This is a genomic window from Microbacterium luteum, from assembly GCF_015277875.1.
In the GTDB taxonomy this organism is placed as follows: Bacteria; Actinomycetota; Actinomycetes; order Actinomycetales; family Microbacteriaceae; genus Microbacterium; species Microbacterium luteum.
This window is the reverse complement of record NZ_CP063814.1, coordinates 2,571,638-2,628,521: the sequence shown is the minus strand read 5'-3', so window position 1 is coordinate 2,628,521 and position 56,884 is coordinate 2,571,638. Positions and strand designations below refer to the sequence as shown.

49 protein-coding genes and 1 tRNA gene (1 of these 50 only partly in view) are annotated in these 56,884 nt (G+C 71.1%); 29 read left to right on the top strand and 21 right to left on the bottom strand.

What is annotated here, in order from left to right; translation table 11 throughout:
• Positions 1 to 482 precede the first annotated feature (482 nt).
• Complete coding sequence (locus tag IM777_RS12880) at positions 483 to 1,760, top strand: ABC transporter substrate-binding protein (RefSeq protein WP_194383644.1); 1,278 nt, start codon at positions 483 to 485, stop codon at positions 1,758 to 1,760.
• A gap of 96 nt (positions 1,761 to 1,856) precedes the next feature.
• On the opposite strand, the gene IM777_RS12875 is transcribed toward IM777_RS12880, so the two are convergent.
• The 5 genes from IM777_RS12875 to IM777_RS12855 are packed head-to-tail and all read right to left on the bottom strand — an operon-like array spanning position 1,857 to position 6,304.
• The gene (locus tag IM777_RS12875; protein ID WP_228480804.1) at positions 1,857 to 2,267 is read right to left on the bottom strand and encodes a VOC family protein; all 411 of its coding nucleotides are present in this window, start codon (positions 2,265 to 2,267) and stop codon (positions 1,857 to 1,859) included.
• A 32-nt stretch (positions 2,268 to 2,299) separates the two neighbouring features.
• On the bottom strand, positions 2,300 to 3,040 hold the full coding sequence (locus tag IM777_RS12870; RefSeq protein WP_071046040.1) for an ABC transporter ATP-binding protein: 741 nt from the start codon (positions 3,038 to 3,040) through the stop codon (positions 2,300 to 2,302).
• Complete coding sequence (locus IM777_RS12865) at positions 3,037 to 4,026, bottom strand: ABC transporter ATP-binding protein (protein ID WP_194383643.1); 990 nt, start codon at positions 4,024 to 4,026, stop codon at positions 3,037 to 3,039. Before IM777_RS12865 ends, IM777_RS12870 begins: the two co-directional genes overlap by 4 nt.
• Positions 4,027 to 4,054: 28 nt before the next feature.
• Complete coding sequence (locus IM777_RS12860) at positions 4,055 to 5,035, bottom strand: branched-chain amino acid ABC transporter permease (RefSeq protein ID WP_071046043.1); 981 nt, start codon at positions 5,033 to 5,035, stop codon at positions 4,055 to 4,057.
• Between the two features lie 9 nt (positions 5,036 to 5,044).
• Positions 5,045 to 6,304: a branched-chain amino acid ABC transporter permease gene (locus IM777_RS12855; RefSeq protein ID WP_194385562.1), complete on the bottom strand. Its 1,260-nt coding sequence runs from the start codon at positions 6,302 to 6,304 to the stop codon at positions 5,045 to 5,047.
• A 376-nt stretch (positions 6,305 to 6,680) separates the two neighbouring features.
• On the opposite strand from IM777_RS12855, the gene guaB reads away from it, so the two are divergent.
• The 6 genes from guaB (at position 6,681) to guaA (ending at position 13,118) form a co-directional block, all read left to right on the top strand.
• Positions 6,681 to 8,183, top strand: a complete 1,503-nt coding sequence (gene guaB, locus IM777_RS12850; protein ID WP_071046046.1) for an IMP dehydrogenase — start codon at positions 6,681 to 6,683, stop codon at positions 8,181 to 8,183.
• Between the two features lie 162 nt (positions 8,184 to 8,345).
• The gene (locus IM777_RS12845) at positions 8,346 to 8,624 is read left to right on the top strand and encodes a DUF2277 domain-containing protein (protein WP_194383642.1); all 279 of its coding nucleotides are present in this window, start codon (positions 8,346 to 8,348) and stop codon (positions 8,622 to 8,624) included.
• A gap of 313 nt (positions 8,625 to 8,937) precedes the next feature.
• Entirely contained in the window at positions 8,938 to 10,056 is a 1,119-nt protein-coding gene (locus tag IM777_RS12840) for a GuaB3 family IMP dehydrogenase-related protein (protein WP_071044579.1), read from the top strand.
• Complete coding sequence (locus IM777_RS12835) at positions 10,053 to 10,892, top strand: SURF1 family protein (protein WP_228480802.1); 840 nt, start codon at positions 10,053 to 10,055, stop codon at positions 10,890 to 10,892. The genes IM777_RS12840 and IM777_RS12835 overlap by 4 nt, the downstream gene beginning before the upstream one ends.
• A gap of 40 nt (positions 10,893 to 10,932) precedes the next feature.
• Entirely contained in the window at positions 10,933 to 11,478 is a 546-nt protein-coding gene (locus IM777_RS12830) for a DUF3817 domain-containing protein (RefSeq protein ID WP_194383641.1), read from the top strand.
• 62 nt (positions 11,479 to 11,540) lie between these two features.
• Positions 11,541 to 13,118 carry a glutamine-hydrolyzing GMP synthase gene (gene guaA / locus IM777_RS12825; protein WP_194385560.1) on the top strand — a complete coding sequence of 526 codons (1,578 nt, stop codon included), beginning with the start codon at positions 11,541 to 11,543 and terminating at the stop codon, positions 13,116 to 13,118.
• A 160-nt stretch (positions 13,119 to 13,278) separates the two neighbouring features.
• Here the strand turns inward: guaA and IM777_RS12820 are convergent.
• The 4 genes from IM777_RS12820 to IM777_RS12805 form a co-directional block, all read right to left on the bottom strand.
• Positions 13,279 to 13,351, bottom strand: a tRNA-Met gene (locus IM777_RS12820).
• 78 nt (positions 13,352 to 13,429) lie between these two features.
• The gene (locus IM777_RS12815) at positions 13,430 to 13,972 is read right to left on the bottom strand and encodes a pyridoxamine 5'-phosphate oxidase family protein (RefSeq protein WP_071044582.1); all 543 of its coding nucleotides are present in this window, start codon (positions 13,970 to 13,972) and stop codon (positions 13,430 to 13,432) included.
• Positions 13,973 to 14,027: 55 nt separating this feature from the next.
• On the bottom strand, positions 14,028 to 15,266 hold the full coding sequence (gene ligD / locus IM777_RS12810) for a non-homologous end-joining DNA ligase (RefSeq protein ID WP_194383640.1): 1,239 nt from the start codon (positions 15,264 to 15,266) through the stop codon (positions 14,028 to 14,030).
• Positions 15,267 to 15,909: 643 nt separating this feature from the next.
• Positions 15,910 to 16,821 (bottom strand): Bax inhibitor-1/YccA family protein, encoded by a 912-nt coding sequence (locus IM777_RS12805; RefSeq protein WP_194385559.1) that lies wholly within the window; start codon positions 16,819 to 16,821, stop codon positions 15,910 to 15,912.
• A 166-nt stretch (positions 16,822 to 16,987) separates the two neighbouring features.
• Here IM777_RS12805 and IM777_RS12800 point away from each other — a divergent pair, with 166 nt between their 5' ends.
• The 3 genes from IM777_RS12800 (at position 16,988) to IM777_RS12790 (ending at position 20,305) form a co-directional block, all read left to right on the top strand.
• Entirely contained in the window at positions 16,988 to 18,004 is a 1,017-nt protein-coding gene (locus IM777_RS12800; protein WP_194383639.1) for a glycerophosphodiester phosphodiesterase family protein, read from the top strand.
• Between the two features lie 199 nt (positions 18,005 to 18,203).
• Complete coding sequence (locus IM777_RS12795) at positions 18,204 to 19,208, top strand: ABC transporter ATP-binding protein (RefSeq protein WP_194383638.1); 1,005 nt, start codon at positions 18,204 to 18,206, stop codon at positions 19,206 to 19,208.
• Positions 19,205 to 20,305, top strand: coding sequence for an ABC transporter permease (locus tag IM777_RS12790; RefSeq protein WP_194383637.1), 1,101 nt, complete (start codon positions 19,205 to 19,207; stop codon positions 20,303 to 20,305). The genes IM777_RS12795 and IM777_RS12790 overlap by 4 nt, the downstream gene beginning before the upstream one ends.
• Before the next feature lie 183 nt (positions 20,306 to 20,488).
• Here IM777_RS12790 and IM777_RS12785 read toward each other — a convergent pair whose 3' ends face one another.
• Genes IM777_RS12785 through IM777_RS12760 form a run of 6 tightly spaced genes read right to left on the bottom strand, consistent with a single transcriptional unit; the run spans position 20,489 to position 26,749 of the window.
• Positions 20,489 to 21,535: a glycosyltransferase family 4 protein gene (locus IM777_RS12785; RefSeq protein ID WP_228480801.1), complete on the bottom strand. Its 1,047-nt coding sequence runs from the start codon at positions 21,533 to 21,535 to the stop codon at positions 20,489 to 20,491.
• Entirely contained in the window at positions 21,532 to 23,130 is a 1,599-nt protein-coding gene (locus IM777_RS12780; protein ID WP_228480800.1) for an ABC transporter permease, read from the bottom strand. Before IM777_RS12780 ends, IM777_RS12785 begins: the two co-directional genes overlap by 4 nt.
• Positions 23,127 to 23,927: an ABC transporter ATP-binding protein gene (locus IM777_RS12775; protein ID WP_194383636.1), complete on the bottom strand. Its 801-nt coding sequence runs from the start codon at positions 23,925 to 23,927 to the stop codon at positions 23,127 to 23,129. Before IM777_RS12775 ends, IM777_RS12780 begins: the two co-directional genes overlap by 4 nt.
• Positions 23,917 to 24,933, bottom strand: a complete 1,017-nt coding sequence (locus IM777_RS12770; RefSeq protein ID WP_071044590.1) for an ABC transporter substrate-binding protein — start codon at positions 24,931 to 24,933, stop codon at positions 23,917 to 23,919. The genes IM777_RS12775 and IM777_RS12770 overlap by 11 nt, the downstream gene beginning before the upstream one ends.
• On the bottom strand, positions 24,930 to 25,991 hold the full coding sequence (locus tag IM777_RS12765) for a lysylphosphatidylglycerol synthase transmembrane domain-containing protein (protein ID WP_194383635.1): 1,062 nt from the start codon (positions 25,989 to 25,991) through the stop codon (positions 24,930 to 24,932). The genes IM777_RS12770 and IM777_RS12765 overlap by 4 nt, the downstream gene beginning before the upstream one ends.
• Positions 25,988 to 26,749 carry a CDP-alcohol phosphatidyltransferase family protein gene (locus IM777_RS12760; RefSeq protein ID WP_194383634.1) on the bottom strand — a complete coding sequence of 254 codons (762 nt, stop codon included), beginning with the start codon at positions 26,747 to 26,749 and terminating at the stop codon, positions 25,988 to 25,990. The genes IM777_RS12765 and IM777_RS12760 overlap by 4 nt, the downstream gene beginning before the upstream one ends.
• A gap of 100 nt (positions 26,750 to 26,849) precedes the next feature.
• Between IM777_RS12760 and IM777_RS12755 the strand changes: the two genes are divergently transcribed.
• On the top strand, positions 26,850 to 27,596 hold the full coding sequence (locus IM777_RS12755; RefSeq protein ID WP_194383633.1) for a hypothetical protein: 747 nt from the start codon (positions 26,850 to 26,852) through the stop codon (positions 27,594 to 27,596).
• Positions 27,597 to 27,606: 10 nt separating this feature from the next.
• On the opposite strand, the gene IM777_RS12750 is transcribed toward IM777_RS12755, so the two are convergent.
• Positions 27,607 to 28,014, bottom strand: a complete 408-nt coding sequence (locus IM777_RS12750) for a YccF domain-containing protein (RefSeq protein ID WP_071044594.1) — start codon at positions 28,012 to 28,014, stop codon at positions 27,607 to 27,609.
• Between the two features lie 84 nt (positions 28,015 to 28,098).
• On the opposite strand from IM777_RS12750, the gene IM777_RS12745 reads away from it, so the two are divergent.
• The 5 genes from IM777_RS12745 to IM777_RS12725 are packed head-to-tail and all read left to right on the top strand — an operon-like array spanning position 28,099 to position 34,222.
• Positions 28,099 to 28,977, top strand: coding sequence for a CHAD domain-containing protein (locus tag IM777_RS12745; protein WP_194383632.1), 879 nt, complete (start codon positions 28,099 to 28,101; stop codon positions 28,975 to 28,977).
• Between the two features lie 36 nt (positions 28,978 to 29,013).
• Positions 29,014 to 31,482: an ATP-dependent helicase gene (locus IM777_RS12740; RefSeq protein WP_194383631.1), complete on the top strand. Its 2,469-nt coding sequence runs from the start codon at positions 29,014 to 29,016 to the stop codon at positions 31,480 to 31,482.
• Positions 31,483 to 31,535: 53 nt separating this feature from the next.
• On the top strand, positions 31,536 to 32,633 hold the full coding sequence (locus tag IM777_RS12735; protein WP_194383630.1) for an SseB family protein: 1,098 nt from the start codon (positions 31,536 to 31,538) through the stop codon (positions 32,631 to 32,633).
• 57 nt (positions 32,634 to 32,690) lie between these two features.
• Complete coding sequence (gene ligD / locus IM777_RS12730; RefSeq protein WP_194383629.1) at positions 32,691 to 33,716, top strand: non-homologous end-joining DNA ligase; 1,026 nt, start codon at positions 32,691 to 32,693, stop codon at positions 33,714 to 33,716.
• Positions 33,713 to 34,222, top strand: coding sequence for a nitroreductase family deazaflavin-dependent oxidoreductase (locus IM777_RS12725; protein WP_083336493.1), 510 nt, complete (start codon positions 33,713 to 33,715; stop codon positions 34,220 to 34,222). Before ligD (IM777_RS12730) ends, IM777_RS12725 begins: the two co-directional genes overlap by 4 nt.
• 10 nt (positions 34,223 to 34,232) lie before the next feature.
• Here IM777_RS12725 and IM777_RS12720 read toward each other — a convergent pair whose 3' ends face one another.
• The 4 genes from IM777_RS12720 to IM777_RS12705 all read right to left on the bottom strand — a co-directional run bounded on the left by IM777_RS12720 (position 34,233) and on the right by IM777_RS12705 (position 38,645).
• Complete coding sequence (locus IM777_RS12720) at positions 34,233 to 35,276, bottom strand: ATP-dependent DNA ligase (protein ID WP_194383628.1); 1,044 nt, start codon at positions 35,274 to 35,276, stop codon at positions 34,233 to 34,235.
• A 171-nt stretch (positions 35,277 to 35,447) separates the two neighbouring features.
• The gene (locus tag IM777_RS12715) at positions 35,448 to 36,599 is read right to left on the bottom strand and encodes an AI-2E family transporter (protein ID WP_194383627.1); all 1,152 of its coding nucleotides are present in this window, start codon (positions 36,597 to 36,599) and stop codon (positions 35,448 to 35,450) included.
• 85 nt (positions 36,600 to 36,684) lie between these two features.
• Positions 36,685 to 37,914 (bottom strand): acyl-CoA dehydrogenase family protein, encoded by a 1,230-nt coding sequence (locus IM777_RS12710; RefSeq protein ID WP_194383626.1) that lies wholly within the window; start codon positions 37,912 to 37,914, stop codon positions 36,685 to 36,687.
• Positions 37,915 to 37,988: 74 nt separating this feature from the next.
• Complete coding sequence (locus tag IM777_RS12705; RefSeq protein WP_194383625.1) at positions 37,989 to 38,645, bottom strand: TetR/AcrR family transcriptional regulator; 657 nt, start codon at positions 38,643 to 38,645, stop codon at positions 37,989 to 37,991.
• Positions 38,646 to 38,850: 205 nt separating this feature from the next.
• Between IM777_RS12705 and IM777_RS12700 the strand changes: the two genes are divergently transcribed.
• The 12 genes from IM777_RS12700 to purH all read left to right on the top strand — a co-directional run bounded on the left by IM777_RS12700 (position 38,851) and on the right by purH (position 53,640).
• Entirely contained in the window at positions 38,851 to 41,199 is a 2,349-nt protein-coding gene (locus IM777_RS12700) for a glycosyltransferase family 2 protein (RefSeq protein ID WP_194383624.1), read from the top strand.
• Positions 41,196 to 42,773 (top strand): chitinase, encoded by a 1,578-nt coding sequence (locus IM777_RS12695; protein ID WP_194383623.1) that lies wholly within the window; start codon positions 41,196 to 41,198, stop codon positions 42,771 to 42,773. Before IM777_RS12700 ends, IM777_RS12695 begins: the two co-directional genes overlap by 4 nt.
• A gap of 80 nt (positions 42,774 to 42,853) precedes the next feature.
• The gene (locus IM777_RS12690) at positions 42,854 to 44,386 is read left to right on the top strand and encodes an FAD-dependent oxidoreductase (protein WP_194383622.1); all 1,533 of its coding nucleotides are present in this window, start codon (positions 42,854 to 42,856) and stop codon (positions 44,384 to 44,386) included.
• 100 nt (positions 44,387 to 44,486) lie between these two features.
• Complete coding sequence (gene sucC, locus IM777_RS12685; protein WP_194383621.1) at positions 44,487 to 45,653, top strand: ADP-forming succinate--CoA ligase subunit beta; 1,167 nt, start codon at positions 44,487 to 44,489, stop codon at positions 45,651 to 45,653.
• 25 nt (positions 45,654 to 45,678) lie between these two features.
• Positions 45,679 to 46,581: a succinate--CoA ligase subunit alpha gene (gene sucD / locus IM777_RS12680; protein WP_194383620.1), complete on the top strand. Its 903-nt coding sequence runs from the start codon at positions 45,679 to 45,681 to the stop codon at positions 46,579 to 46,581.
• Positions 46,582 to 46,724: 143 nt separating this feature from the next.
• A complete protein-coding gene (locus IM777_RS12675) occupies positions 46,725 to 47,165 on the top strand; it encodes a nitroreductase family deazaflavin-dependent oxidoreductase (protein WP_194383619.1) in 441 nt (146 codons plus the stop codon).
• 28 nt (positions 47,166 to 47,193) lie between these two features.
• The gene (locus IM777_RS12670) at positions 47,194 to 47,937 is read left to right on the top strand and encodes a formylglycine-generating enzyme family protein (protein WP_194383618.1); all 744 of its coding nucleotides are present in this window, start codon (positions 47,194 to 47,196) and stop codon (positions 47,935 to 47,937) included.
• A 36-nt stretch (positions 47,938 to 47,973) separates the two neighbouring features.
• The gene (locus IM777_RS12665; protein ID WP_194383617.1) at positions 47,974 to 48,522 is read left to right on the top strand and encodes a hypothetical protein; all 549 of its coding nucleotides are present in this window, start codon (positions 47,974 to 47,976) and stop codon (positions 48,520 to 48,522) included.
• Positions 48,519 to 50,069: a polysaccharide deacetylase family protein gene (locus IM777_RS17440; protein ID WP_194383616.1), complete on the top strand. Its 1,551-nt coding sequence runs from the start codon at positions 48,519 to 48,521 to the stop codon at positions 50,067 to 50,069. The genes IM777_RS12665 and IM777_RS17440 overlap by 4 nt, the downstream gene beginning before the upstream one ends.
• Positions 50,070 to 50,160: 91 nt before the next feature.
• Positions 50,161 to 51,414: a cell division protein PerM gene (locus tag IM777_RS12655; protein ID WP_194383615.1), complete on the top strand. Its 1,254-nt coding sequence runs from the start codon at positions 50,161 to 50,163 to the stop codon at positions 51,412 to 51,414.
• Positions 51,415 to 51,418: 4 nt separating this feature from the next.
• Complete coding sequence (gene purN, locus IM777_RS12650) at positions 51,419 to 52,015, top strand: phosphoribosylglycinamide formyltransferase (protein ID WP_194383614.1); 597 nt, start codon at positions 51,419 to 51,421, stop codon at positions 52,013 to 52,015.
• A 20-nt stretch (positions 52,016 to 52,035) separates the two neighbouring features.
• On the top strand, positions 52,036 to 53,640 hold the full coding sequence (gene purH / locus IM777_RS12645; protein ID WP_071044614.1) for a bifunctional phosphoribosylaminoimidazolecarboxamide formyltransferase/IMP cyclohydrolase: 1,605 nt from the start codon (positions 52,036 to 52,038) through the stop codon (positions 53,638 to 53,640).
• Between the two features lie 252 nt (positions 53,641 to 53,892).
• Here purH and IM777_RS12640 read toward each other — a convergent pair whose 3' ends face one another.
• Positions 53,893 to 55,320 (bottom strand): dihydrolipoyl dehydrogenase family protein, encoded by a 1,428-nt coding sequence (locus IM777_RS12640; RefSeq protein ID WP_194383613.1) that lies wholly within the window; start codon positions 55,318 to 55,320, stop codon positions 53,893 to 53,895.
• Positions 55,321 to 55,461: 141 nt separating this feature from the next.
• Between IM777_RS12640 and IM777_RS12635 the strand changes: the two genes are divergently transcribed.
• A protein-coding gene (locus IM777_RS12635) for an AlkA N-terminal domain-containing protein (RefSeq protein WP_228480799.1) crosses the window boundary here: on the top strand, positions 55,462 to 56,884 show its 5' portion. The gene runs 101 nt beyond the window's last position; the window shows 1,423 of its 1,524 coding nt (coding positions 1-1,423); the start codon lies at positions 55,462 to 55,464; its stop codon lies beyond the right edge, outside the window.

The following is a 56,884-nucleotide window of genomic DNA, read 5'->3' as shown; positions in this document are numbered from 1 at the left end:
ATGTGAGTTGGATGACTTCACCGGGCCGGGCGGACAAAACGGTGATGAGCCTCTTGCAGGGTCCTATCAAGTCACTCCCGCCCGGCTCGGCCACCCGAGCAAGGGCATGAACTCCCGGCAACCAGCGCGACAGATCGCGCGAAGGACAACCACACGGCGTCGGTTTCGTCTCAAGCCAGCACCAGCAACCAAAAGCCCACACCCATCCTCACCGTTTCGTCTCGTCGCTGCGCTCCTCGCTCAACGACCGGGGTGGGTGGCCGATCCTCCCGGTCCTCCCTCCCGATCCGGTCGTTGAGCGAGCGCAGCGAGACGAAACGCGGCCGCTCCGGGGCCGTCGTTGCCGGATCGTGACCTCCTCGCGCCTCCCGTTACAGATCGTTAACGAACGGCAACATCGCAGAGACGTCGGCGCGACTAGGTTGTGATCACTGGGTGGGCGCCCGAGCCTTCCCGTGAAATCACACACAGCAAGGAGCAACATGAGCGTCATCACACGTTCGCGCGCGACCACTCTCGGCGGCCTGGCCGTCGTCGGTGTGAGCGCTCTCGTCCTGGCGGGTTGTGCCGGGGGAGGCAGCGACGACAGCGGCGACAGCGGCGATGCGGCCGGTCCCGTCGAAGACATGACCCTGACGATCGGAACGGCGCTTCCGCAGACGGGAAACCTCGCGTTCCTGGGACCGCCCGAAGAGGCGGGTGTGGCCTACGCCGCGGCGCAGATCAACGAGGTCTCCGACACCACCGGCCTCAGCATGGACGTCGTCTACGGCGACTCGGGTGACACCGACAACAAGGCCTACGAGACCGAGATCCCGCGCCTGCTGGGCGAGGACGTCTCCGCGATCATCGGTGCCGCCTCGTCGGGTGTGTCGCTGCAGTTCATCGACCAGGTCACCGGCGCCGGCGTCATCCAGTTCTCGCCGGCGAACACGTCCGACGCGTTCACGACGTACGACGACGGCGGCCTGTACTTCCGCACGGCCCCGTCCGACGTGCTGCAGGGTGAGGTCCTCGGGAACCTCATCGCCGCGGACGGCGCGCAGACCCTCGGCATGATCGTGCTGAACGACTCCTACGGCACCGGCCTCGCCGGCTACGTGCAGGAGGCGTTCGAGGCGGCCGGTGGCGAGGTCGTCGCGCAGCCGACGTACAACACCGGCGACACGACGTTCGACGCGCAGATCAACGAGGTCCTCGCGGCCGACCCCGACGCCATCGCGCTGATCACGTTCGAGGAGATCACCACGATCCTCCCGAGCCTGTTCGGACAGTTCCCGGCCGAGAACATGTACTTCGTCGACGGCAACCTGTCCAACTTCGGCGACGAGTTCCCGGAGGGCTCGCTCACCGGCGCCAAGGGCACGCTGCCCGGTCTGTCGATCGACACGCTGGGCGAGTTCACCGGCGAGCTGGACGCCTTCCTCGAGGAGGAGGGTTCCGACCCGCTCGAGGAGTACAGCTACGCGGCGGAGTCCTTCGACGCCACGGTGCTGCTCGCGCTGGCCTCGCTCGCTTCGGGATCGACCGACCCGGCGGACATCGCCGCGTCGCTGCAGGAGGTCTCGGGTGGCACCGGTGACGGGGAGACCTGCACCTCCTACGCCGAGTGCGCCGACATCATCGTGGGCGGCGGCACCGCTGACTACGACGGCGTCTCCGGTCCGATCACGTTCGACGAGGTCGGCGACCCGACCGAGGCGTCGATCGGCATCTACGAGTACGGCGACGACAACACCTACGCCGCCTGGCAGGGCTGATCGTCTCGCACCCACGGAGGCCCCGTGAGCTTCGGCTCGCGGGGCCTCCCGCCGTATACCGGCGTGAGCCGGGGTCGCGGGCGTCGGGTGTCGAGCTCAGGCGCCGGTGGACGGACGGGGCACGTGCTGGTCGACGAGGATCGGGTTGCCGTCGGGGTCGACCACGGTGAAGCTCGCGGGGCCGTCGCCGGTCTCGTCGGCGGACTCGACGAACTCCACGCCGTGCTCGCGAAGGGTCCGCTGCAGATCGCGCACGTCGGTGAACGGCTCCTCGGTCGGTCCCTCGGCGGACCAGCCGGGCGTGAAGGTGAGGATGTTCCGGTCGAACATGCCTTGGAACAGCCCGATCACCGTCGTGCCGTTGCGCAGCATCCGCCACCCCGACGCGGCATCGCCGCCGAACGCCTCGAAGCCGAGGCGCTCGTAGAAAGCCGTCGACACGGCCAGATCCCTCACGGCCAGGCTCAGGGAGAACTCGCCGAGGTCCACGCGTGCGTCATCGCTCATGGCGCTGACGATACGCCTTCGGCGGGCGCGCGTCAGGCGCCGAGCGTGCCCAGGTAGAGCTCCGTCACCTTGGGGTCGTTCAGCAGCTCGCGGCCGGAGCCGGTGTAGGCGTCACGGCCCTGGTCGAGCACGTAGCCGCGATCGCAGATCTGCAGACAGCGGCGCGCGTTCTGCTCGACCATGATGCACGTCACCCCGGCCTTGTTGATCTCGGAGACGCGGATGAACGCCTCGTCCTGCCGCACAGGCGAGAGACCGGCGGACGGCTCGTCGAGCAGCAGCACTTTGGGGTCCATCATGAGTGCGCGGCTCATCGCCACCATCTGGCGCTCGCCGCCCGAGAGCGACCCGGCGCGCTGCTTGAGCCGCTTGCCGAGTTCGGCGAAGATCCCCGTGACGAACTCGAGCCGTTCGGCGTAGACCGACGGGCGCTGGTACAGGCCCATCTGCAGGTTCTCCTCGATCGTCAGGGAGGGGAAGACGTTGTTCGTCTGCGGGATGAAGCCCACGCCCCGGGCGACGAGCTTGTTCGCCTTCAGACCCGTGATGTCGTCGCCCTCGAGAGTGACCGTGCCGCTGCGCACGTTCACCTGACCGAAGATCGCCTTCAGAAGGGTGGACTTGCCAGCGCCGTTGGGTCCGATGATGCCGATCAGCTCGCCCTGGTGTGCGACGAGGTTGCAGCCGTTGAGGATGTTGACGCCCGGCAGGTAACCGGCGTGCACGTCTTCGACGGAGACGACGGTGGTGCCGGTGGTCGTGGCGGTGCTCATCGCTCGTCCTCCTCATGGTGGTGCCGCTTCGGGGCTTCCTCGGCCTCGAGCTCGGCTTCCGCTTCGGCCTCGATGTCGGCCTTGGACAGGCCGGACGCCGATGCCGCCTCGCCCTGCACCGGGATGCGGCCGGTGACCTCACCCAGGTCGACGTCCTGGTGGGCGCCGAGGTAGGCGTCGATCACGGCCGGGTCCCGCATCACGGAGTGCGGATCGCCCTCGGCCACGATCTTGCCCTCGGCCATCACGACGACCCAGTCGGCGATGTGACGCACCATGTGCATGTCGTGCTCGACGAAGAGGACCGTCATCCCCTCGTCCTTCAGGTCGAGGATGTGGTCCAGCAGCGACTGCGTGAGCGCCGGGTTGACGCCGGCCATCGGCTCGTCGAGCATGACGAGCGTCGGATCGGTCATGAGCGAACGCGCCATCTCGAGCAGCTTGCGCTGACCTCCCGAGAGGCTCGCGGCGAAGTCGGCCGATTTGGTGTCGAGCTTGAACTTCTGCAGGATGCCCATCGCGCGGGTCTCGATGTCTTTGTCCTGCTTGCGCCAGAGCGGCGGGAACAGACCGCCCCAGAAGCTCTCGCCCCGCTGGCCGGTCGCACCGAGCTTCATGTTGTCGAGCACCGTGAGCAGGCCCAGGGCCTTCGTCAGCTGGAAGGTGCGCACGAGACCCATCCGGGCCACCTTGTAGGCGGGAACGCCCGCGAGATCGCGTCCGTCGAAGCTCCACGTGCCCTCGTCGGGCTTGTCGAATCCGGTGAGCAGGTTGAACAGCGTGGTCTTTCCGGCACCGTTCGGGCCGATGAGGGCGGTGATCGCCCCGCGCGGCACCTCGAGGTGGTCGACGTCGACGGCGTGCACGCCGCCGAAGGATCGGCGCACGTTGTCGGCGACGATGATCGGGTCGACCTTGGCGCAGCCCGGTGCGGCGTCGCCCTTGTGCAGGCCCGTCGTCTTGGGGCGCGGCGTGGGAGAGGTCATCGTGGGCGGCTCGGCGCCTGCCGGCGTATCACTTGACAAAGGTCAGCTCCTTCTTGTTGCCGAGCAGGCCCTGCGGCATGAAGATCACCAGCAGCATCAGGGCCACGCCCACGAGGATGAATCGCAGCGTCGCCGCCTGGATGGCCGACATGCCGAACAGCAGACCGGCCGAGGCCATCGCGGGAAGGACGTTGGAGAGGAAGGTCTGCAGCACCCAGAAGATGAGCGACCCGAGGAGCGGACCGAACACGGTGGCGGCGCCACCGAGCAGGAGCGCGGTCCATACGAAGAACGTCAGCGACGTCACGTACACGCCGGGGCTGATGGCCGCCGGCAGGGCGTAGACGATGCCTCCCGCGGCGGCGATCACGCCACCGAGCACGAGGGTCTGCATCTTGTAGGCGAAGACGTTCTTCCCGAGCGAGCGCACGGCGTCCTCGTCCTCGCGGATGCCCTTGAGTGCGCGACCCCAGGGACTGTGGGTGAGCATCCACACCACCAGCACCGCGAACGCGAGGGTCAGCAGACCCATGATGCGCACCCACCACTGGGTCTCGTTGTACATCCACGGGCCGAAGCCGTACGTGCCATCGGGAATCGGGTTGGATGCGCGGAAGCTCGCGTGGTAGCCGCTCAGGCCGTCGGCCGAGCCGGTGACGTCGTCGAAGGCGGTCGTGAGGAACAGCAGTCGCACGACCTCCGCGGCGGCGATCGTGACGATCGCGAGGTAGTCGCCTCGCAGTCGGAGCGTTGGAATGCCGAGGATGAGCGCGAAGATCGCCGCGGCCACCAGCCCCAGGATCGCCGCGAGCCACCACGGGAGCCCGAAGGTGAGGACGGAGATCGCGTAGCCGTAGGCACCGATGGCCATGAAGCCGGCGATGCCCATGTTGATCAGGCCGCCGTAGCCGAAGTGCATCGCCAGACCGAGCGCCGCGAGGGCGTAGCCGATTGTGGCGGGGCTCAGGATCGAGCTTGCCGAGTTGGAGAGGATCTGAAGCCAGTCCATGGTCTGCGCCTAACCTATTCTCTCGCGTCGACCGAGGATGCCCTGTGGTCGGAACAACAGGATCACGATCAGGATGAACAGTCCGCTGGCGAACTTGAGGTCCGCCGGGATCCACAGGCTCGACGCCTCCACGACGATGCCGACGATCAGCGCGCCGATGAGGGCGCCGTATGCCGTGCCGAGGCCGCCGAGGACGACCGCCGCGAACATCAGCAGCAGCAGCTGCGCACCCATGTCCCAGCGGATTCCGGGGCGGTAGTACGCGTAGAGGATGCCGGCGAGGCCCGCGAGCGCTCCGGCGAGCACCCACACCACGCGCACGACGTAGTCGACGTCGATGCCGGATGCGGCCGCCAGAGACGGGTTGTCGGAGATCGCCCGGGTCGCCTTTCCGATCCGCGAGCGGGTGAGCCAGAAGGCGAAGATGACGATCACGACGATGGAGATGACGATCGACGCCATGTCGATCACGCTCATCTGCACCGCGCCGAACAGCGGGATCTTGGGGGCCGAGGCGCCCGGGAGCTGTGCGGTGCCGCCGCCGATGAAGAACTGGAAGGTATAGCGCAGGGCGAGGGAGAGGCCGATGCTGACGATCATCAGCTGCACCACCCCGACCCGGCGTCTGCGGAGCGGTCGCCACAGCGCCGCATCCATCACCAGTCCCAGAGCCGCGCTCAGCACCACCGCGAGGGGATAGCCCAGCCACCACGGGAGGGCGAGGCTCGCAGGACCGACCAGCACGAAGGCGACGATGGCGCCGAAGGTCACCATCTCGCCGTGGGCGAAGTTCGAGATGCCGGTCGTGCCGTAGACGAGGGTGAGGCCCACGGCGGCAAGGGCGAGCATCAGGCCGAAGCTGATCCCCTGCACGACGCGCTGCACCAGCTGGTCGAAGAAGGAGGTGACGTTGCGCTCGCCCTCTCCGATGAAGAAGTTGACCGCCGCGAACCCGCCGGGGCCCACGACCACCTCGAGCACGTTCGGGGTGTCGTCCTCCGGGTCGACGACCGCGATGCCCTCGGGGAGGGAGTTCTCGTCGAGGGTGACGGTGTATTCGTTCTCGTCACCGCGCTCGGGGACCTGAACGCTCCACTGGCCGTTCTCGTCCGTCTCCACCTCCTGCGCGCCGCCGGGGCCGTCGATGACGAGGATGATGCCGGGCAGGGGCTCGCCGTCCAGCTGGACGTTCCCGCTGATGCGGTAGGGGTCGCCCTCCGCGGCGCTCGCCGGCGCGGACGCGGCGAAGACGCCCAGCAGCGCCAGCATCAGGCCGATGACGACCGATAGCGCCCGTAGGCGCGATCGAGGTGTCGCGATCGTGGTCGAAGGACTCACTGAACCTCCCAGCTCGGCACACCAGCGCGCCGAGCTCAGGTCGCATCGGCCGTGATGATCGACGGTACGAGCGTAATGTGTCGTCGTTGTTTCGGGCCAACGACACATTCGTGGCCTGCATCTCGTTTTGATCTCGAACGGCGGAAGCGCTCCCGCGCGGCGCCCGGATCGAGCGCTCCACCCCATAGGGGTGCCGGGAATGCGACGCGGCGCGCGCGCCTTAGAATCGACGAGTCGAGAATTCTCGGATCGACACGCCGTCACCCCGATCTGCACGCGCCCGACGGCGACGGGCGCAGGAGGACCCATGGAGCACCACGACCCCTTCGGCTTCGTCGGACTGACCTACGACGACGTCCTGCTGCTGCCGGGACACACCGACGTCATCCCGAGCGAGGCGGACACCTCCAGCCGGGTCACTCGCCGCATCACCGTGGCCACCCCGCTCATCTCCGCCGCGATGGACACCGTCACCGAGACGCGCCTCGCGATCGCGATCGCGCGGGAGGGCGGCATCGGGATCATCCACCGGAATCTGTCGATCGCCGACCAGGCGGCAATGGTCGACCGCGTCAAGCGCAGCGAGTCGGGAATGATCACCGACCCGATCACGACAACGCCCGAGGCCACGATCGAAGAGGTCGACGGGCTGTGCGCGCAGTACCGCATCTCGGGTCTGCCGGTCGTCGACGCCGAGGGGCGTCTGGTGGGTATCGTGACCAACCGCGACATGCGCTTCGTGTCGGGCTTCGAGCGTCAGACCACTCTCGTGAAAGACGTCATGACGAGCGAGGGCCTGGTCACCGGGAACGTGGGCATCGGCGCGAACGAGGTCATCGCCCTGTTCGCCGAGCACCGCGTCGAGAAGCTGCCGCTCATCGACGACGAGGGCAAGCTCGCCGGCCTCATCACCATCAAGGACTTCGACAAGAGCGAGAAGTATCCGCTGGCGACCAAGGACGAGCACGGCCGCCTGCGCGTCGGTGCCGCGATCGGCTTCTTCGGGGATGCGTGGGAGCGCGCCGAGGCCCTCCGCGACGCGGGTGTCGACGTCGTCGTGGTCGACACCGCCAACGGGCAGTCGGCGGGCGTGATCGAGATGGTGCGGCGCATCAAGGGCGATCGGTCGTTCGACCACATCGACGTCATCGGCGGAAACGTCGCGACCCGCGAGGGTGCGCAGGCACTCATCGACGCGGGCGTCGACGCGGTGAAGGTCGGTGTCGGCCCGGGGTCCATCTGCACCACGCGCATCGTCGCCGGCGTCGGCGTGCCCCAGGTGACGGCGATCTACGAGGCCTGGCTGGCGGCGCGTGAGGCAGGCATCCCGGTCATCGCCGACGGCGGCCTGCAGTACTCCGGCGACATCGCCAAGGCCCTCGTCGCGGGTGCCGAGAGCGTCATGATCGGATCGCTCCTGGCCGGAACCGACGAGTCGCCGGGCGAGGTCGTCTTCCAGGGCGGCAAGCAGTTCAAGCTCTATCGCGGGATGGGTTCCCTCGGCGCCCTGCAGACGCGCGGCAAGAAGACGTCGTACTCGAAGGATCGCTACTTCCAGGCCGATGTGCCCAACGACGACAAGCTGATCCCGGAGGGGATCGAGGGGCAGGTGGCCTACCGCGGCCCCGTCTCCGCGGTCGCCTACCAGCTGGTCGGCGGCCTCCGTCAGTCGATGTTCTACGTCGGCGCGCGCACGATCGACGAGCTGAAGGCCAAGGGGAAGTTCGTGCGCATCACCTCTGCGGGGCTGAAGGAGTCGCACCCGCACGACGTGCAGATCGTCGTCGAGGCGCCCAACTACAAGCGCTGACCTCGCGCGCTTGCGGCGCCGCGCCGCGAGGCCCGGAGCCCGCGCCGCGCGGCGCCGAGGTCGGAGAGTCGCGCCGATGTCGGACGATTTGCGCAGGATCCTCCGACATCGGACCGATGCTCCGACGTTCCGCCGGGGCGACAGCGGCGTACAGTCGGCGGCATGTGCCGGAACATCCACACGCTCCACAACTTCGAGCCCGCGGCGACGAGCGACGAGGTGCACGCCGCGGCGCTGCAGTACGTGCGCAAGATCGCCGGGACGACGAAGCCGTCGCAGGCGAACCGCGATGCATTCGACCGTGCCGTCGCCGACATCGCTCATGCCACGCAGCACCTGCTGGACGACCTCGTGACCAGCGCGCCGCCGAAGAACCGCGACGAGGAGGCGGCGAAGAAGCGCGCCCGCGCCGAGGCCTCCGGGCGCTACTCGGCCGCCTGACCCGCCCGCGTCTGCCCCGCCCGCGGCGCCTGACCGCCCGCGTCTGCCGCGACATTCTCTGCCGCCGCATCGTCGGAGAATCGCGTCGATGTCGGACGATTCGCGGCGAATCCTCCGACATCGGCCCGTTTCTCCGACATCGGCGGGGGAGGGGATGCGCCCGGCGGCCGGATGCGGCGGGCGGGCGGCGGGGGGTGCGGCGGGCGCGGGGCAGGGATGCCCGGCGGCTGGATGCGGCAGCGCCGGCCGAGGCGGCAAAGGCGCCGGGGGCAGAGGGATGCGGCGGGCGGGCGGGTAGGCTGGCCCGGTGAGCATGGAGATCGAGATCGGCCGCGCCAAGCGGGCCCGCCGCGCGTTTACGTTCGACGACCTCGCCGTCGTCCCCTCGCGCCGCACGCGCAACCCGGAGGACGTCTCGACCGCGTGGACCATCGACGCGTTCTCCTTCGACATCCCCGTCATCGGCGCGCCGATGGACTCGGTGGTGAGCCCCAAGACCGCGATCATGCTCGGCCAGCTCGGCGGACTCGGCGTGCTCGACCTCGAGGGGCTGTGGACTCGCTACGACGACCCCGAGCCGCTCCTCGCCGAGATCGCGTCGCTGCCGGACGACCAGGCGACCCGTCGCATGCAGGAGCTGTATGCCGCACCGATCCAGCCGGAACTGGTGCGGGATCGACTCTCCGAGATCCGCGCGGCCGGTGTGACCGTCGCCGGTTCCCTCACGCCGCAGCGCACGCAGGAGCTCTACGAGACCGTCGTCGCGGCCGGGGTCGACCTCTTCGTCATCCGCGGCACCACCGTCTCGGCCGAGCACGTGTCATCGGTGGCGGCGCCGCTGAACCTGAAGAAGTTCATCTACGACCTCGACGTGCCGGTCATCGTCGGCGGTGCGGCGACGTACACCGCCGCCCTCCACCTGATGCGCACCGGCGCCGCCGGTGTGCTCGTGGGCTTCGGCGGGGGCGCGAGCTCGTCCACCCGCGCCACCCTCGGCATCCACGCACCCATGGCCACGGCGCTCGCCGACGTCGCCGGCGCCCGTCGCGACTATCTCGACGAGTCGGGCGGCCGCTACGTGCACGTGATCGCCGACGGCGGCGTGGGAACCTCGGGCGACCTCGTCAAGGCTCTCGCGATGGGGGCGGATGCGGTCATGCTCGGCGTCGCTCTCGCGCGCGCGACCGATGCCCCCGGCCTCGGGTACCACTGGGGCCCGGAGGCGCATCACCCGAAGCTGCCCCGCGGACGCCGCGTGGCCGTGAACCAGCTCGCCGACCTCGAGTCGGTGCTGTACGGTCCGGCTCCGGTCGCCGACGGCACGGTCAACCTCATCGGCGCCTTGAAGAAGTCGATGGCCACGACCGGGTACTCAGACCTGAAGGAATTCCAGCGCTGCGAGGTCGTCGTGGCGCCGTATCAGGCCGGATGACCACCGCCGACCCGCACCCGGCACCACCGGAGGTCTTCCCGCCGACGCTGCGCGAGGTCATGCTGCGCCCGCGCTGGCTCGGCGTGCTGGCCCTGTGCCTGGTGGTGGCCGGCGTGTTCGCCTGGCTCGGACAGTGGCAGCTCTCCCGCGCGGTCGACATGCAGCCGCTCCCCGAGGGTGTCACCGAGCAGGTGCAGCCCATCGACGACGTCGTGCAGCCGGGGGAGTACCTGCCCGAGCCGCTCGTCGGGCAGCGGGTGACCGTGACCGGCGCGTTCGTCCCCGACGACTACATCGTCGTCTCCTCGCGCTACAACGACGGTGTGGAGGGCTACTGGGTGACGGGTCAGTTCCGCGTCGCGACCGCCGAGGCGCCGACGTCGCTGGCGGTCGCCGTCGGGTGGGCGGCCACCGAGGAGGAGGCGCTCGCCGCCGCAGAGCAGCTGTCCGAGGATGCGGCTGAACGACCGAACGATGCCGCGGCGCTCGCACTCACCGGCCGGCTCATCTCCGACGAGGGGCCCGTCCCGCCGCCGCAGAGCGCGGATCCCCTCACCCTCACCCGCATGTCGCCGGCCGCGCTTCTCAGCCGGTGGAGCGACGCGGACGGCATCGACGTGTACCGTCCGTACCTGGTGTCGGAGACGGCATCCGAGCCCCTGCAGCAGATCACCACGCGCCCGCCCGATCAGGGATCCGGTGTGAACTGGCTCAACATCTTCTACGCCGCCGAATGGGCGATCTTCGCGGGCTTCGCGTTCTACATGTGGTACCGCCTGGCGCGCGATGCGTGGGAGAAGGAGGTCGAAGACCTCGAGGATGCCGCGGCTGCGTAGCGCGGAACGGGGTGTCTGAGGCGCCGACTAGAATCGATGCATGCCGCGCGCCCCGAAGCTCTCCTCGTTCCCGGCGATCCGCGGCGCTCTGAAGTTCTACCAGGTGGCGTCGATCATCACGGGTGTCGGCCTGCTTCTGCTGGTCGCCGAGATGATCCTCAAGTACACGCCGCTGCACGTCGAGCTGTTCGCCGGCGGGTCCGGCGGAGCGCTGTGGTTCGCGACGGTCATCCCCGGTGCCGATTGCCAGTGGTGGTCGCTGTTCGCGCCGATGACCAACGACTGCGAGATGGTCTCCACCGGCGACGGCCTGAACATCTCCCTGTTCATCCTCGTGGCGCACGGCTGGTTCTACGTCGTGTACCTGTTCGCGTGCTTCCGCATCTGGAGCCTCATGCGCTGGCACTTCGGCCGATTCATCGTGCTGGCCCTCGGCGGCATCGTGCCGCTGCTGTCGTTCTTCATGGAGGCCCGCGTTGCGCGCGAGGTGAGGGCCTACCTGCGACAGCGTGAAGACGACGAGCTCCACACCCATGCCGCGCACTCGACGCTGACCCACGAGATTCCGACGGAGAACCACCGGTGACAGAATCCCCCGACCACATCGATCGCACCGATACGTTCGACGGCGCCGACACGAGCCCGTCGATCGAGGGTGACACCGAGTTCCGCCCGGTACTCGTCGTCGACTTCGGTGCCCAGTACGCCCAGCTCATCGCCCGCCGCGTGCGCGAGGCCGGCGTCTACAGCGAGATCGTCCCGCACACCGCCACGGCCGAGGAGATCGCCGCGCGCGAGCCGCTCGGCATCATCCTCTCCGGCGGTCCCTCGTCGGTGTACGAGGAGGGCGCGCCCTCGCTCGATGCCGGCGTGTTCGACCTCGGGGTTCCGACGCTCGGCATCTGCTACGGATTCCAGGTGATGGCCCGCACGCTCGGCGGCGAGGTTGCGAACACGGGCCTGCGCGAGTACGGCGCGACGGATGCCGCGCTCTTCGGCGACGGCGGCGTTCTGCTGGGCGGCCAGCCGGCCTCGCAGAACGTGTGGATGAGCCATGGCGACCAGGTCTCCCGTGCGCCCGAAGGCTTCGACGTGCTCGCCTCCACCGATGCCACCCCCGTGGCCGCCTTCGGCAACGACGAGCGCCGCATGTACGGCGTGCAGTGGCATCCCGAGGTCAAGCACTCCGACCACGGCCAGGCGGTGCTGGAGAACTTCCTGCACAAGGCGGCCGGCCTTCCCGCCGACTGGAACAGCGGCAACGTCATCGCCGAGCAGGTCGAGAAGATCCGCGCGCAGGTCGGCACCGGCCGCGTGCTGTCGGCGCTGTCGGGCGGCGTGGACTCAGCCGTGTCGACGGCTCTCGTGCACGAGGCTGTCGGGGACCAGCTCGTCGCCGTCTTCGTCGACCACGGGCTGCTGCGCAAGGGCGAGCGCGAGCAGGTCGAGCAGGATTACGTTGCCTCCACCGGTGTGCGTCTCGTGACCGTCGACGCTCGTGAGCAGTTCCTGCGTGCGCTCGAGGGCGTGAGCGACCCGGAGGAGAAGCGCAAGATCATCGGGCGCGAGTTCATCCGCTCGTTCGAGAAGGCCCAGGCCGACCTCGTCGCCGAGGCGGCTGCCGACGGCGAGCCCATCCGCTTCCTCGTGCAGGGCACGCTCTATCCCGACGTCGTCGAATCCGGCGGGGGCACGGGCACGGCCAACATCAAGAGTCACCACAACGTCGGCGGGCTTCCCGAAGACCTGCAGTTCGAGCTCGTCGAACCGTTGCGCACCCTGTTCAAGGATGAGGTGCGTGCGATCGGACGCGAGCTCGGGCTGCCCGAGGTCATCGTCGCCCGCCAGCCGTTTCCGGGGCCCGGCCTCGGCATCCGCATCGTGGGTGAGGTCACCGCTGACCGCCTCGAGATCCTGCGTGACGCCGACGCCATCGCCCGCGAGGAGCTGACGAAGGCGGGGCTCGACGGGGAGATCTGGCAGTGCCCGGTGGTGCTCCTGGCCGACGTGCGCTCGGTCGGCGTGCAGGGAGACGGCCGCACGTACGGGCATCCGATCGTGCTGCGACCGGTCTCGAGCGAAGACGCGATGACCGCCGACTGGACCCGCCTGCCCTACGACGTGCTGTCGAAGATCTCCAACCGCATCACGAACGAGGTGTGCGAGATCAACCGCGTGGTGCTGGATGTGACGTCCAAGCCGCCGGGGACCATCGAGTGGGAGTGAGCTCCCACTCGAGACGGATGCGGTGGCACTCGGTCGCGCCAGCGGCCGAGTGGGAGTGAGTCGAGGCGGGTCACTGCCGCAAAGCGGCGTTGAGGCTCCTGCGACTCCGATCGAGTAGGCGGCGAAGCCGACGTATCGAGATCTCCCGAGACGGCTTCAGACGCGACGGCGGGAGTCGAACCCGCAACGCGATCGGGTATGAACCGTCGCCCGGGACCGCCCGGATCGCCGCGATACCGCCACGTTAGCGTCGGCGGAGAGCGGGGCGAAGAGTGTGTCGCCCCGTGACAGAGCCGCGGTGGGCGACGGCCTCATGAGCTGTCGCGCCACGGCCGGTGAGAGGGGATGGTCGTGGGGCGCTCGTGCCGCTCGTGCGGGTGCTGTGGCACCTGGCTCTCCGCCGGTGCACCCGTCTCCTCGTCGACCACCATCGTGCGGGAGGGCGCTCTCACGACGTCGCGGTCGGCGAATCGTCGGCCCGTGATCGTCACCGGCGTCAGGCGGAACACGTGCGGCTTGTAGCGCGGACTGGCCGTCAGCAGGCGCGAGACGCCGCTGCGCTCGATCTCCGTCGCGTCGCCGACCCGTTCGGCTCGACCGCGCAGCACGACGCTCCACCAGCCGTCATCGTCGTGACCGTCGACTTCGAAGGCTGAGGCCGGGTGCGTCGTCAGGCGCACCACCTTCGTGTCCGAGGCGGTGCGGAAGTAGACCGCGCCTTCGTGCGCGGCGATGTTGACGGGGAAGAGGTCGGGGCCGCCGTCGTCGCGGATGATCGCGAGCCTCCCGACGCTCTCGCCCTCGATGCGCGTCCAGCACTCGGCGGTGCTGAGGTGGTGCGGGGCGGAAGTCATGTTTCTGCTCCTTTCCCGGTGGGTGCTTCCAGCATCTCGCTCCCGCGCTGCCGGTTCAAGGGCTCGGGCTGTTGTTGCGCCCGGCCCATGGGTCATACGTGGCGATCAGTTCCTCCTGCGGGGGTCGATCGGCCTCGTCGACGTGCTGCAGGTTCACCCGGACGCGGTACCAGAGCGAACTCGAGCCGCGCATCCCGTCGATGAGCACGTCTGCCGGGTGCAGCTGGGCGGCCGCGGCGGGGTGTGATGATCGCCACGTCTCGAGCGCATCCTGCGCCTCGGGCTTGGTCTTCGTGCGGGCCACCTCGATGAGCGGCATCGTCGATGCCCGCCGTCCGGAACCGTCGGTGCGCCGCGGCGGTTTCTCCGCGGGACCCAGGTCATCGGCGAGTCGCAGCAGGGCGGTGAGGTCCCCGGCGGCGGCGTCGATGCCGTCGTGCGGGTCGCCGATCTGCGCGAAACGCTCGGGCACGGTGCGGGCGGTGAACTCGGCGGGGCGGCGTTCCCGCACCTCGTCCCAGTGCAGCGGCGTCGACACGCGCGCATCCGGAACCGGCCGGATCGAGTACGCGGAGGCGACCGTACGGTCCTTGGCGTTCTGGTTGAAGTCGACGAAGACGCTCTCGCCGCGCTCCTCCTTCCACCAGCGAGCCGTCGCCAGGCCGGGCGCCCGGTTCTCGACCTCGCGGGCGATCGTCTCGGCGGCCCGGCGAACCGCGGCGTAGTCCCACGAGGGCGTGATGCGAACGAGGATGTGCATCCCGCGGGAGCCGCTCGTCTTGGGCCAGCCGGCCAGGCCCACGTCGTCGAGCACGTCGCGGGCGACGAAGGCGACATCCACGATCTGCGCCCATTCCACCCCCGGCATGGGGTCCAGATCGATGCGGAGCTCATCGGGATGGTCGAGGTCTTCGGCCCGCACGGGGTGGGGGTTGAGGTCGAGGCATCCGAGGTTCGCAACCCAGGCGAGCCCGGCCGCATCCCGGATCACGGCCTCCTCAGCCGAGGTTCCGCGGGCGTAGTGGAGCGTGGCGGTGTCGATGAACAGCGGGTGGTTCTCGGGCACGCGCTTCTGGAAGAAGGGTTCGACGTCGATGCCGCGGGGGAAGCGCTTGAGCACCATCGGGCGTCCGGCCGCGCCCCGCAGAGCGCCGTCGGCGACGGCGAGGTAGTACCGCACGATGTCGATCTTCGTCAGGCCGGCTTGCGGGAAGACCACCTTGTCGGGGCTCGTGATCCGCACGTCGGTGCCGTCGACGTCGATCACCTCGGCCGGGCTCTTCGCGGGTGTCATACGCCGGACGCTACTCGGCCCGCCTCGCCGCGGCCACCGCTTGCCTCCCGCCCCCGCCTGTGCCCACGCGCGTACCTCTGCCCACGCGCCTGCTGCAGCCCGGCCTGCCCCGTGTCCTAACTCAGGCTCGGTGCGCAGGCGAGGCCCTGGATTCCCTCTCCCACCGGTGCCGTCTTCTCTCTCAGCCTGAGTTCGGGCACGTAGGCGGCGGGCGAGGTAGGCGCCGTGCGCCGTGGTTCGGGCACGTGGGGGCGGGTGAGGCCGTCTTGCTGGGGCGGGCGCCCGGTTCAGGTGCCGGGGGCGGGTGAGGCAGGCGCGCCGGGTTCAGGTGCCGGGGGGCGGGTGAGGCCGGCTTGTCGGGGTTCGGGCGCCCGGTGAGGCCGTCTTGCCGGGGCGGGTGAGGCCGGCTTGTCGGGGCGGTCACCGGCGCCTGCCTCCGGGGACGGGGCGGCGGCCGGCTGGTCGACGGCAGCGGCGCGGTGTGCCCTAACTCAGGCTCGGCGCATGCCGGGGTGCGGAATCGGCGTCGATTCCGCAGCTCTCGCCTCGCGCAGCCTGAGTTAGGACCGCGATGGAGAAAGGAGGAGCGGCGGACGACGAAGGGCCGCCCCGGTTGGGACGGCCCTTCGTGCGCGGATGGGGGTCAGTTGCTGCCGCGGATGATCGCGATCATGCGGAGGATCTCGACGTAGAGCCACACGACGGTGACCATGATGCCGAAGCCGCCCAGCCAGCCCATCTGACGCGGGACGCCGTTGCGGACGCCTTGCTGGATCTGGTCGAAGTCGAGCACCAGGGAGTACGCCGCCATGATCACCACGAGCACACCGAGGATGAGGCCGAGCGGGATGCCGAAGATCGTCTCGCTGCGCAGACCGAACGCGTTGTCGGTGACGCCGAACAGCATGAGGCCGACGTTCACGAGCGAGAAGACGAGGTAGCCGACCATCGCGATGAGGAAGATCTTGGTGGCGCGCTTGGACGCACGGATCTTGCCGCTGGCGAACAGGGCCAGCGTGACGCCGACGACGACGAGGGTGGCGAGGGTCGCCTGTGTGACGATTCCCGGCCAGATGAATTCGAAGAACGCCGAGATGCCGCCCACGAACAGTCCCTCGGCTGCGGCGTAGGCGAAGATCAGGCCCGGGCGCACCTTTTTGCGCGAGGTGAAGATCACCACGAGCGACAGGACGAATCCGACCAGCCCACCGACGATCATCGGCAGCACGGTCGGGTTGGGGTTCTGTGCGGTGACCGGAGCCATCGTCCAGATCCAGCCGGCCACGGCGCCGACCACGAGGATCGCGAACAGGCCGATGGTCTTGGCGACCGTGTCTTCGATCGTCATGCGGCCGGTGTCGGTCGAACCGGCCGACGGGGCGGAGTACATGCCCTCGAGGTTCGCCTGGGCGGCGGCGTCGGTGCCGGCGCGCTGCGCGGTGGCGAACTGCGTCGGGCCGCCGAGGTTCGCCGCGTTCGCACCTCCCGGGTAGCTCTGCACGGCGCGCGGGTCCTGGAACGCCGGGTTGTTGAATGCGGGGTTGTTGAGGGCCACTGCTCTCACACTCCAAAGTCGCGGGGTTTCACAGCATCGTGCTGTTGTCCAACACTAACCGAACCGCGCTATTCCGCGGGAGTAGGCGGCTGTGAGAGGGCTATGAACGGATGCTTCTCCCGGGCCTGATCCGCGGCCGCGGCCCTGGCACGCGTAGCCTGATCCCGTGCCCCGTCCCCTCGTGATCGGCCACCGCGGCGCGCCCGGCTATCGCCCCGAACACTCGCGGTCGTCGTATGAGCTCGCGCTCGCCCAGGGCGTCGACGCGGTCGAGCCGGACGTCGTCGTCTCGCGCGACGGCGTGCTCGTGGTGCGGCACGAGAACGAGATCTCCGGAACCACCGACGTGGCGGAGCGCCCGGAGTTCGCCGACCGGCGCACCACCAAGACGATCGACGGGGTGGCGTGGACCGGTTGGTTCGTCGAGGACTTCGTCTGGGATGAACTGTCGACCCTGCGCTGCCGGGAACGCCTTCCCGACCTCCGGCCCGACAGTGCGGCGCACGACGACGGCGAACCGGTGCTGTGCCTGCGGAACGTGCTCGATCTTGTGCGCGACCGCGGCGGCGGGCGCGTCGGCGTCGTGCTCGAGATCAAGCACGCGACGTACTTCGCCTCACTCGGGTGGGATGTCGCTTCCCTCGTGGTCGCCGAACTCGCCGCGGCAGGGTGGACCGACGGTACACCGCCGCTCACCGTCGAGTCTTTCGAGCCGACCGTGCTGACCGACCTCCACGAGCGCGGACTGGCGGCGGCATCCGTGCTGCTGCTCGATGCATCCGGCAAGCCCGCCGATCTCGTGGCGCGGGACGGGTCGGCAGCGCCCACCTTCGCTTCCTTCGCCGAGCCGGAGGGTCTCGATCGCCTTGTCGGCGCTGTCGACGGCATCAGCGTGCACAAGCGGATGCTGCTCGCGTCCAACGCGCTCGGCCACGCCGGCAGTTCCGTCGTGCCTGCGCTGAACCGACCCCGGGTCGTCGTCGACGCACACGCCCGGGGCCTGTCGGTCTTCACGTGGACGTGCCGCCCCGAGAACGCCTTCCTCACCCGGCGGTTCCGCACCGGCGGCGGTCGCGCCGCGCACGGCGACTGGCGTGCGGAGTGGACTCTGCTGCGCGACGCCGGCGTCGACGGCGTCTTCGTCGACCATCCCGACCTCGGCGTCGAGGTCTTCCGCGCCTGACCCGTCCGTCGCTTACCCGTCCGCGCCTGACCCGTCCGCGCCTGACCCGTCCGTCGCTGACCCTTCCGCGACTGAGCGCGCCCCAGCCCGGGCCGCCGATGTCGGAGAATCGCGCCGATGTCGGAGGGTTCCCGCCGCATCCTCCGACATCGGGCCGATTGTCCGACCAGGCGGGGGACGGATGCGTAGGGTGCTGGTCATGGGGGAAACGCATCAGGATGATGCCGGCGGCATCGTCGTGTCAGATCTGCGCCGCTCGTTCGGCACCGTGCACGCGGTGCGCGACGTCGGCTTCACGGCCGCTCCAGGCCGGGTGACGGCGCTCGTCGGTCCGAACGGGTCGGGGAAGACGACGCTGCTGCTCATGCTCGCCTCGCTCCTGGCGCCCGACGCCGGCTCCATCCGCATCGCCGGCCTCGACCCCGCCGTCGATGCGCAGGCCGTTCGCGGTCGGCTCGGATGGATGCCGGACGCCCTCGGCGCGTGGGGAAGCCTCACCTCGCGGGAGACCCTCATCGTCACCGCCCGGCTGTACGGGATGCCGGCGGATGCGGCCGCCGCCCGCGCGGAGCACCTGATCCACGAGGTCGACCTCGCCGCGCTCGCCGATGCGCCGGCGCGTGTGCTGTCGCGGGGGCAGAAGCAGCGGCTCGGCCTCGCGCGCGCCCTGGTGCACGACCCTCCGGTGCTGCTCCTGGACGAGCCGGCCTCGGGCCTGGACCCGCAGGCTCGGATCCACCTGCGGGTGCTGCTGCGTCGGTTCGCGGCGGAGGGGCGCACGGTGCTCGTCTCCAGCCACATCCTCAGCGAGCTGGAGGAGATCGCCGACGACGCGGTGTTCCTGGTGGAGGGACGCACCGTGAGTGCACCGCCGCGCGAGGGCTCGACCGCGACGACGCCCTGGCGCATCCGCGTCGTGGGGGATCCCAAGAAGGCGATCGAGCCGGTCGCCGCGGCCCTCGGCATCGAGCCGTTCACCGTCGGGTTCGACCGTCGAGAGCTCGTGGTGCCGTTCGCGGGGGAGGCGGCGGCAGCCGAGGCCCTCGCCCGCATCGTCGGCACCGGGGTGCCGGTGGCCGAGTTCGCCCCCGCGCACGGCGACCTCGAGCGCGCGTTCCTCGAGCTGAGCCGCGATGCGGATGCCGCGCCCGACCGCGCGGACGGCGACGAAGAAGCGGACCGCGACGAAGGAAATGTCGCATGAACGCGCAGCGGCTCGGCACGCTCATCCGCCTCGAGCTGACCCAGCGCACCCGCAGTGTCGCGTGGTACGTGCTGCTGAGCGTCTTCGCCCTGCTCCTGGTCATCGTCAGCGTGCTGTCGTTCCTGGGGTGGCAGTGGGTGCCGGAGCCCGGCGCCGCCATCTACTCCACGGTCGTGGCGTTCACGCTGCTCCTGGTCGTGCTCGTCTCTCCCACCTTCAGCGGGAACGCGATCAACGGCGACCGGGAGGCAGCGACCCTCGCGCCCGTGCAGGTGACCCTCGCCACCACGGGTGAGATCGTCATCGGCAAGTTCCTCGCCGCCTGGATCGCCGGTCTCGCCTTCGTCGCGGTGTCCGTGCCCTTCCTCGTGATCGCGACGTTCGCCGGCGGTGTCGACCCCCTCACCGTCATGATCTCGCTGGCCGTTCTCGTAGTTGAGATCGGCGTGCTCGCCGCGATCGGGGTGGCCCTCAGCGGCATCCTGTCCCGCCCGCTCTTCTCGGTGGCGACCGCGTACCTCGTGGTCGCCGCGCTCGTGATCGGCACGCTGATCGCGTTCGCGCTCGCGGGGGCGACCATCCGCACCGAGACGACGCATCAGACCCGCACCTACGACTGGTCGTCGGTGGGGCCGAACGACGATCCGCCGTGCGCGCCGGGGCAGTCCTCGACGGCGGCGTATCCCTGCAACGAAGACATCGAGTGCGGTGAGTGGGAGACATACACCTCCGAGACACCGCGCTTCGATCGGGTCTGGTGGATGCTCGCGCCCAACCCGTTCGTCATCCTCGGCGACGCCGCGCCCGGCCGGTTCGACGCGAACGGCAACCCCCAGGACGTCTTCTCGCAGCTGAAGACGGGCATCGCCTACGCGCAGCAACCGCCCGAGCTGGAGACTCAGTGGGACGAGTGCGCGCCGCTGTCATGGACCGAGCAGGACTATCAGACCCCCGAGGAGGTCGTCACCCAGTCGGTGCCGAGCTGGTTCGTCGGCCTCGGACTGCAGATCGTCCTCGCCGGCGGACTCCTGGCGTGGGCCTGGGCACGCACCCGCACGCCGGCGGGCCGTCTGCCGCGCGGCACCCGCATCGCCTGATCCTGCCCGCCCGCTGCCGCGCCCGGCTGCCTCGGGCCTGCCTCGGCTGCCTCATCCCACCCGCCCAGCCCAGCCCCGCCCGGCCCGGCTGCCTGCTGGCCTCGGGCCCGCCTCCGACATGCATGCGTGGGGCTGGGGCCAGGCGCCGGAGGCCGCGGCGGCTGGGGCCTGGGGCGGCTGGGGTCAGGGGCGGGTGAGGCTGGCGAGCAGGCGCTGGGCGGTGAGGGCGGTGTCGTGCCAGGACGGCAGGGCACGCCCCGCGCGCGCCGTGGCCGCGGACATGTCCGCTCGGCGGGCCGGATCGGCGAGCAGGATGCGCAGCGCGTCGGCGAAGGCGGCCGGATCCTCGGGTGGAACCAGCAGTCCCGCATCGGCGGGCACCGTGTCGGGCACGGCGCCGGTGCGGCACGACACGATCGGCAGGCCGCGGGCGAGGGCCTCGTCGAACACCAGTCCGTAGCCCTCGTACCGTGTCGCGAGTGCGAAGACCGCCGCCTCGCGCGCGAGGGCGTCGCGCTCGGCATCCGAGACGGCGCCGGCCAGCCGCACACGACCCTCGAGTCCGAGTTCGCCGCGCAGACGCGCCAACTCGGCGGCGTGGGCCGGGTCCCACGCGGACCCGACGATCACGGCGCGCCAGGGCGCATCCGTCACGCGTGCGAGGGCGCGCAGCAGCACGTCGTGTCCCTTGCGGGGGTGCTGGATGCCGACCGACAGCACGAGCGGCGGATCACTCGGCGCGCGTACCCCCGTCGGCCGATCGGTGCCGGGTCGCGCGACCGTGATCCGCTCCGGGTCCGCGCCGTATTCCGACACGAGCATGCGCCGGGTGTGCGGGCTGGGGACGAGCACGGCGTCGGCGCGACGGAGATTGGCCCGCTCGGTCTCGAAGAGGTACCGGCGCCGCTCCGCGGTGAGACCCTCCTCGAGGGCGAGCGGATGGTGCACCATCCCGACGACCGGGGCGGCGATGGCCGCGAGAGCCTCGGGCGAGAGGGAGCCGAAGACGAACCCGTCGACGATCAGCGGACGATCCGGCGGCACCGCCGCCAGTGCCGCCGCGGCCTGTGCGTGGTCGTCGGGTGTGGGATCGGGGAAGGAGCCGCCGAGCCGGATGAGCTCGGTCGGCGTTCCCGCGTCGCGCAGCCCGTGCAGGAGGCGCTTCTCGTAGAGGTAGCCGCCGGTCACCGTCTCCAGGTCGCCGGGTACGGCGAAGGCCGCCTCGATCACGTCGCCTGCTCCGGCGCGTACACGCGCAGCACGCGCGCCTCCACGGCGCTCACGAGGGCGTAACCGAGCGCCGAAAGCGCCGTCACGACGACGACCGCGCCGGCGAGCAGGTCGTATCCCGAGCGCGACGCCGCCAGGGCCATGAGGCTCCCCACCCCGGAGCCCAGCGCGAGCCACTCGACCACCGTGACCGCCAGCACCGCCGCCGGCACGCTCATCCGAGCCGCCGCGAAGAACGCGGGGAGCATCGCGGGGATGCGCACGCGCACCAGCTGCACCCTCGCCGGGGCGGCATAGGACCGCAGCACATCGAGCGCCTGGCCGGGGGCTCGACGCAGGCCCTCGAGGCACGCGATGAGGGTGGGGAAGAACACCATGACCGCCACCAGGGCGACGCCCCCGACCGCACCGCGGCCGAGCAGCAGCACGACCAGGGGAGCGGTCGTGACGATCGGCACGGCGCGCAGGGCGATCGCGAACGGCATCGACACAGCTGCCGCGCGCGGGGCCAGGGTGAGCACGATCGCGAGTCCTGCCCCGGCGGCCAGGCCCGCGAGATACCCCGGCACGGCGAGCGCCGCGGTCTCGCCGATCGCGGCGGCCAGCGCGCCGACGACCTCGCCGTCGTCAGCCGTTCCCGACAGGATCACGACGACGTCGGCGGGCGTACGGGCGAGGAACGGGCTCAGGCCGATCGCGTGGATGCCGCCCCACCACAGCACCAGCAGCACGGCGGCCGCTCCGACCGCGGTCAGGAGCGCGTCGCGCGTGCGATGGCGACGGGATGCGGGGGCGCGGGCCGGCGCGAGGATCAGCGGCGGCCTGTCGCCGTCGACGCGTCGGCCCAGCGCGCCGATCGCGGCGTAGGCGATCACGGACACGGCCGTCGCGATCACCGCGAGGGCCCAGGTCAACTCGATGTCGAGGTCACGGGAGGCGCGGAGGGTCAGCACACCCATTCCGCCGGCGGCTCCGGTGAATTCGCCCACCATGGCGCCCAGGAAGGCGGCGGGCGCTGCGATCTGGAGCCCCGCGACGAGGTAGGGGACGGCGGCCCGGGCGCGCACGTAGCGCAGCTGCGCCGCGCGTCCGCGACCGTAGCTGCGCACCAGGTCGAACCAGGTCGACGGCGCCGCCCGCACGCCCACCAGCAGCGGGATCATCGTGGTGTAGTACACCGCGAGCGCGGCGAGCACGATCTGCGGCCCGTCGCCCGGGCCGAAGACGACGCGCAGCACCGGGCCGGTCGCGACCAGCGGCAGGCAGAACACGACGAGGGCGACGACCGTGATCACCCGCTCCGTGAAAGGTGCGAGCACCGCCAGCGTCGCGAGCAGCACGGCGGCGAGGTTTCCGAGGACGAATCCGATCAGAGCCGCCCGCCCGGTGGTGAGCAGCGCGCGCCACAACAGGTCGGCGTCGGTCCACATCGTGACGGCGATCTCGCTCGGCGCCGCCAGCACGTATGCACCGCTCAGCGCACGCGCCGACGCCTCCCACACCAGCAGCACCGCGACGAGCACGACGGCGATCCCGACGCCTCGACGCGCGCCGTACCGCGTCGGGGCAGGGGTGCCGACTGCCGGCACGGTCACGGCCGCGCGCCGGCTTCCGGTGCGGGCCGGCGCGATCGCGCGAGGGCATCGGCCACGGTGTCGACCAGCCGTTCGAAGGCGGGATCGTGCGCCATCGCGTCGGTGCGCGGGTGCGGCAGCGGCACCGGGATGTCCGCCACGATGCGCGCCGGACGGGGGCTCAGCACCACGACGCGATCGGCGATCCGCACCGCCTCGCGCAGTGAGTGCGTCACGAGCAGCGTCGTCGTGCCGCGGCGTCGCCACAGCGGCGGCAGCTCGGACACGAGGTCGCCGCGGGTGATCTCGTCGACCGCGCCGAACGGCTCGTCCAGCAGAAGCAGGCGCGGTTCGGCGACGAGGGCGCGCGCGATCGCGGCGCGCTGTCGCATCCCGCCCGACAGCGACGCCGGGCGGGTGTCTTCGAACCCGTCGAGTCCGACCCGGGAGATCATCGCGTCGACCGCGGCTCCATCGGCCCGGCGTCCGGCGAGCGTGCGGGCGAGGGCGACGTTGCGACGCACGGTGCGCCACGGAAGCAGCGACGGATCCTGGAACGCCACGGCCAGTTCGCCGCGGGCGGCAACGCTCGCCGGGTGGTCGCCGTCGATGCGCACCTCGCCCGTGGTCGCCGTTTCGAGGCCCGCGATCATGCGCAACAGCGTCGACTTGCCGCATCCGGATGGTCCGACCAGGGCGGTCGTGCGACCGGACTCCAGCACCAGGTCGAGCGGTGCGAGCGCCTCGGTGCCGTCGGGGTACGTCTTCGAGGCGCCTCGCACCTCGACCCGCGGGCCGGGAGCGGTCTCAGGCGCCATGCACCTGCTCCAGGACGGATCGGTCCCACAGCGACGCGTCGACGTCCTGCCCGAGGAGGGCAAGGGTCTCGATGTTCTGCGCGACGGACTCGTCGGACCACCAGCCGAAGCCGTTCGCGTCGGTGGTCCCCGAGAACATCAGCGGCACCTGTCGCTCGGCCTGAAGCCGCTGCGTCTCGAGGTCGAGCCCCGCGTCGGGGAACATGTCCACGGCGAGCTGGGCGGCGGCGTCGGTGTCTTCGCGGTAAGCCTCCCATCCGCGCACTTCACCGCTCATGAGGGCCACGAGGTCGTCGCGCCGGTTGGCGAGGGAGTCCTCGGTGGCGATGTAGGTCTGCGAGTGCAGGGCGTAGCCGTAGTCGGCCATCAGCATCGTGACGCTGTCGACGCCCTGCACGGCCATGGCGACCGGCAGGTCGGTCTCCCAGCACAGCAGGCAGTCGACCTCGCCGGCGAGGAGCGGTTGAGCGGAGTACTGGGTCGGCACGATCTCGATCGCCTCGATGTCGACGTCGTTGAGGGTGCACAGCGTCTCGAGCACCGGCGTGTTGGCGGTGGCCATGCCGATGCGCATGCCCGCCATGTCGGCCGGCTCGTTCACCGGCCGGTCCGGCAGCGAGGCGATCACGAAGGGGTTCTTCTGCATCGCGACCCCGATGATGCGGAACGGGGCGCCCTCGGCGACGGCCGCGGCGGTGTAGTCCGCGGCGGAGACCCCCACCAGCGCGGTACCCGCCACGACCGGCGGCTCCACCGGCGCGTTCGGTCCACCCTGCAGCAGGTCGACCTCGAGACCGGACTCCTGCCACCACCCGCGATCGAGCGCGATGTAGCTGCCGCCGAACTGCACCGAGTGCAGCCACGACAGCTGCAGGCTCGCCGCGCGCGTCGCCGACGGCGAGCCGCCGGTGCCGGGCATGCTGCATGCCGCGCCGACGATGCCGATGGCGCCGACGAGCCCGGCCCCGAGGAGGGTGCGGCGGGAGAGGATCAGTCGATCGTTCATGGATGCTCCTCCGAGAGCGTGGTGTGCGGTGCGTTCGGGCGTGGGATGGATGCGGTGGCGCGGCCCGACGCCGGCGGTTCGGGTGCGCAAGCGGGGCCCGATGCCGTCGGTTCGGCGGCGTGCCGAGCCGTCCACAGGGCGGCGAGGCCCGGAAGCGTGGCGACGAGCGCGACCACGCCGAAGGCGATGCTCGAGGCGAGGGCCTGCGCGCCCGTGATCCCGGCCACCGGGAGGAGCGCCACCGCCGCGGTCTCGCGCACCCCCCAGCCTCCGATGGAGACCGGCAGCAGCATCGACAGCAGCACGAGCGGCACGAGTGTCGCGACCGCGCCGACGGGGAGCGCGGCCCCGACGGCGGCAGTGCAGCACCAGAAGGCCGCGAGCAGGCACGCGACGGCCACCATGCTCAGGGCGGCCTGAGCGCTCCGCACGCCCGGTCCGGTGGTGCTGCGGTGCATGCCGTCCGCGACTCGGGCGGCCCACGCGACGTGTCGGCGGGCGAGCACCCGTGTCGTCATGATCAGGGCGACGAGCACGAGCACCGCCCCGGCGATCCCGATCGAGACGCCGGCCAGCCACGGCCGCGGGAGGGTGAAGCCGCCGGGGAGGGCGGCCGTGACGACCACCCCGACGACGAGGACCACGGCCAGTGCCGCCTGCCCGATCCCGCGTTCGACCGCGACAGCGCCGGCGGCCACGCGCAGGGTCGCCCGGTGACGCGACCGTGCGGCGCGGCCGACGTCTCCGAGCACGCCGCCGGGGAGGGCGGAATTGATCAGCTGCGCGAGGAAGTACTCCTCGACAGCCGTGCGTGCCGACAGGTGCAGGCCCAAGGGCGCTGCGGTCACCTTCCAGCGCCACGCCGCGAAGATCGTGTGGGCGATCAGGAGCGCGACGGCCAGGGCGAGCCATCCGATGTGCGCGGTGGCCAGCAGGTCGGCGACGTCGGGGCCGCCGACGACGCGCCACAGCAGGACCAGGAGGACGACGGTGACGACGGCCTGCGCGGTGCGGATCCACCGCGTGCGCCGACGGGCGGGCCGCCCCGAGTCGGTCACGCCCGACGAGCTTTCGACCGTGGCACGCGCGCGCGGCGCAGGGCCACGACGTCGCTGCCGAACGACCACAGCAGCAGCCCGGCTGTCACCCCGACCATGGCCAGTGCGACGGGCGCAGGGAGGAACGGCACCTGCAGCACGAGCAGGGCCACGAGCTGCAGCACGCACACCACCTTGCGGCTCGCGCGGTCGGCCAGCGGCCCCTTCAGCCAGGGGGCGGCCAGTGCCGCGGCTCCGAACGCGTAGCGCGGCACGCCCAGGAGCACCGCCCACGCTCCGGCCGGTCCGGCGGCCGCCAGCAGAGCCAGGACGAGCGCGAACGCCGAGTCGACCTCCATGTCGAACGCCGCACCGAAGCGAGAGGTGAGGCGCTGACGCCGCGCGAGGTATCCGTCGACGCCGTCCAGGCACAGCGCGATCGTGCCGAGGGCGAGGACCGCCACCGGCTGCGTCGCCCCGGCGAAGAGGATGCCGGCGAGCACCGCGACGACCCCGAGACGCACGAGGGTCACCGCGTTGGCGGCGCCGACCCGGCCGTGACCGTGGTGGGCCCGGAAGCCCGCGATCGACACCACGAGAGCCGCGACCAGGAGGGCGACGGCGCCGCCCGCCGCGGGCGCCGGAAGACGCAGCGACGCGATGATCGCGACGGTACCGGCGACGCACACCGCCGACAGTGAGATGAATCGTCGCAGCGGAGGCAGGCGCGCGGCGGCGCGCGGGGACGCCGACGGGGAGAGCCGCTCTGCCACGGTCATGTCGGCACGCTAGCAACGCGGTGCCCGCCGCGCCCAGCACCTGACCCGGTCGGGTCGGCTGTGGTAAAGACGCGGCATCGGCATCGACTAACGTGATCACATGACGACGGCGGCACGGCGAGGAATCCTCGCCATCGCCACCTTCGTGATCCTCCTGGCGGTCGGAGCGACCTTCGCCCTCGTTCTGCCCGAGGAAGAGCTGCGTCGGTGGGCGGGCGCCCTCGAACAGGCCTCCTTCGCTCCCGTCACCGACGCCGAACGCGCCGAGCGCGACACCGCGATGGCGTGGGTGGCGCGGGTGCTGCTGGTGCTGGCGGCCCTGTGGCTCGTCATCGGCATGCTCGCCGCGCGCACGCGTCTGGTGCGCCGGCCCGGTGCGGCCGCGGCGCGGTCGACGTGGCTGTCGTCGACGCGGCCGTGGCGGGCGCGCGAGTCGACGCTCGGCATGCTGCCGCTGGACCGGCGACTCACGTTCGGCGTTCCGGCCGCGCTGCTCGTGGGCACGAGCGTGGTGCAGGCCTCCTTCCTCGCCCTCACCGAACTCGTCATCACCTTGCTCGGTTGGGGCGTCGTCGCGATCGTGCTGCGGCTGCTGGCGGGCAGGCGGTCGCCGTGGCCGGTCTTCGCCGCTGCCGGAGGAGCGCTGGTGGGCCGGTGCACGATCATGCTCGGGGCGATGTCGGTCGCCGGTCCCGGGGGGTTCTGGGACACCGTCTGGGCCAACGCCGTGACGCGCACCGTTTACGTCGCGCTCGTGTTCGCCCTGTTCGTGTGGGTGTTCGTCGCCGCCGGGTGGGCGCTGGTGACCCAGCTGCGGCGACCGGCGCGGGCCGCCGCCGTGGGCTGAACGGCCGCGCTCAGGCGCGCACGATGGGCACGGCGCCGCGGGCGGCGTCCACGTCGACGATGTCCTTGCCCAGCGGCATGAGCGAGATCGGCACGAGCTTGAAGCTCGCGATGCCGAGCGGGATGCCGATGATGGTCAGGCACATCGCGACTCCCGTGACGATGTGGCCGATCGCGAGCCAGATTCCGGCGAAGATCACCCAGATGACGTTGCCGAGGAACGACCCCACGCCGGCTCCCGGCTTGTCGACGATCGTGCGGCCGAACGGCCACAGGGCGTACAGGCCGACACGGAAGGATGCGATCGCCCACGGGATCGTGATGATGGGGATGCACAGCAGCACACCGGCGAGCAGGTAGGCGAGGAACATCCAGAAGCCCGACAGCACGAGCCAGATGATGTTGAGGACCAGGCGCATGCCTCTCATCATGGCGCAGCCGGCCGGGAGTCCTCTGGGGGCGGAGCGGCCGGGCGCGCTCCTTGCCGCTCTAGAGTGAGGGCCATGACCAGCCAGAGTCCGGCGTCAGCCGGCGACCTCGTCGTGCGCATCGTCCGCAGTGCCGCGGACGACCTCGACCAGACCCGCGCCGGGATGCTCGAAGACGTGCCGGACGGCCTGCACCAGCACCGCACGCGCGTTCGCCGCCTGCGCAGCGTGCTCGCCGGGTTCCGCGACGTGCTCGACGAGCCCGCCGTCGAGCGGCTGCGCGTGCTCTACGCCGAGTGGGGTCGGCAGCTCGGTGTCGCGCGCGACCTCGAGGTCCTCGCCGACGCGGGGGAAGCCGAGCTCGCTTCACGCGGCATCGCGGACGGCGCCGCCTTCGAGCGTCTCGTCGACCGACCGCGCGCCGAGTACGCGCGTGCGCACGCGCGCCTCGGGGAACTGATCGACCTTCGGCGTGCGCGCGAGAGGGACCGGCTGCTGCGCGGATTCGTCCTCGAGCTCCGCGTCGACGACCCGCAGGCGCCCGCCGACGATCTCGTCTCGACGGTGCTGCGGCACGAAGCGCGACGCGTGCTCCGGGCCGCGAAGCTGCTCGACGGCACGAATGCGCCGCTCCACGCGCTGCGCAAGGCGGCGCGGCGTCTGCGCTATGTCTCCGAGGCGATCGCCTCCGCCGCGCCCGAGGTGCACCCGGAGCAGGTCGCGACGCTCGCGGACGCGGGCGACGCCATCCACGACCGCCTCGGCGGCCATCGCGACGCCGTCGCCTTCCTCGCCTTCGTCGAGCGCGAAGGCGTGCTCGCCGGGCGTGCGGGTGAACCCGCCGACGTCTACGGCGACATCGTGCGTACGGTGCGCGGCGGGACGGGAGAGAAGCCGCCGGGCGTGAAGAAGCCGCTGGCGCGGATCCGCGAGGCCCGTCTCGCCCTCGACTGAGGCAGTGTCGGCGGGTCGTTCTAGACTGGTGGGGCAATGACCGACGCCTTCGCGGCCGCCTCCGACGCGGCATCCGTCCCGCTCATCGTCGGCGCCGACGCCGGCCCCCGCTCCGGGGATTCCCGCGTCGACGCCGACCTCGTCGAGGGTCTCAACCCGCCCCAGCGCGACGCCGTGACCTACCGCGGCAAGGCGCTGCTGATCGTGGCCGGGGCCGGCTCCGGCAAGACGCGCGTGCTCACCCATCGCATCGCGAGCCTGCTCCGCACGCGCGATGCGTGGCCCAGCCAGATCCTGGCGATCACCTTCACCAACAAGGCCGCCGGCGAGATGCGCGAACGCGTGGAACAGCTCATCGGCGATCGCGCCCGCGGCATGTGGATCTCCACCTTCCACTCGGCCTGCGTGCGCATCCTGCGCCGCGAGGCCGAGCAGTTCGGTTTCACGCGGTCGTTCACCATCTACGACTCGGGCGACTCGCGCGCGCTCATCAAGCGCCTCGTGAAGGAGCACGAGGCGGATGCCTTCGGTCTCACCCCCGCCGCGGTGCAGTCGAAGATCTCCAAGCTCAAGAACGAGCTCGCCGACGCGGAGTCGTATGCGCGTCAGGCGAACATGAGCGACCCGGCCGAACGGGTGTTCGTCGAGGTGTTCGGCGACTATCAGCGCTCGCTGCAGCGGGCCAACGCCTTCGATTTCGACGACCTCATCGCGCAGACGGTCTACCTCTTCCGGGCTTTCCCGACGGTCGCAGACACCTATCGGCGTCGATTCCGCCACATCCTCGTGGACGAGTATCAGGACACCAACCACGCCCAGTACGCGCTCATCCACGAACTCACCCGTCCGCCGGGCGTCGACAGCGAACCTGTCGGCGGCGGCGCAGGCATGATGATCTGGGATGCCGAGCCGGACGAAGCAGACGCGGCGTCGCTGACGGTCGTGGGCGACTCCGATCAGTCGATCTACGCGTTCCGGGGCGCCGACATCCGCAACATCAGCGAATTCGAGCGCGACTTCCCCGGTGCCAAGGTCGTGCTGCTGGAGCAGAACTACCGGTCGACGCAGAACATCCTCTCGGCCGCGAACGCCGTCATCGGCAACAACTTCGACCGCAAGGACAAGAAGCTGTGGACCGACGTCGGCGCGGGGGAGCAGATCGTCGGCTTCACCGGCTACTCGCAGCACGACGAGGCGCAGTTCGTCGCCGATGAGATCGAGCGGCTCCACCGCGACGGCGTGGACTACTCCCAGATCGCGGTCTTCTACCGCACCAACAGTCAGTCACGCGCGCTGGAGGAGATCTTCATCCGCTCCGCGCTGCCCTACAAGATCATGGGCGGCACCAAGTTCTACGAGCGCGCCGAGATCAAGGACGCCCTGGCGTACCTCATCGCCGTCGCCAACCCCGCCGACGAGATGGCGGTGCGCCGCATCCTCAACAAGCCCCGCCGCGGCATCGGCGACGTCACCGAGACCGCGATCGCCCGGTACGCCGCCGACGAGCGCATCACGTTCCGCGACGCGCTGGCCAACGCCTCAGCACTGGGGGTCGGCCCGAAGATCCAGGCGGCCATCCTGCAGCTCGACGCGGTGATCGCGGAGGCGTCCGAACTCATGCTGCCGCCGTCGGGCGAGCTCGCCCCGCCGACCGCGGTCGCCGAGGGCCTGCAGCTGCTGCTGAACAAGAGCGGATACTCGGATGCGCTGCGCGCGAGCCGCGATCCGCAGGACGAAGCGCGGTTGGAGAACCTCGACGAGCTCGTCGCGGTCGCGCGCGAGTTCGCCCGCAACAACCCCGACGGCACGGTCATCGACTTCCTCGCCGAGGTCGCCCTCGTCGCCGACGCCGACGACCTCGACGACGCATCCGGCTCCGTCTCGCTCATGACGCTCCACACCGCGAAGGGTCTCGAGTACGACGCGGTCTTCGTCACCGGCGTCGAGGAAGACCTCATCCCGCACCGCATCTCGGCGGGCGAACCGGGCGGCCCGCAGGAGGAGCGGCGCCTGTTCTACGTCGGCATCACCCGTGCCCGCAAGCGCCTCCACCTGTCGCTCGCGATGACCCGCGCGCAGTTCGGCGAGGTGACGGTGGCGATGCCGAGCCGTTTCCTGCAGGAGATCCCGGCCGAGCTGCTGCACTGGCGCCAGTCGCCCGGCGACGTCAACTCGCGCGGGGGGACCCGCTCGCGTGCGCTCAACGCGCGGGGCGGATCGGCGCGAGGCGGCGGCGGCCGGTACGGCGACGATCTCGTGCCGCTCGGGCGCCGGGAGCCGAAACCCTCCCTCGACAAATTCACCAACCGCATCCCGGCGAAGGTGCGCGACAACGGCGACATGGTGCTCGCGCCCGGCGACCGCATCCGGCACGACGACTTCGGCGAAGGGCGCATCGACACCGTCACGGGGGAGGGCGCCAAACGTGTGGCGCACGTGCGCTTCGACACGGCCGGCCCGAAGAAGCTTCTCGTGAAGATCGCGCCGATCGAGAAGATCGGCTGAGGGTCGCCGCCGCCGGGGTGGCTCCGCGGCAGGGACGGGTTAGTCTCGAAGCGATGGCTTTCTTCTCCCGCCGCAAGCGCGAAGACTCCCAGCCCGAGCGTTCCCGTGAGGGAGCAGCCGAGCCCGCGGAGCCGACGGACGCCCCGACCACCGACACCGACGTCACGAGCGGTGCGCAGACGGATGACGCCGCCGCGGATGCGGCAGCGCAGGAGGCCGCAGCATCGGTCAACATCTCGATGTCGTCCTTCCGCGGACTCGGGGGCGGTCCCTCCGCTGCCGCGAGGCCGTCGACGCCGAGCGAGGACGCCGCGCCCGCGAACGCGAAGCCGGCCCCGTCGACCGCAGCGCCGTCCGGTCCGGTGCGGGCCGAATCGATCCCGGGCGTGCGGGACAACGTGCCCGTGCGCGAGGCCATCGCGAAGCTCGCCGACACCGCGCCCGCCGACGGCCTCCTCGAGGTCGCCCGCCAGCTGCTGCAGGGGCATCTGTTCCTGCGCGTGAAGGGCGACGCGCGCACGCTGCTGTCGGAGGGGAAGAGCCTGCCGCTGGCCGTCACCAAGATCGGCGAGAAGCAGTTCGTGCTCGCCTACAGCAGCGGGGCGGCGCTGCAGAAGAGTCTCGCGGCCGACAACGACGCGCAGACCTCGGCGGTCGGACAGCCCGTCACCGCCGTGCTGAAGTACGTTCTCGGCGGTGCGTACGCCGGCCTCATCATCGATCCGGCCTCCGCTCCGGCGCGCGCCGTGGTGCCACGCGAGCTGATCGAGAAGATGCTCGACCAGGCCGACGAGAAGCTCACCGTCAAGACGCTGCTGTCGACACCGCGTACGGATGCGACGCCGGAGGCGGTGGTCGCGGCGATCCCCGAAGCGCGCCTGTGGGTCGCCGTCGGCAAGGCGCCGGACGGCGAGAAGATGGGCATCGCGCAGGGCCGCGCCGACGACGGCACCCGCTACCTCGAGGTGTTCACGCATCCCCTCGAAGTGGCCGCGATGAAGCGCAGCGACCAGCCCGCTCCGGTGACGGCGGCGCAGCTGGCCGGAGCCCTCAAGGCCGATCCCGAGATCGGCGGCGTCGTCATCGACCCGGGCGGGCCGTGGATCCGCCTCACGCGCGATCAGCTCGCACCGGTGATCGCCCTCGCCTGAGACCCACCGCTCGAGAGGTGGTTTCGGCGACGCGGGGTGGGGCCTAGGGTCGTGGGTATGGCGTCCGAGCGCATCACGCTGACCGTCCCGGGACCGCACGGCGACCGCGAGGTCGGGCTCTCCAGCCCGAGCCGCGTGCTGTGGCCGGAGGCGGGGATCACCAAGCGGGAGCTCGCTGAGTACTTCATCGCCGTCGCCGACCCGTTCCTCGCCGCGAACGGCGATCGCCCGGTGTCGCTGGAGCGGTTCCCCGACGGCGTCGACGGGGAACGGTTCTACTCGAAGAATCCGCCCAAGGGCGCCCCCGACTTCGTCGAGACCGTGACGGTCACCTACAACAGCGGGCGCCGTCATCCGCAGCTCGTCCTCACCGAGCCCGCGGCCGTCGTGTGGGCGGCTCAGATGAACACCGTCGTCTTTCACCCGTGGGCCTCGCGCACGGCCGACACCGACCGTCCGGTCGAGCTGCGCATCGACCTCGACCCCCACGGCGCGACCGATTTCGACGACGCCGCGGCGGTCGCGCCCGAGCTGCGCGGGGTGCTGCGCGAGGCGGGGCTCCAGCCGTGGGTGAAGACCAGCGGCAACCGGGGTCTGCACGTGTTCTGCCCGATCGAGCCGACGCACGAGTTCCTGGATGTGCGCCACGCCGTCATCGCGCTCGCGCGCGAACTGGAACGTCGCCTGCCGGAGAAGGTCACCACGGCCTGGTGGAAGGAGGAGCGCGGCGATCGCGTGTTCGTGGACTTCAATCAGGCCAACCGTGACCGTACGATGGCCGGGGCCTACAGTCCCCGCGCGCTGCCGGCCGCAACCGTCTCCACCCCGCTCAGCTGGGACGAGCTCGAGGCGGGGGTCGACCCGTCCGCGTTCACCGTGCGCAGCACCCCGGAGCGGCTCGAACGGCACGGCGACCCGTGGGCGGACTTCGCCGCACGACCGGGCCGGATCGACACCCTCCTGGCCTGGTGGCAGCGCGACCTCGAGGCCGGGCTCGGCGAGCTGCCCTTTCCGCCGGACTTCCCGAAGATGCCGGGGGAGCCGCCGCGCGTACAGCCCAGCCGAGCGAAGAAGGACGGATGAGCCGTCCACGCGCATCCGCTCGTGAGGCGGAGCAAGCGCGCCTCTCCCCGGTGACGGACCGCCTGGTGGCGCGCCTGCTCCGCACCCGCTGGCTCATGCGTCTGCCGATCCCGATGTTCCGCCGCGGGTTCGGATGGATGCTCGGACAACGGTTCGTGATGATCGAGCACCTCGGTCGCACGAGCGGGCGGCCGCGCTACGTCGTCGTCGAGGTCGTCTCCCGCGAGCGCAACCTCCTGCGCGTCGCCTCCGGATTCGGCACCGCCTCGCAGTGGTACCGCAACATCTCCGCGAACGGCGTCGCCTTCCTCTCCACCGGGACCGCGCGGCGGGTTCCCGCGCATGCACGCATCCTTGCACCCGCTGAATCCGCCGCGGTCCTCGCGCGCTACGCGCGGGAGCATCCCTCGGCATGGCGGCACCTCGAACGGGCGATGGACGACCTGGCCGGGGGTGAGGCGGCGATCCCGGTGATCGAATTCACGCCGCCTGAGCGGAAGGCCTGAGCCGCCCGATTCAGACCAGGACCGCGCCGAGGTCGTAGGCGCTGACGGTGTCGAGCTGGTCGTAGGTGCACGACGCGGGCTCGCGGTCGGGGCGCCACCGTGCGAACTGCACCGTGTGGCGGAAACGGCGCCCCTCGAGCTGGTCGTAGCGCACCTCGAGCACCCGCCCCGGGCGAAGGCGCACGAAGCCGGCGTCACGACCACCCGAGAAGCGTGACTTCTCGGTCGCGCCGGTCACAGCGGCGCCGTCGTCGTCGCGCACCACGAGCGGCTCGAGCTCGTCGACCAGCTCGAGGCGTCGCTGGTTGCTGAACGCGGCCACGCCGCCGACGTTCCACAGCTCGCCCGCATCGTCGTACAGGCCCACCAGCAGGGAGCCGACGCCTCGGCCGGACTTGTGGATGCGATAGCCGAACGTCACGACATCGGCCGTGCGGGCGTGCTTGATCTTGAACATCGCGCGCTTGTTCGGAGCGTAGGGCTGATCCAGGGGCTTTGCGATGACGCCGTCGAGCCCGGCGCCCTCGAACTCCGCGAGCCAGCGCTCGGCGACGGCGGCGTCGGCGGTCGTGCGGGTCACATGCACGGGATGAGGGACGCCGCCGAGCAGATCGACGAGTTCGGCGCGCCGGGTCGAGAAGGGCTCGCCCTGCAGGTCGCGATCGCCGCGGGCCAGCAGGTCGAAGGCGATCAGCATGGCCGGCGTCTGCTCCGAGAGCATCGTCACACGCGACGCCGCCGGGTGGATGCGCTGGCTCAGCGACTCCCAGTCGAGCCGCTGCGCACCGGGCTCTCCGCGCGGCACGACGATCTCGCCGTCGATGAGACACGGCTCGGGCAGGATGCGCGCGAAGGCCTCGACCAGCTCGGGGAAGTACCGGGTCAGTGGCTTCGCGCCGCGGCTGCCGATCTCGACGCTCTCGCCGTCGAAGGACACCAGCGCGCGGAAACCGTCCCACTTCGGTTCGAAGCTCAACCCGCCCGGCGTCTTCGCCGGATCGGGCACGGTCGGGACCGACTTCGCCAGCATCGGCTGCGGAATGTCGTAGGTCATGGGCTCATCCTCTCGCTCGCGCCGCCCTGCCGCATCCTCCGGAGCTGCGAAGGCGGCGCGCCCGATCGCGACCGGTCGGGAGGAAATCCCGCTTCGAGAGGACGAAAGGGCGGCCGCGCGTCCTCCGGAGGCGGGATCTCCTCGGGGAGCGCGCGGTGCTGCAGGGGCGGGTCAGGCCTCGACCGGATCCTTCGGGCGCGCCCAGCGCGCGGGGCGGTGCGGACCGTCCCACACCTGGATGACGCCCCACGCCGCCGCGGCGATCGGCACCGCGAGAACGGCGCCGACGATGCCGCCGAGCACCGTGCCGACGGTCAGGGCGACCAAGATGACGAAGGCGTGCAGCTTCATCGACCGGCCCATGAGGAACGGTTGCAGGAAGTTGCCCTCGAGCTGGTTGACGAGCACGACCACGCCGACGACGAACAGGGCGTTGACCCAGCCGTTGGCCACGAGTGCGACGAGGGCCGCGAGCGTGCCCGCCAGCGTCGCCCCGACGATGGGGATGAAGGCGAGCAGGAAGACGAGCACGGCGAGCGGGATCGCGAGCGGCACCTGCAGGATCAGCAGACCGATCAGGATGCCGATGGCGTCAACGAGCGCAACGGTCGCGGTGCCGCGCACGTAGGACCCGAGCACCGACACCGTCTTGTCGCCGATGCGGCGGGCGCGCACGTAGTCGTCGCCGCGGAACGGACGCAGGAGGAACTCCCACATCTGCGGGCCGTCCTTGAGGAAGAAGAAGAGGATGACCACGAGCAGCACGAACCCGGTGACGAAGTTCGCCACCGCGCTGACGCCCGCGAGAGCTCCCGAGCCGAACTGCGCGCTCGTGACGAAGTCGGTCGCCGTGGCGATCCATGAGTCGATGTCGTCCTGCGTCGGGGCGAACGGCAGCCCCTGCGCCCACTCGATGACCGAGGTGATGCCGCTCTGCGCCGAGGCGTAGAGCTCATCCCACTGGTCGCGCACCGCCCACACGATCAGCCAGCCGACACCCGAGAGGATGAGCACGATCGCCAGCAGCGCGAGCAGGGTGGCGACCACGGAGGGCACCCCGCGGGCGCGGAGCCACCCCATCACCGGTGAGAACGCGCACGCGATGATGAGCGCGAGCATCAGCGGGATGACGACGACCGTGAGCTGCCGCATGCCCCAGATCACGGCGGCGGCGACGATCACGACGACGATGATCTGGATGGCGCGGGTGGCCAGCATCCCGAATCCGTCGGTCCAGAGCCGCCAGGGAGCGCGCTTGGTCTGCTCCTCGGCGAGGGACGGATCGAGCTGAACGTGCTGTGGTTCGCGGCGGAAGAGGCCCATGGGGTCGAGGCTACCGAGACGAGCCCTTCCGAACTGCCCCCTTGCGCACCGATGCCCGGCTCGGCAAGGGCCTCAGGCGGGGTGCTCAGGCGAAAGCGCTCAGACCCGTGATGTCCCGACCGATGAGCAGCGCCTGCACGCTCTCGGTGCCCTCGTAGGTGTGGATGGCCTCGATGTCGGCGAGATGCTGCATGACGCCGTTCTCGAGCAGGATGCCGTTGCCGCCCAGGAGGTCGCGCGCCGTGGAAGCGATCCGTCGCGCGGCGCGCGTGTTGTGATACTTCGCGAGGGAGGCCTGCGTCGGGCGGAGACCGCCGGAGGTCTCGAGGTCGGCGAGATGGCGGCAGTACAGCTGCATCGCCGTCAGCTCCTCGAGCATCTGCGCCAGGCGCTCCTGCACCATCTGGAAGGTCGCGAGCGGCTTGCCGAACTGCATGCGCTGCTGGGAATACGACAGGGCCGCCTCATAGCAGGCGGTGGCGTGGCCGAGCGCTGACCAGGCGACGCCCGATCGCGTGGAGTACAGCACGACCGATGCGTCCTTGAACGAGCGCGAGCCCGGCAGCACGGCCGCCTGCGGCACGCGCACGTCGTCGAGGGCGATGTGCGCCTGGTGGATGCCGCGCAGCGACACCTTGCCGGTGATGACGGTGCCGGTGTAACCCGGGGTGTCCTGTTCGACCAGGAAGCAGCGGACCGTGCCGTGGTCGTCGGCGCCCTCGTCGTCGACGCGGGCCCACACGAAGGTGATGCCGCCCGACGCGCCGTTTCCGATCCACTTCTTCGCTCCCCGCAGCACCCAGCCGTCGCCGTCACGGCGGGCGGCGGTCTCGAGCGAGACGGAGTCGGAGCCGTGGTCGGGTTCGGTCAGCGCGAACGCCCCGAGCACCTCTCCTCGGGCGAGGGGCTGCAGCCATCGGGCCTGCTGCTCGGGGCTGCCGAAGAGGGCGAGGGTGCGCAGGGCCAGCCCGCCCTGCACGGCCAGCACGGTGCCGAGTGAGCCGTCGCCGCGCGAGACCTCCATGTTGACCAGCCCGGCACCCAGGGGTGACAGGTGCGTCAGGTCGGGATGGTCGATCCCGTCGGTGAAGAGGTCGAGCTCGCCCATCCGGCCCACGACCTCGACGGGGTAGGAGGCGGTGTCCCACGCGTCGCGCATGAGGGGCGCGACCTCGTCGACGAGCTCCTTCGCGCGGTTCCAGGCGGCGCGGTCGGCGTCGTCGATGTCGGTGAAGACGGCGTAGTAGTCGGTGTCGAGCCGCGCGCCGAGGTCATACCGCGTCGTGCGTTCGCCCGGAAGGGAGGTGTCGTTCATGAGAATCCTTTCGCCCCATCGGAGTCTAGCGAAACCGAGTGTCATCGGAGGCGGCACTGAGTCTCAAGATAGGGTCACGGACCCAGCTTGCCGCGCAGCCGACGGGTCACCTCCGCGGCGGGCATCCGCCGCGGGAACACCGCCACGACCACGTCGCCGGTCTCCTCCGCGGTGTCGTCGGCGAGAACACCGTAACGGCGCCGCACCCCGTCGAGGGCGCGGACGAGCGTGGTCGCCGGCACGCGCTTCGGGCCGCGCAGCAGGCGGCGGAGCACGTGGTTGTGCACCGCGGTGACGGCGGCGGCGAAGCCCACCGCGTCGACCGGGTCGAGGCCCGGAAGCGCGCGTCGCAGGTACTCGTCGAAGAGGCGCTCGTACCGGAACACCGTGACGATCTCGCGATCGCGCAGCGCCGGCACGCCCCGCACGACGGCGTATCGGCGGCGGGCGAGGTCGGGGTCGGCGGCGAAGTGCCGGTACACCTCGAGCGAAGCCTCGCACACGGCCGCCCACGGATCGTCGTGACCCTTGTCGAGCCGGGCGCGGGCACGGTCGAGGAGGAGTTCGTGGTCGGCGAAGACGACGTCGTCCTTGCCCCCGAACTGACGGAAAAACGTGGAGCGCGACACCCCGGCCGCCCGGGCGATCTGCTCCACCGATGTGGCCTCGAACCCCTGCTCGGCGAAGAGGTCCAAGGCGGCGGCGATCACCGCCGTGCGGGTGTCGGTCATCGGTCGTCCTCGGGTGCCGGCATGCCCCGGAGCATACCCCGCCATCTCCGTGAGGATTTCCCGACGTTCGACCCAGCGCGGCGAATATTCCGCCAAGGGCACCTCAAGTCTTCGCATCGTCGCGGAACCTTCCCGGCGCCCGCGCTTAGCGTGGCCGACGGCGCGCGACGGGGATGTGTTCCGCCGCGCCGAGGGGAGAACACGCATGGGGAGAATCGACCGGCAGCCGTCGTCGCGGCGGGCGCAGTGGGGGTCCGAGCGCACCCGCACACCGCTGGACACGGTGCATCGCACGCCGAGCGAGATGAAGATCATCTGGGGGCGTGTGGCGATCATCGTCACGATCGCGGCCTGGGTCGGATATCTCGTCTTCACGGTCGTGCCCCGCATCCTCTCCGGCGAGGGGGTCCTCGCGACGCTCGAGGCGATCCTCTACGGTCTCGTCGTCACGTTCCTCAGCTTCTCCGCGCTGATGTACCTCGTGGCACGCTCGGGCGCGTTCGGCCGGTTCCGCGACCACGCGCGTATTCCCCGGGGAGAACTCGATCGTCACTTCGCCCATCGCGCGGGCTCGGGGATGACCGTTCTGGTGCCGTCCTACGCCGAGGAGACCAGCGTCATCCGCAAGACGATGTGGTCGGCGGCGCTGCAGGAGTATCCCGATCTGCGGGTCGTGCTGCTGCTGGATGATCCGCCGACGCCCGCGGACCCGGCCGTCCGCGCACGGCTCGAGGAGACCCGGGGGATCGCGGCCGAGATCGCGACGGCGCTGGAGATGCCGCGAGCGCGCTTCGCCGAGAATCTGTTCGCCCTCGAACACCGGTGGATCCTCGGGAACACGCCCGATCCCGTCGTCGACGCCGAAGCGCTCGAGCACCTCGTGGCCGACTACGACCTCGCCTCCCAGTGGCTCCGCGACATGGCCGGCACCTGGCCGCACGAAGACCACGTCGACACCTTCTTCATCGATCAGGTGCTCCGCGAACTCGCCTCCGACCTCGACCTCACCGCGCAGGCGCTCTCGCTCGCGGCGGCCGACGGCGACACGCCCACCGTGGCGCACGTGCGCGACATGCGACGCCGCCTTGTGCGGATCTTCACCGCCGAGCTGACGACCTTCGAGCGCAAGCAGTACGCGTCTTTGTCGCACGAGCCGAACAAGGCGATGAACCTCAACTCCTACATCGGCCTGATGGGAGGTCGGTATCGCGAGGAGCACGGCCCCGGCGGAACGCTCCTGCGCCCGGTCGCCGGCTCCACCTCGGCCGACCTCATCGTGCCGAACGCCGACTACCTCCTCACGCTCGACGCCGACTCGCTGCTGCTGCGGGACTACTGCATCCGTCTGGTCTACTTCCTCGAGCAGCCGGGCAACGAGCGGGTCGCGGTCACGCAGACGCCGTACTCGTCCTTCCGAGGCGCTCCCACGCGCATCGAACGGCTCGCGGGCGCCTCGACCGACATCCAGCACATCCTGCACCAGGGCATGACCGCGCACGGCGCGACGTTCTGGGTGGGGGCCAACGCCGTCATCCGCATGGAGGCGCTGGACGACATCCTCGAGATCGACACCGTCGACGGATTCGAGGTCAGGCGATACGTGCAGGACCGCACCGTGATCGAAGACACCGAGTCGAGTATCGACATCGCCGACCGCGGCTGGACGCTGGCGAACTACCCCGAGCGGCTGAGCTACAGCGCCACGCCGCCGGACTTCGGATCGCTGGTCGTGCAGCGCCGGCGGTGGGCGAACGGCGGGCTCCTGATCCTGCCGAAGTTCTGGCGATTCGCCCGTTCCCGCCACCGCTCCGGGCGATCGGTCTCCCTCGCCGAGTGGATGCTGCGCACCAACTACATGGCCTCGCTCGTGTGGGCGAGCTTCGGGCTCATCCTCATGCTCACCCTTCCCTTCGACAGCCGTCTGCTGAGCCCGCTGGTGGTCTTCGCGGCGCTGCCGTACTTCCTGGCACAGGCGAGCGATCTGAAGTACTGCGGATACCGCCGCATCGACATCTTCCGCATCTACGGCTTCAACCTGATCCTGCTGCCGGTGAACCTCGCCGGCGTGCTGAAGTCGATCGAGCAGGCGCTGACCGGCCGCAAGATCCCCTTCGCCCGCACACCCAAGGTGAAGGACCGCACCGCCACGCAGCTGCTCTACGTCGCAGCGCCGTGGGCGATCATCGCCTTCTCGGTGTACACCACGTGGTGGAACGCGCAGTCGGAGAACTGGGGCACGGCGGCGTTCGCGGCGTTCAACGCCGTGACGGCGCTGTGGGCGACGCTGGAGAACATCGGCCTGCGCGCGTCGGTGGCCGACACCTGGCTCGGGCTCACCGACTGGATGTGGGTCGACACGCGTCCGAAGGCATCGGCCGCGGCGTCGGAGGCCGCCGAGGTCGACTGGCGGGAGGTGCTGTACCGGGGCTACCCGGCTTCGGGCGAGTCGCATCGCGCCGTGGCGCCGGTGCGGGATGCGCTGCCGGCCGCACCGCCGCCGGCGGAAGCGGAGCCGGCGACCTCGGATGAGCAGACGCCGGAGGTCGTGCGATGAGCCCGCTGCGCGGTCGGGCGTCCGGGCCCCACGCCGGAAAGCGGCTGTCGCTGTGGCGCCTGCTGCTCGGCGTCGGCGCCGTGTCGGTCGTCGCCGTGGGCGGCGTGTTCGGCGTGCGCTGGGTCGCGGCGCAGGCCGTGGTGCAGTCGTTCGACGACCCGTGGTTCGCGGCCTATGTCGATGTGACCCTCACGCCCACCTACGACTTCGGGGACCCCGCCGACGAGAGCGAGGCGAGCGTCGTGCTGGCGTTCCTGACCGCCCCCACCGGCGGCCAAGCCTGCGAACCGAGCTGGGGAGGTGCCTACTCGCTGAGCGAGGCGGCGCGCGACCTCGACCTCGACCGCCGGATCGCCCGGCTCCGCGACGCCGGCGGCGACGTGGTCCTCTCCTTCGGCGGTGCCGCGGGCGTGGAACTGGCGACGGCGTGCGACACCGCTGACCAGACCCGCGCCGCGTACGCGGCCGCGATCGACCGCTACGACGTGGAGGTCATCGACCTCGACATCGAGAACGACGACCTCGCCGATGCCGCTGCCGCGGAGCGGCGCGCCGAGGCGGTCGCGCAGCTGCAGGAGACGCGAGACCTGCAGGTATGGCTGACGCTTCCGGTGTCGCCCACCGGCCTCACGGCGGACGGCATCGACCAGGTGCGTCAGTTCCTGGCCGCCGGCGTCGACCTGGCGGGGGTGAACGCCATGACCATGGACTACGGCGTCGACCTCGACGGCCGGTCCATGGCCGCCGTCAACGACTCCGCACTCGAGGGACTTCACGCGCAGCTGGATGCGCTCTACGCGGAGGCCGACGACGCCCAGGCCGATGCGGTGCTGTGGGCCAAGATCGGCACGACGCCGATGATCGGGCAGAACGACATCCCCGCTGAGGTATTCACCCTCGCCGACGCCGAAGCGGTGAACGCGTCGGCCCATGCGCAGGGACTCGGCCGGGTCTCGATGTGGTCGCTCAACCGCGATCGATCGTGCAGCGACAACTACGCGGTGACCTCCGTGGTCTCCAATCTGTGCAGCGGCGTCGATCAGGGCGATCTCACCTTCGCCGGTGTGCTCGACGCCGGCTTCTCGGCGCCGGCCGCACGCGCGACCACGACCGCGAGCCCGTCGCCGACGGCTTCGCCGGAGCCGACGACACCGGTCGACGATCCCGCGACCAGCCCCTATCCGATCTGGGGCGAGAACACGCGCTATCTCGCCGGGACGAAGACGGTGTGGCACGGGAACGTCTACGAGGCGAAGTGGTGGACGCAGGGCGACCAGCCGGACGACCCGCTGACGGTCGCCGCGGACAGCCCGTGGACCCTCATCGGGCCGGTGCTGCCCGGAGAGAAGCCCTACGAGATCCCGACGGTCCCGGAGGGCACCTACGACGAGTGGGACGGCGCCGCCGACTACGAGGCCGGCGATCGGGTCGAGTTCGAAGGGCTGCCGTTCGAGGCGAAGTGGTGGACCAGTGGTGACAGCCCCGCCGCGATCGGCGACGACCCGGACGGCTCGCCGTGGCGCGCGCTCACCGCAGCGGAGGTGGCCGAGGTCGCAGCCGGCGCCGACGACTGAGGACCCGGCCGATCCGGCCGGGTCGCCGGGGCGCTGTCAACCCGGTTGTCGCAGGCAGTCGCGCAGCGTTGCATGAGGGCATGACGTCGTTGTGGACCCGCACCGCAGACCCTGTCCAGTCGCAGCCGTGGGACGGCCGGCGCCCCGACGTCGTGATCGTCGGCGCGGGGATCACCGGTCTGTCGACGGCGCTGCTGCTGGCGCGGGCCGGTCGCGACGTGGCGGTGGTCGACGCCGGCGAGGTGGCACATCTGGCCTCGGGATCGAACACCGGAAAGCTGTCCCTCCTGCAGGGGTCCGTCCTGTCGACACTCCGCGCGCATCATCCCGCATCGCTCGTGCGCGCATACGTCGACGCGAACCGCGACGGCGCACAGTGGCTCACGGCGTTCGCGACAGAGGCCGGCGTCCCGTTCACACGCCGCACCGCGTACTCCTACGCGCAGTCCGCCGCGGGAGGGGAAACGGTGGCGGCCGAGATGGAGACCGCGCGAGAGGCCGGGCTGCCGGTGCGTCGTGTGCCGCCCGATCCGACGCTGCCCTTTCCGGTCGTCGATGCCGTCGCGCTCGACGATCAGGTCGCGATCGACCCCTACGCGGTCACGGCCGCCCTCGCCCGGGCGGCGGTGGAAGCCGGCGCGACGCTCCACACCGGCATCCGCGTCACCGGGCTGCGCGTGGTGCCGCATCCCGTGCTCGAGACGAGCGCGGGTTTCATCTCGGCGCGCGATGTGGTGCTGGCCACCGGGGCGCCTCTGACAGATCGCGGCCTCTACTTCGCGAAGACCCGTGGCCTGCGTTCCTACGCCGTCGCGTTCGACGTCGACGGCGAGGTGCCCGACGGGCTCTACCTGTCGGTGGATGCGCCCACCCGCTCCCTCCGGTCGGTCACGTCGTCCGACGGCCCCGACGGCGGAGCACGCCTCGTGGTCGGGGGAAACGGGCACCCGGTGGGGCGCTCGTCGTCGCCGCGCGCGTGCGTGACGGATCTCATCGCATGGACGCGCGAGCACATCCCCGGGGCGGAACCCGTCGCGTCGTGGTCGGCGCAGGACTACGAGTCGCACGACCTCATCCCGTTCGTCGGCGTCATGCCGCGCACGCTCGGCCGGGTTCGTTTCGCGACCGGATTCGGCAAGTGGGGACTGTCCAACGGCCCCGCCGCGGCGCTGCGCATCGCCGCCGAGGTCACCCGCACGCCCCGACGGGAGCGGCCCGCGTGGATGAACCTCATCTCCCGCCGGTTCACCGTGCCCGCCGATCTCGGCCGGGGCGGGATCGAGAACCTGCGGGTGGGCTGGGAGGCGGCATCCGGATGGGTGGGCGCCCAGCGCCGCGCGGTGCCCGTCGCACGCCCCGCCGAGGGCGACGGCGTCGTCGTCAATCGCGCGGGTCACCCCGTCGGCGTTTCGACCGTGCAGGGCGTCACCCGCGCCGTGAACGCCGTCTGCCCCCACCTGGGCGGAGTGCTCGCGTGGAACGACGCCGAGGGCTCGTGGGACTGTCCGCTCCACGCATCCCGATTCACCGCCGCCGGTCTGCGCATCGAAGGACCGGCCGTCTGCGACCTGCAGCGGCTGCCCCGTGTGCCGGGAGAGGTCGCCGCAGGATAGTAGGCTGGGGGACCGGTCGATATCTCGACGTCAAGCGAATCCTCGGCGCCGAGAAGGTTCACCACATCACCCACCCATCGCAACAGCGAAGGAACGCACTGTGGATCTGTACGAGTACCAGGCACGCGATCTGTTCGAGAAGTACGAGGTGCCGGTGCTCCCGGGCATCGTCGCCGACACGCCGGAGGAGGTGCGCGCGGCGGCCGAGAAGCTCGGCGGTGTCGTGGTCGTCAAGGCCCAGGTCAAGACCGGAGGCCGCGGCAAGGCCGGCGGTGTGAAGGTCGCCAAGACCCCCGACGAGGCCTACGAGGCCGCGCAGGCCATCCTCGGCCTCGACATCAAGGGGCACGTGGTCCAGCGCGTCATGGTCGCCGCCGGTGCCCGCATCGCCGAGGAGTACTACTTCTCTGTGCTGCTCGACCGCTCCAACCGCTCCTACCTGAGCCTGTGCTCGGTCGAGGGCGGCATGGAGATCGAGCAGCTCGCCGTCGAGAAGCCCGAAGCCCTCGCCCGTGTCGAGGTCGACCCGCTGGGAGGCATCGACAAGGCCAAGGCCGTCGAGATCGCGAAAGCCGCCAACTTCCCCGACGACCTCGTCGAGGCCGTCTCAGACGTGTTCGTGAAGCTGTACGACGTCTACACCGGCGAGGGCGCGACCCTCGTCGAGGTCAACCCGCTGGTGCGCACCGAGGAGGGCGAGATCATCGCCCTGGACGGCAAGGTCTCGCTCGACGAGAACGCCAGCGAGGTGCGTCACCCCGAGCACGAGGAGCTCGAGGACAAGGGCGCGGCCGACCCGCTCGAGGCCAAGGCCAAGGAGTCCGGCCTCAACTACGTCAAGCTCGACGGCGAGGTCGGCATCATCGGCAACGGCGCGGGCCTGGTCATGTCGACCCTCGACGTCGTCGCCTACGCCGGCGAGGGCCACGGCGGCGTGAAGCCGGCGAACTTCCTCGACATCGGCGGCGGCGCCTCCGCCACCGTCATGGCCGCAGGACTGGATGTCATCCTCGGCGACGAGCAGGTCAAGAGCGTCTTCGTCAATGTGTTCGGCGGCATCACGTCGTGCGTCGCCGTGGCCGAGGGCATCGTCAAGGCCCTCGAGATCCTGGGCGACGCCGCGACCAAGCCGCTGGTCGTGCGCCTCGACGGGAACCAGGTCGAGGAAGGCCGCGCCATCCTCGCCGCCGCGAACAACCCCCTCGTCACGCTCGCCGCGGGCATGGACGAGGGCGCCGACAAGGCCGCCGAGCTGGCCGCCGCCTGAACCGCATCCGGATAAGGACCAGAAAATGTCGATCTACCTCAACCAGGATTCCAAGGTCATCGTCCAGGGCATCACCGGCGGCGAAGGCACCAAGCACACCGCGCTGATGCTGGAGGCCGGCACGAACGTCGTCGGCGGCGTCAACGCCCGCAAGGCCGGGACGACCGTCTCCCACACCGACAAGGACGGCAACGCCGTCGAGCTCCCCGTCTTCGGCTCGGTCGCCGAAGCGATGGAGAAGACCGGCGCCGACGTGTCGATCGCCTTCGTGCCGCCCGCGTTCACGAAGGACGCCATGATCGAGGCCATCGACGCCGAGATCGGGCTGCTCGTCGTCATCACCGAGGGCGTGCCGGTCGGCGACACCGCCGAGGCGTGGGCCTACGCCAAGAGCAAGGGCAACACCACTCGCATCATCGGGCCGAACTGCCCGGGCATCATCACCCCCGGTGAGTCGCTCGTCGGCATCACCCCGGCCAACATCACCGGCAAGGGTCCGATCGGGCTCGTGTCGAAGTCGGGCACGCTGACCTACCAGATGATGTTCGAGCTGCGCGACCTGGGCTTCTCGACCGCCATCGGCATCGGCGGCGACCCCGTCATCGGCACGACGCACATCGACGCGCTCGAGGCGTTCGAGGCCGACCCCGAGACCAAGGCGATCGTCATGATCGGCGAGATCGGGGGCGACGCCGAGGAGCGCGCAGCCGACTTCATCAAGGCGAACGTCACCAAGCCCGTCGTGGGCTACGTCGCCGGCTTCACCGCGCCCGAGGGCAAGACCATGGGCCACGCCGGCGCGATCGTGTCGGGCTCGGCCGGAACCGCACAGGCGAAGAAGGAGGCCCTCGAGGCCGCCGGCGTCAAGGTCGGCAAGACCCCGTCCGAGACCGCCGCACTGATGCGAGAGATCATCGAGGGTCTGTGATCTGACCCTTCTCTCGCCGAACCACCCCTCTGCACGCGAGCCGGCCCTTTCGGGACGGTGGGCAGAGGGGTGGTTCGCGTCGAGAGGGGCGGTTCGGTGACGGGGATCGGCTGCGCCCGCGCGCGGCGGCGTAGGCTGGCGGCATGCCGTTGAGTGGTGAGTACATCCCGTCCACGTCCGAATGGGCACGCAACCAGGCCGAGCAGTTCGAGGCCTCCGGTGGCACCGAGGCGAACACGCTGCGGGGGGTGCCGATCATCGTGCTGACGACCGTCGGGGCCACCAGCGGCGGATTGCGCAAGACGGCGCTGATGCGGGTCGAGCACGACGGCCGCTACGCCGTCGTCGCCTCGAAGGGCGGCGCGCCCGATGAGCCTCGCTGGGCCGCGAACATGCGTGCTCACGCCCATGTGGAGCTGCAGGACGGCGCCGACAAGCGGGACTACGACGCCCGCGAGCTCTCCGGCGAGGAGCGCGAGCTCTGGTGGAAGCGCGCCGCGGAGGTCTGGCCCGACTACGACGCCTACCAGGCGAAGACCGATCGGCAGATCGCGGTCTTCGTCCTCGAGCCCCGCGAGGCGTGAGGCAGCGGGTCCGGTTCTCACCGGCGCGATGAGCGAGATTGAGACCGCGCGCCTGCCCGCCGGCCGTGTCGAGCTTCACGACGCGCGGCGCAGCATCCGACGCGCGGTCGACCTCGAGCCCTTCGAGATCGCCCGGTTCCCGCTCACGCAGGCGGAACTCGGCGAGCTGCTGGGGGAGACCGCGCAGCACCCCCGACGGCCGGCGACGCACATCTCGTGGCTGCGGGCGGTGCGCGTGTGCAACGCGGCATCGGAGTGGGAGGGGCTGGATCCCGCCTATGCCGTCGACGGCGACGAGGTGACGTGGCACGTGGACTCCGACGGGTTCCGGCTGCCGACCGAGGCCGAATGGGAGTACGCCTGCCGAGCCGGATCGACCGGCGCGCACTACGGGCCGCTGGCCGAGGTGGCCTGGACGGCCGCCGACGGCTTGTCCGCTCCCCACGACGTCGGCGCGCGGCATCCGAACCTCTTCGGTCTGTTCGACACGCTCGGGAACGTCTGGGAGTGGTGCTGGGATCTGCTCGATCCCGCTCGCTACGGCGATTACCGGGTGTTCCGCGGCGGTGGCTTCGCCGACGACGCCCACAGCGTCCGCGCCGGAGCGCGACGCGGCGGCGGGCCGCGCATGCACCACGACGACGTCGGGATGCGGCTGGCCCGCGGCGGTTTCGACGCCGTCGACGCCGCGCAGGGATGGTCGGCCCGCGCGGATGCCGAACGCGGCGACCCGGACGGCCCGCTGCCGTCGGGATGGACGCCGCGCCGCTGACCGCCGGAGCCGCTCGGTCTCGATAACCTGTGGGTCATGGGGCCGGCTGGGGATGCCGCGGCGCGGTGGCGCGCACGCGAAGCGCTGATCGTCGTCGCGGGGGTGTCGGCGGTGATCGCCGTCATCGTGGGACTGCTTGCCGTGACGGTGCTGCCGCCGGTGCTGGCGAATCTGTCGGCCGAGGCCGTGGCGGACGAGACGACGGTGCCGATCGCCGATGACGGCACGGCCACGGTGCTCGTGCCCGCCGGCTGGGTGGTGCGACGTTCGCCGTTCGACGACACCCTGCGGCTGAGTTCCCCGGATGCGGGTCTCACCGTGTCGCTCGTCGCAGACGACGGCGATGCCGAGGAGGTGTCCGCCGAGGTCGCTGTCGCGTCGGACGCCGTCACCGAGAGGCTCGCGTCGGGGCTCGACGCGCGCCACGCGTTCCAGAACGGACGGTTCGTCGCGACGGTCGGCGACGGCGGAACCGCGACAGTGCTCGTGACGGCCGAGGCGTCGCCCGAGGCCGACCTGGACGACTACGTCACGGCTCTCGCGCTGATCCTCGACGGCATCCGCCTCGACGGGGTCCCCGCGTGAGGCGTCTCGCGGCCGGCGGCCTCGTGGCGGTTCTCGCTCTCACCGCGTGCGCCGTGCCGACCGACGTCGATTGGCGGCCGCCGACCTGGCCCGCCCCCCACGTGAGCGTCGTCGAGGTGCCCGCGCCGATCGAGGCCGCATCCGTGCCCGGGCTGGTGGGCGAGCGCATCCGCAACGACGACGTGCGCGTGCAATCGCGATGGATGCGCCTCCCCGGCGTTCCCGCCGTCGAAGAGGTGGCGCTGCCGGCGGTTCGCGCGGCGATCGACGGGCAGGAGGCGGCCACCGGCGACGTCTACAGCCCGCAGGTGTTCGACGCGGACGCCGGACTCGGCGATCGTGACTGCGTCACGGGATCCACCCTGCTGCCCGCGGCCGACGTGCTCGCCGATCCCGCCCTGGGCCCGGTCGGTGGGTCGGGGACGGCGGTGGTGTGCGACGTCGTCGTCGCCGCAGGCGCCATGATCGGACAGCGCATCCGCACGGTCACCGGAGCTTCCGGCGAGGTCACGGACGACGCGACGACCCTGCGCTACATCGACGTCGACGACGGCCGCCTCATCGCGCCGGCCGCGCTGTGGGCCGACGGCGCCGCGGATCGGCTGTGGGAGGACGTCGTCGACGCGATCCGTCGGGAGGCCGGTTCGCTGTCGCTGGCCCCGGTCACGCCCCCGGATGAGGAGGCGGTGGTGCTCCTGGACGCGGCGCTCGCGACCACCGTTCCCGCCGCCGACGGATCCCTGGTGGTGACGATCCCGGCGGGGTTCCGGGCCCCGGAACTGGAGGCGCTCGGGATCGCCGCGACGACCGATCCGGTCGCTGTCGCCGTCGCGCCGCCCCGGTCCGCCGAGCTCGTGAGCGGGACCGGTGCCGACCTCGTCTCCGCGGTGGTCGCGGCGGCGCCGTTCACCGCGCCGGCCGGGCCGCCCGAGGGTGCGCGCGAGGTCGACTGCGAGCTGCATCCCTGCGTGTCGCTGACCTACGACGACGGCCCGTCGCAGTGGACGTCGGCGATTCTCGACGCCGCGCGGGAGCACGACGCCGGGCTGACCTTCTTCGCCCTCGGGCAGAAGGCCGCGGGCTGGGCGGAAACGCTCTCGCGGGCGACCGCTGAGGGTCATCTCGTCGAGAACCACACCTGGAACCATCCTGATCTGACGACCCTGGAGCCGGAGGAGGTGCGCGCGCAGATCGGCGACACGACCGTCGCCCTGCGGACCGCCTCCGGAGAGGCCGTGCGCGCCTTCCGTCCGCCGTACGGGGAGTGGAACCGCGAGGTGCTGAAGGAGGCGGGCCTGCCCGCGATCCTGTGGGACGTCGACACCGAGGACTGGAAGCAGATCAGCGACGACGAGCTGCTGCGGCGCGCGGTCACGCAGCCGCGCCCGGGCTCGATCGTGCTGCAGCACGACATCCACGCCAACACCGGCCGCACCGTCGATGCGGTGATGTCGGGTCTGCGCGACCGCGGCTTCGTGCTGGTGACCGTGCAGCAGCTGTTCGGCGGTGCCTTCCCCGGCGGCGGCGCCTGGCAGTCCGCACGCTGAACCCCGCCCGCCACGCGTTTGGCTGACAGCGTGGCGAGAGCGCCGCGGCGTGCACGGAGCGCGCGTTCGGCGTGGGTAGGGTCGATGGCGCATGCATCGCCTCACCGTCGCCCTCCTCGCCGCCGTCGATTCCGCCGTCGCGGCGGCCGTCGGCGTGGCCGCCGTCTTCGCGCCGCTGACCCTGATCTGGGTGATCGGTCTGGCCGCGCCCGACTGGGGGGCGCTGTGGCCGGCGTCGGCGACGATCTGGCAGTTCGGTCACCTCGTGCCCGTCGACGTCGCGCTCACCGACGACTACCTGGTCGCCGCGGGTGTCGACGCCGACGCCTCGACGTTCACGCTGTCGCTCGCCCCGCTCGCCTTCGTCGTCTTCACCGCGCTGGCCGGTGCGCGCTCCGGGATTCGCGCCTCGCGGGCAGAGTCCTGGGCGACCGGGGCGATCACCGGTCTGCTCGTGTTCACCGCCGCGGCGGCGGCCGTCGCCCTGACCGGGGCGAACCCCGTCGCCGCGGTGGACCCCGTCATCGCGATCGCCGCGCCCGCGCTCGTCTACGCGGTGCCGTTGACCGTCGCCGCCGTCGTGACCGAGTGGCGCGAGTCGCCCGAGGGTCTGATCGCCGACCTGCGTGATCGGGCCGAGGGGGATTCGGCCGCGTGGAGCGAGGTCCCGGGGGAGATCGCACGCGGCGTCGCCGTGGTCATCACGGTGCTCGTCGGGGCTGGAGCGCTGATCGTGGCCGTGGCGATCACTCTCCGCATCGGCGAGATCCTGGCGCTGTTCCAATCCGCCCACGTCGACGCGCTCGGCGCGATCGTGCTCACCCTCGGGCAGCTCGCCTACCTCCCGACGCTCATCGTGTGGGGGCTCGCCTTCGTCGCCGGACCCGGCGTCGCACTCGGTGCCGGCGCCGCCGCGGCACCCGGAGGCACGACCGTGGGCGTGCTCCCGGGCATCCCCCTGCTCGGTGCCGTTCCCGACTCGACCAGCACGTGGCTGCTGATGCTCGTGCTCGTGCCGATCGCGGCCGGGGCCTTCGCCGGATGGGTGGCGCGATCGCGCCTGGCCGCCTCGGAGACCGAGGAGTGGGCGCCGCGCATCGTCACCGCGCTCGGCATCGCCGCCGGCGCCGCGGGGGTCGCCGCTGTGCTCTCCTGGGCGGCATCCGGATCACTCGGGCCCGGCCGGCTGACCGAGGTCGGCCCCGATCCCGGCGCAGTGGCTCTCGCGGTCGGGCTCGAGACCCTCGTCGGGGTGGCGATCCTGCTGCTGTCACCCCGCGGCGCCCGCGCCTGGATGGCGGGGGAGGAGCCCCGCGGGGAACGTGTCGCACCGCCGCTAGACTGACCGGGTGCTCTCGGTCGTCGTCCTCATCTCCGGTGCCGGGTCGAACCTTCGGGCTCTTCTCGACGCGGCGGCAGAGCCGGATTTCCCCGCACGCATCGTCGCCGTCGGCGCCGACCGTGAGGCCGACGGGTTCGCCCACGCCGAGGCCTACGGCATCCCGACCTTCCTCGTGCCCTGGGAGGAATACGCCTCCCGTGAGGAGTGGGGAGCCGAGCTCGGCTCCCACCTGGCGGTGTGGAAGCCCGACCTGGTCGTGCTCAGCGGACTCATGCGACTGCTGCCGGCATCCCTCGTCGACGAGTGGGCGCCGCGCCTGATCAACACCCACCCGGCGCACCTGCCCGAGTTCCCCGGCGCTCACGGCGTGCGCGATGCGCTCGCGGCCGGAGTCGACCGCACCGGTGCGAGCGTCATCGTCGTCGACAGCGGCGTGGACACCGGCCCCATCCTCGCCCAGGAGCGCGTCCCGGTCCTCCCCGGCGACGACGAGCACACCCTCCACGACCGCATCAAGCCGGTCGAGCGACGCCTCCTGATCGACGTGGTGCAGCGCATCGCGTCGGGAGAGCTCGACCTGTCCGCCGCAGCATCCACGACCTGACCACCGAACGAAGGAGTCCCATGGCCGGTCCCAGCCACGACCCGTCCCTGTACCGCGACCGCGACGTCGTCCCGATTCGCCGAGCCCTGATCTCGGTGAGCGACAAGACCGGACTGCTGGAGCTCGCTCAGGCCCTCGCCGGGGCGGGTGTCGAGATCGTCTCGACCGGCTCGACCGCAGCGACCATCCGCGAGGCCGGGCACGACGTGACGGACGTCGCGGCGGTCACCGGGTTCCCCGAGTCGCTCGACGGGCGCGTGAAGACGCTCCACCCCGGCGTGCACGCGGGCCTCCTGGCGGACCTGCGGCTGGAGCACCACGAGGCGCAGCTGGCCGATCTCGGCATCCGGCCCTTCGACCTCGTCGTGGTCAATCTCTACCCGTTCGTGCAGACGGTCGCCTCCGGTGCCGAAGGCGACGCCGTCGTCGAGCAGATCGACATCGGCGGACCCGCGATGGTGCGCGCATCGGCCAAGAACTACGCGAACGTCGCCATCGTCGTCTCGCCCGAGTCCTACCCCGCCATCGTCGAGGCCGTCGGCTCCGGCGGGACGAGTCTGACGCAGCGCAAGGATCTCGCCGCGCGCGCCTTCGCGCACACCGCCGCCTACGACACCGCCGTCGCGACGTGGTTCGCCGAGGGCACGCTCGTGGAGGAGGAGCTGCCCGAGCACCTCACCATCAAGGCGGAGCGCCTGGAGACACTCCGCTACGGCGAGAACGCGCACCAGCGCGCCGCGATCTACTCCCGGGTCGGCGGTCACGGCATCGCGCAGGCGACGCAGCTGCAGGGCAAGGGCATGTCCTACAACAACTACATCGATGCGGATGCGGCGCTGCGCGCGGCCTTCGACATGATCAAGCCCGCCGTGGCGATCATCAAGCACGCGAACCCGTGCGGCATCGCCGTCGCGGCGCCGCAGGCCCTCGACCCGATCGCGAGCGCCCACCTGCGCGCGCACGAGTGCGACCCGGTGTCGGCCTTCGGCGGCGTCATCGCGGCCAACCGCACCGTGACGCTCAAGATGGCCGAGAACCTGCGCGACATCTTCACCGAGGTGATCGTGGCGCCCGACTTCGAGCCGGAAGCGCTGGAGGTCTTCGCGCTGAAGAAGAACCTTCGGGTGCTGCAGCTGCCCGCCGACTGGCGTCAGGAGAGCATGGATGTGCGCCTGGTGTCGGGTGGTCTGCTGCTCCAGGATGCCGACCGGTTCCCCGACGACATCGAGTCGGTGGCGAAAGACTGGGAGCTGGTCTCCGGCGAGCGTCCGAGCGACGAGGAGATGACGAACCTCATCTTCGCATGGAAGTCGTGCCGCGCGGTGAAGTCGAACGCCATCGTCCTGGCGAAGAACTCCGCGACCGTCGGCATCGGCATGGGGCAGGTGAACCGCGTCGACTCGTGCCGCCTCGCCGTCGAGCGGGCAGGCGACCGTGCGGCAGGGTCGATCGCCGCATCCGATGCGTTCTTCCCCTTCGCCGACGGGCCCCAGGTGCTCATCGACGCGGGCATCACGACGATCATCCAGCCGGGTGGATCCGTGCGCGATCAGGAGGTCGTCGATGCCGCCCGCGACGCCGGGGTGACGATGTTCTTCACCGGCGAGCGCCACTTCTTCCACTGACGCCCCGGGGATGTGCCGCCCCGGCACGCCCCGTCGTCCGCCGGCATCCCTGCCGCCCCGGCAGGCCCTGCCGCCCGCCGGCATCCCCACCTCATCACCATGTCCCCATTTCTGTCGCCATAGCGCTGCATACAGACAGAAATGGGGACATGCGTCATTCCGGCCGACCGGCATGTCCCCTTTTCTGTTGCCATAGCCACCCAGAAGGACAGAAATGGGGACATGGTGGTGCCAGGAGGGGGACATGCGGGGTCAGGAGGGGGTGGGGCGGCCGAACTCCTCGAGGAAGCGCAGCCACACCTCGCTGATCGTCGGATACGACGGCACGGCGTGCCACAGGCGGTCCACCGGCACCTCGCCGACGATCGCGATCGTCGCGGCGTGCAGCAGCTCGGCGACGTCGGGCCCGACGAACGTGGCACCGACGAGCACGCCGCGGTCGGTGTCGATCACAGCCCGCGCGGCACCCTGGTAGTCGTCGCTGTGCGTGGATGCGCCCGCGATCCAGCCGAGGTCGTAGTCGATGACGCGCACGGTCCGTCCGGCCTTCTCGGCGGCGGCCGCCGTGAGTCCGACGGAGGCGACCTCGGGATCGGTGAAGGTCACCTGCGGCACCGCGTCGTGGTCGGCCGTCGCCGCGTGCACTCCCCACGGAGCATCGTCGACCGTCGCCCCGTGAGCGCGGGCGGCGATGACGTCACCCGCCGCGCGCGCCTGGTACTTGCCCTGGTGGGTGAGGAGGGCGCGGTGGTTGACGTCGCCGACGGCGTAGAGCCAGTCGAAGCCGTCGACCCGCAGCGTGTCGTCCGTCTCGAGCCACGAGTCCGGCTCCAGGCCGATCGCCTCGAGCCCCAGGTCGCCGGTGCGGGGGATGCGGCCGGTGGCCACGAGCACCTGCTCGGCCGCGACGCGCGAGCCGTCCGAGAGCTCCAGTTCTGCGCCGACGTCGGTGCGACGGGCCGCGATGACCTCGGCGCCGGTGCGAACGGACGCACCCATGGCCCGGAGCGCCTCGGTCACCCGCTCGCCGGCGAAGGGCTCCATCCCGTTCAGCAGCGACGAGCGCGCGATGACGGTGACGTCGGTGCCGAAGCCCGCGTAGGCCGTGGCCATCTCGGCGCCGACGACCCCGCCGCCGAGCACCGCGAGACTGGCGGGGATCTGCTTCGCACTCGTCGCGTCACGGCTCGTCCACGGCTCGATCTCCGCCAGGCCCGGGATCTCAGGGAGCAGCGCTGCGGATCCGGTGCAGACGGCGATCGCGTGGCGGGCCACGAGCGTCTCCTCGGTTCCGTCGGAGCCCGCCACCGTGAGGGTCTTTTCGCCCGAGAAGCGGGCGTGCCCGCGGACGAGGTCGATGCTGGCGCCGGAGAGCCACTCCACCTGGGAGGAATCGTTCCAGTCGTGCGTCATCGCGTCGCGGCGCCGAAGCACTCCGGCGACGTCGAGCTCGCCCGTGACCGCCTGCTTCGCACCGTCGACGGCCCGCGCCGCGCGCACCGCGGCGGCACTGCGCAGCAGCGCCTTCGAGGGCATGCACGCCCAGTACGAGCACTCGCCGCCGACGAGTTCGGCCTCCACGATCGCGGTGCTCATCCCGCCCTGCACCGCGCGGTCGGCGACGTTCTCGCCCACCGCTCCGGCTCCGATCACGATCACGTCGTACTCGCGTTCCGTCATGGTCGTCACGCTACCCCCGCGCCGTGTCGGCGCACGGGCCTTGCGTGCGCCCCCGCTCGCATGTCACCGTGCCGCCGACCCGCGCACCGCGATGGCCGATTTCCGCGAGTGTGCAGCCTTGGGGAGTGGCAGGGTGGAGGCATGAGCACGCCGGCGACGAGCATCCCCGTGATGTCCTTCGACGAGCGCTATCGCGTCATCCGCTCTCGCGATCGCCGCTTCGACGGGCAGTTCGTCACCGCTGTGCGCTCGACGGGCATCTATTGCCGCCCGAGCTGCCCGGCGCGCACGCCGAAGGAGTCGAACGTCACCTTCTACGCCACGTCGGCGGCGGCGCACGAGGCGGGATACCGCGCGTGCAAGCGCTGCCTGCCCGAGGCCGCGCCGGGCTCGCCGCAGTGGAACCTGCGGGGCGATGTGACCGGCCGGGCGATGCGTCTGATCGCCGACGGCGTCATCGAGCGCGAGGGCGTGCCGGGCCTCGCACGCCGGCTCGGCTACTCGACGCGTCACCTCACACGGCTTCTCACCGCCGAGCTCGGCGCCGGTCCGCTCGCGCTCAGTCGGGCGCACCGCGCGCACACGGCGCGCATGCTCCTCGTGGGCACCGACATGCCCGCCGCCGACGTCGCGTTCTCGGCGGGCTTCTCGAGCGTGCGTCAATTCAACGACACGGTGCGCGAGGTGTTCGGGATGTCGCCGCTCGACCTGCGCGCCCGTCGGCGTCGCACGCGAGCGGGCGAGCCGGTCGCGGGGGCGATCGATCTCGTGCTGCCCCACCGCGGACCGCTTGACGCCGCCGGACTCTTCGCGTGGATGTCTGCGCGCGCCGTCGCCGGCGTCGAAGTCGCCGACGACGCATCCTTCGCCCGCGCGCTGCGGCTTCCCGCAGGCGCGGCCTGGTTCCAGGTGCGCGTCGGCGCGGACGACCGTGTGCGCCTGCACGCACGCCTGGCACACCTCGGCGATCTGCCCGTGCTCGTCACGCGAGTGCGCCGGCTGTTCGACCTCGACGCCGATCCCCTCGCCGTCGACGAGGCGCTGGCGCGACACCCCGAGCTCGCGGGGCGGGTCGCGGCTCTTCCCGGCATCCGGGTTCCGGGGGCCGCGGACCCGCACGAGATGCTCATCCGGGCGATGGTGGGCCAGCAGGTCACGGTCGCCGCCGCGCGCACGGCGCTCACGGCGCTCGCCGCGGCGCTGGGGGAGCGGGTCGCGCCGCACGCCGGCACCGACCGGCTGTTCCCCACGATGGCTGCGATCGCCGAGCACGGTCGTGAGGTGCTGCGCGGGCCGGCCGCGCGCATCCGCGCCATCGCGGGAGCCGCCGCCGCACTCGCGTCGGGGGAGCTCGCCCTCGGGCCGGGCGACGACGCCTCCGAGCAGCGCGCGACCCTGCTCGCCCGCCCCGGGATCGGACCGTGGACGGCCGACTACGTGCGCATGCGCGTGCTCGCCGACCCCGACATCACCCTTCCCGGTGACGTCGCGGTGCGTGCGGGAGCGCGTGCGCTGGGCATCCCGTCCGATCCGAAGGGGTATGCCGCGTGGGCCGAGCGACTCG

Excerpts from the sequence above, each read along its gene's own strand:
- IM777_RS12880 (WP_194383644.1), top strand. The coding sequence starts at position 483 with ATGAGCGTCATCACACGTTCGCGCGCGACCACTCTCGGCGGCCTGGCC.
- IM777_RS12875 (WP_228480804.1), bottom strand. The coding sequence starts at position 2,267 with ATGAGCGATGACGCACGCGTGGACCTCGGCGAGTTCTCCCTGAGCCTG.
- IM777_RS12870 (WP_071046040.1), bottom strand. The coding sequence starts at position 3,040 with ATGAGCACCGCCACGACCACCGGCACCACCGTCGTCTCCGTCGAAGAC.
- IM777_RS12865 (WP_194383643.1), bottom strand. The coding sequence starts at position 4,026 with ATGACCTCTCCCACGCCGCGCCCCAAGACGACGGGCCTGCACAAGGGC.
- IM777_RS12860 (WP_071046043.1), bottom strand. The coding sequence starts at position 5,035 with ATGGACTGGCTTCAGATCCTCTCCAACTCGGCAAGCTCGATCCTGAGC.
- IM777_RS12855 (WP_194385562.1), bottom strand. The coding sequence starts at position 6,304 with ATGCTGGCGCTGCTGGGCGTCTTCGCCGCGTCCGCGCCGGCGAGCGCC.
- guaB (WP_071046046.1), top strand. The coding sequence starts at position 6,681 with ATGGAGCACCACGACCCCTTCGGCTTCGTCGGACTGACCTACGACGAC.
- IM777_RS12845 (WP_194383642.1), top strand. The coding sequence starts at position 8,346 with ATGTGCCGGAACATCCACACGCTCCACAACTTCGAGCCCGCGGCGACG.
- IM777_RS12840 (WP_071044579.1), top strand. The coding sequence starts at position 8,938 with ATGGAGATCGAGATCGGCCGCGCCAAGCGGGCCCGCCGCGCGTTTACG.
- IM777_RS12835 (WP_228480802.1), top strand. The coding sequence starts at position 10,053 with ATGACCACCGCCGACCCGCACCCGGCACCACCGGAGGTCTTCCCGCCG.
- IM777_RS12830 (WP_194383641.1), top strand. The coding sequence starts at position 10,933 with ATGCCGCGCGCCCCGAAGCTCTCCTCGTTCCCGGCGATCCGCGGCGCT.
- IM777_RS12815 (WP_071044582.1), bottom strand. The coding sequence starts at position 13,972 with ATGACTTCCGCCCCGCACCACCTCAGCACCGCCGAGTGCTGGACGCGC.
- ligD (WP_194383640.1), bottom strand. The coding sequence starts at position 15,266 with ATGACACCCGCGAAGAGCCCGGCCGAGGTGATCGACGTCGACGGCACC.
- IM777_RS12795 (WP_194383638.1), top strand. The coding sequence starts at position 18,204 with ATGGGGGAAACGCATCAGGATGATGCCGGCGGCATCGTCGTGTCAGAT.
- IM777_RS12790 (WP_194383637.1), top strand. The coding sequence starts at position 19,205 with ATGAACGCGCAGCGGCTCGGCACGCTCATCCGCCTCGAGCTGACCCAG.
- IM777_RS12775 (WP_194383636.1), bottom strand. The coding sequence starts at position 23,927 with ATGGCGCCTGAGACCGCTCCCGGCCCGCGGGTCGAGGTGCGAGGCGCC.
- IM777_RS12770 (WP_071044590.1), bottom strand. The coding sequence starts at position 24,933 with ATGAACGATCGACTGATCCTCTCCCGCCGCACCCTCCTCGGGGCCGGG.
- IM777_RS12760 (WP_194383634.1), bottom strand. The coding sequence starts at position 26,749 with ATGACCGTGGCAGAGCGGCTCTCCCCGTCGGCGTCCCCGCGCGCCGCC.
- IM777_RS12755 (WP_194383633.1), top strand. The coding sequence starts at position 26,850 with ATGACGACGGCGGCACGGCGAGGAATCCTCGCCATCGCCACCTTCGTG.
- IM777_RS12750 (WP_071044594.1), bottom strand. The coding sequence starts at position 28,014 with ATGCGCCTGGTCCTCAACATCATCTGGCTCGTGCTGTCGGGCTTCTGG.
- IM777_RS12745 (WP_194383632.1), top strand. The coding sequence starts at position 28,099 with ATGACCAGCCAGAGTCCGGCGTCAGCCGGCGACCTCGTCGTGCGCATC.
- IM777_RS12740 (WP_194383631.1), top strand. The coding sequence starts at position 29,014 with ATGACCGACGCCTTCGCGGCCGCCTCCGACGCGGCATCCGTCCCGCTC.
- IM777_RS12735 (WP_194383630.1), top strand. The coding sequence starts at position 31,536 with ATGGCTTTCTTCTCCCGCCGCAAGCGCGAAGACTCCCAGCCCGAGCGT.
- ligD (WP_194383629.1), top strand. The coding sequence starts at position 32,691 with ATGGCGTCCGAGCGCATCACGCTGACCGTCCCGGGACCGCACGGCGAC.
- IM777_RS12725 (WP_083336493.1), top strand. The coding sequence starts at position 33,713 with ATGAGCCGTCCACGCGCATCCGCTCGTGAGGCGGAGCAAGCGCGCCTC.
- IM777_RS12720 (WP_194383628.1), bottom strand. The coding sequence starts at position 35,276 with ATGACCTACGACATTCCGCAGCCGATGCTGGCGAAGTCGGTCCCGACC.
- IM777_RS12715 (WP_194383627.1), bottom strand. The coding sequence starts at position 36,599 with ATGGGCCTCTTCCGCCGCGAACCACAGCACGTTCAGCTCGATCCGTCC.
- IM777_RS12710 (WP_194383626.1), bottom strand. The coding sequence starts at position 37,914 with ATGAACGACACCTCCCTTCCGGGCGAACGCACGACGCGGTATGACCTC.
- IM777_RS12705 (WP_194383625.1), bottom strand. The coding sequence starts at position 38,645 with ATGACCGACACCCGCACGGCGGTGATCGCCGCCGCCTTGGACCTCTTC.
- IM777_RS12700 (WP_194383624.1), top strand. The coding sequence starts at position 38,851 with ATGGGGAGAATCGACCGGCAGCCGTCGTCGCGGCGGGCGCAGTGGGGG.
- IM777_RS12695 (WP_194383623.1), top strand. The coding sequence starts at position 41,196 with ATGAGCCCGCTGCGCGGTCGGGCGTCCGGGCCCCACGCCGGAAAGCGG.
- IM777_RS12690 (WP_194383622.1), top strand. The coding sequence starts at position 42,854 with ATGACGTCGTTGTGGACCCGCACCGCAGACCCTGTCCAGTCGCAGCCG.
- sucD (WP_194383620.1), top strand. The coding sequence starts at position 45,679 with ATGTCGATCTACCTCAACCAGGATTCCAAGGTCATCGTCCAGGGCATC.
- IM777_RS12675 (WP_194383619.1), top strand. The coding sequence starts at position 46,725 with ATGCCGTTGAGTGGTGAGTACATCCCGTCCACGTCCGAATGGGCACGC.
- IM777_RS12670 (WP_194383618.1), top strand. The coding sequence starts at position 47,194 with ATGAGCGAGATTGAGACCGCGCGCCTGCCCGCCGGCCGTGTCGAGCTT.
- IM777_RS12665 (WP_194383617.1), top strand. The coding sequence starts at position 47,974 with ATGGGGCCGGCTGGGGATGCCGCGGCGCGGTGGCGCGCACGCGAAGCG.
- IM777_RS12655 (WP_194383615.1), top strand. The coding sequence starts at position 50,161 with ATGCATCGCCTCACCGTCGCCCTCCTCGCCGCCGTCGATTCCGCCGTC.
- purH (WP_071044614.1), top strand. The coding sequence starts at position 52,036 with ATGGCCGGTCCCAGCCACGACCCGTCCCTGTACCGCGACCGCGACGTC.
- IM777_RS12640 (WP_194383613.1), bottom strand. The coding sequence starts at position 55,320 with ATGACGGAACGCGAGTACGACGTGATCGTGATCGGAGCCGGAGCGGTG.